General features: G+C 74.0%; 46 protein-coding genes (1 of these 46 cut by a window edge). 17 read left to right on the top strand and 29 right to left on the bottom strand.

The annotated features are described in order from the left end of the window. Window positions 1–1,427 carry the 5' portion of a hypothetical protein gene (locus K7G60_RS11875; protein WP_225800809.1) on the bottom strand. It extends 64 nt beyond the left edge of the window, so only the first 1,427 of its 1,491 coding nucleotides appear in the window; its start codon is at window positions 1,425–1,427; its stop codon lies off the left edge, out of view. A gap of 233 nt (window positions 1,428–1,660) precedes the next feature. Between K7G60_RS11875 and K7G60_RS11870 the strand changes: the two genes are divergently transcribed. The 3 genes from K7G60_RS11870 to K7G60_RS11860 all read left to right on the top strand — a co-directional run bounded on the left by K7G60_RS11870 (window position 1,661) and on the right by K7G60_RS11860 (window position 7,422). Further along, entirely contained in the window at window positions 1,661–2,788 is a 1,128-nt protein-coding gene (locus K7G60_RS11870; RefSeq protein WP_225800808.1) for an aminoglycoside phosphotransferase family protein, read from the top strand. A 344-nt stretch (window positions 2,789–3,132) separates the two neighbouring features. Then, window positions 3,133–5,064: an N-acetylmuramoyl-L-alanine amidase gene (locus K7G60_RS11865; protein WP_225800807.1), complete on the top strand. Its 1,932-nt coding sequence runs from the start codon at window positions 3,133–3,135 to the stop codon at window positions 5,062–5,064. 159 nt (window positions 5,065–5,223) lie between these two features. Beyond that, the gene (locus K7G60_RS11860) at window positions 5,224–7,422 is read left to right on the top strand and encodes a germacradienol/geosmin synthase (protein WP_225800806.1); all 2,199 of its coding nucleotides are present in this window, start codon (window positions 5,224–5,226) and stop codon (window positions 7,420–7,422) included. A gap of 66 nt (window positions 7,423–7,488) precedes the next feature. On the opposite strand, the gene K7G60_RS11855 is transcribed toward K7G60_RS11860, so the two are convergent. The 7 genes from K7G60_RS11855 to K7G60_RS11825 form a co-directional block, all read right to left on the bottom strand. Next, window positions 7,489–7,854, bottom strand: coding sequence for an RNA-binding S4 domain-containing protein (locus K7G60_RS11855; RefSeq protein ID WP_225800805.1), 366 nt, complete (start codon window positions 7,852–7,854; stop codon window positions 7,489–7,491). 17 nt (window positions 7,855–7,871) lie between these two features. Continuing rightward, a complete protein-coding gene (locus K7G60_RS11850; RefSeq protein WP_030688984.1) occupies window positions 7,872–8,372 on the bottom strand; it encodes a hypothetical protein in 501 nt (166 codons plus the stop codon). 303 nt (window positions 8,373–8,675) lie between these two features. After that, window positions 8,676–9,086 (bottom strand): ACT domain-containing protein, encoded by a 411-nt coding sequence (locus tag K7G60_RS11845; RefSeq protein ID WP_225800804.1) that lies wholly within the window; start codon window positions 9,084–9,086, stop codon window positions 8,676–8,678. Between the two features lie 35 nt (window positions 9,087–9,121). Then, window positions 9,122–10,291 (bottom strand): thiolase domain-containing protein, encoded by a 1,170-nt coding sequence (locus K7G60_RS11840; protein ID WP_225800803.1) that lies wholly within the window; start codon window positions 10,289–10,291, stop codon window positions 9,122–9,124. Beyond that, window positions 10,281–11,336, bottom strand: a complete 1,056-nt coding sequence (locus K7G60_RS11835) for a thiolase domain-containing protein (protein ID WP_225800802.1) — start codon at window positions 11,334–11,336, stop codon at window positions 10,281–10,283. Before K7G60_RS11835 ends, K7G60_RS11840 begins: the two co-directional genes overlap by 11 nt. Beyond that, window positions 11,333–12,295 carry a Zn-ribbon domain-containing OB-fold protein gene (locus tag K7G60_RS11830; protein WP_225800801.1) on the bottom strand — a complete coding sequence of 321 codons (963 nt, stop codon included), beginning with the start codon at window positions 12,293–12,295 and terminating at the stop codon, window positions 11,333–11,335. The genes K7G60_RS11835 and K7G60_RS11830 overlap by 4 nt, the downstream gene beginning before the upstream one ends. A 411-nt stretch (window positions 12,296–12,706) precedes the next feature. Continuing rightward, complete coding sequence (locus K7G60_RS11825; RefSeq protein ID WP_225800800.1) at window positions 12,707–13,507, bottom strand: crotonase/enoyl-CoA hydratase family protein; 801 nt, start codon at window positions 13,505–13,507, stop codon at window positions 12,707–12,709. Window positions 13,508–13,679: 172 nt separating this feature from the next. Here K7G60_RS11825 and K7G60_RS11820 point away from each other — a divergent pair, with 172 nt between their 5' ends. Then, the gene (locus K7G60_RS11820) at window positions 13,680–15,359 is read left to right on the top strand and encodes an acyl-CoA synthetase (protein ID WP_225800799.1); all 1,680 of its coding nucleotides are present in this window, start codon (window positions 13,680–13,682) and stop codon (window positions 15,357–15,359) included. A gap of 4 nt (window positions 15,360–15,363) precedes the next feature. On the opposite strand, the gene K7G60_RS11815 is transcribed toward K7G60_RS11820, so the two are convergent. After that, window positions 15,364–15,882 (bottom strand): hypothetical protein, encoded by a 519-nt coding sequence (locus tag K7G60_RS11815; RefSeq protein ID WP_225800798.1) that lies wholly within the window; start codon window positions 15,880–15,882, stop codon window positions 15,364–15,366. A 7-nt stretch (window positions 15,883–15,889) separates the two neighbouring features. Further along, window positions 15,890–17,422: an alpha/beta fold hydrolase gene (locus K7G60_RS11810; RefSeq protein ID WP_225800797.1), complete on the bottom strand. Its 1,533-nt coding sequence runs from the start codon at window positions 17,420–17,422 to the stop codon at window positions 15,890–15,892. A gap of 192 nt (window positions 17,423–17,614) precedes the next feature. On the opposite strand from K7G60_RS11810, the gene K7G60_RS11805 reads away from it, so the two are divergent. After that, window positions 17,615–18,430, top strand: coding sequence for a pentapeptide repeat-containing protein (locus tag K7G60_RS11805; RefSeq protein ID WP_225800796.1), 816 nt, complete (start codon window positions 17,615–17,617; stop codon window positions 18,428–18,430). Between the two features lie 5 nt (window positions 18,431–18,435). Here K7G60_RS11805 and K7G60_RS11800 read toward each other — a convergent pair whose 3' ends face one another. Then, entirely contained in the window at window positions 18,436–19,440 is a 1,005-nt protein-coding gene (locus K7G60_RS11800; protein ID WP_225800795.1) for a zinc-dependent alcohol dehydrogenase family protein, read from the bottom strand. 150 nt (window positions 19,441–19,590) lie between these two features. Between K7G60_RS11800 and K7G60_RS11795 the strand changes: the two genes are divergently transcribed. Together K7G60_RS11795 and K7G60_RS11790 are read left to right on the top strand one after the other, a co-directional pair. Then, complete coding sequence (locus tag K7G60_RS11795; RefSeq protein ID WP_225800794.1) at window positions 19,591–19,941, top strand: helix-turn-helix transcriptional regulator; 351 nt, start codon at window positions 19,591–19,593, stop codon at window positions 19,939–19,941. Between the two features lie 133 nt (window positions 19,942–20,074). Next, window positions 20,075–20,755, top strand: coding sequence for a hypothetical protein (locus tag K7G60_RS11790; RefSeq protein WP_225800793.1), 681 nt, complete (start codon window positions 20,075–20,077; stop codon window positions 20,753–20,755). Here K7G60_RS11790 and K7G60_RS11785 read toward each other — a convergent pair. Both K7G60_RS11785 and K7G60_RS11780 read right to left on the bottom strand, forming a co-directional pair. Next, entirely contained in the window at window positions 20,752–21,528 is a 777-nt protein-coding gene (locus tag K7G60_RS11785; protein ID WP_225800792.1) for a GNAT family N-acetyltransferase, read from the bottom strand. The genes K7G60_RS11790 and K7G60_RS11785 overlap by 4 nt on opposite strands. A 58-nt stretch (window positions 21,529–21,586) precedes the next feature. Continuing rightward, window positions 21,587–23,008 carry a family 2B encapsulin nanocompartment shell protein gene (locus tag K7G60_RS11780; protein WP_225800791.1) on the bottom strand — a complete coding sequence of 474 codons (1,422 nt, stop codon included), beginning with the start codon at window positions 23,006–23,008 and terminating at the stop codon, window positions 21,587–21,589. A 297-nt stretch (window positions 23,009–23,305) separates the two neighbouring features. On the opposite strand from K7G60_RS11780, the gene paaK reads away from it, so the two are divergent. After that, on the top strand, window positions 23,306–24,592 hold the full coding sequence (gene paaK, locus K7G60_RS11775; RefSeq protein ID WP_225800790.1) for a phenylacetate--CoA ligase PaaK: 1,287 nt from the start codon (window positions 23,306–23,308) through the stop codon (window positions 24,590–24,592). Between the two features lie 23 nt (window positions 24,593–24,615). Beyond that, the gene (locus tag K7G60_RS11770) at window positions 24,616–24,996 is read left to right on the top strand and encodes a VOC family protein (protein ID WP_225800789.1); all 381 of its coding nucleotides are present in this window, start codon (window positions 24,616–24,618) and stop codon (window positions 24,994–24,996) included. A gap of 78 nt (window positions 24,997–25,074) precedes the next feature. On the opposite strand, the gene K7G60_RS11765 is transcribed toward K7G60_RS11770, so the two are convergent. Continuing rightward, a complete protein-coding gene (locus tag K7G60_RS11765; RefSeq protein ID WP_225800788.1) occupies window positions 25,075–26,583 on the bottom strand; it encodes a fatty acyl-CoA synthetase in 1,509 nt (502 codons plus the stop codon). A gap of 156 nt (window positions 26,584–26,739) precedes the next feature. Here K7G60_RS11765 and K7G60_RS11760 point away from each other — a divergent pair, with 156 nt between their 5' ends. Next, complete coding sequence (locus K7G60_RS11760; RefSeq protein ID WP_225800787.1) at window positions 26,740–29,124, top strand: penicillin acylase family protein; 2,385 nt, start codon at window positions 26,740–26,742, stop codon at window positions 29,122–29,124. Here K7G60_RS11760 and K7G60_RS11755 read toward each other — a convergent pair. The 5 genes from K7G60_RS11755 to K7G60_RS11735 form a co-directional block, all read right to left on the bottom strand. Further along, entirely contained in the window at window positions 29,114–30,220 is a 1,107-nt protein-coding gene (locus tag K7G60_RS11755; RefSeq protein WP_225800786.1) for a calcium:proton antiporter, read from the bottom strand. The two genes, K7G60_RS11760 and K7G60_RS11755, sit on opposite strands and share 11 nt — an antisense overlap. Window positions 30,221–30,383: 163 nt before the next feature. Next, window positions 30,384–30,527: a DUF1269 domain-containing protein gene (locus tag K7G60_RS11750; protein ID WP_225800785.1), complete on the bottom strand. Its 144-nt coding sequence runs from the start codon at window positions 30,525–30,527 to the stop codon at window positions 30,384–30,386. 55 nt (window positions 30,528–30,582) lie between these two features. Beyond that, entirely contained in the window at window positions 30,583–31,224 is a 642-nt protein-coding gene (locus tag K7G60_RS11745; protein WP_225800784.1) for an FxLYD domain-containing protein, read from the bottom strand. A 779-nt stretch (window positions 31,225–32,003) separates the two neighbouring features. Then, the gene (locus K7G60_RS11740) at window positions 32,004–33,626 is read right to left on the bottom strand and encodes an acyl-CoA synthetase (RefSeq protein WP_225800783.1); all 1,623 of its coding nucleotides are present in this window, start codon (window positions 33,624–33,626) and stop codon (window positions 32,004–32,006) included. Next, entirely contained in the window at window positions 33,623–34,735 is a 1,113-nt protein-coding gene (locus K7G60_RS11735; RefSeq protein WP_225800782.1) for a nitronate monooxygenase family protein, read from the bottom strand. The genes K7G60_RS11740 and K7G60_RS11735 overlap by 4 nt, the downstream gene beginning before the upstream one ends. A 198-nt stretch (window positions 34,736–34,933) precedes the next feature. Here K7G60_RS11735 and K7G60_RS11730 point away from each other — a divergent pair, with 198 nt between their 5' ends. Continuing rightward, window positions 34,934–36,661: a beta-lactamase family protein gene (locus tag K7G60_RS11730; RefSeq protein ID WP_263985803.1), complete on the top strand. Its 1,728-nt coding sequence runs from the start codon at window positions 34,934–34,936 to the stop codon at window positions 36,659–36,661. Between the two features lie 20 nt (window positions 36,662–36,681). Here the strand turns inward: K7G60_RS11730 and K7G60_RS11725 are convergent, their stop codons facing one another. From K7G60_RS11725 to K7G60_RS11705, 5 genes are all read right to left on the bottom strand, one after another. After that, window positions 36,682–37,584: a proline iminopeptidase-family hydrolase gene (locus K7G60_RS11725; protein ID WP_225800780.1), complete on the bottom strand. Its 903-nt coding sequence runs from the start codon at window positions 37,582–37,584 to the stop codon at window positions 36,682–36,684. Window positions 37,585–37,649: 65 nt separating this feature from the next. Beyond that, window positions 37,650–38,558 (bottom strand): LysR family transcriptional regulator, encoded by a 909-nt coding sequence (locus tag K7G60_RS11720; protein WP_225800779.1) that lies wholly within the window; start codon window positions 38,556–38,558, stop codon window positions 37,650–37,652. Window positions 38,559–38,584: 26 nt separating this feature from the next. Further along, window positions 38,585–39,784 (bottom strand): glycine C-acetyltransferase, encoded by a 1,200-nt coding sequence (locus K7G60_RS11715; RefSeq protein WP_225800778.1) that lies wholly within the window; start codon window positions 39,782–39,784, stop codon window positions 38,585–38,587. A 3-nt stretch (window positions 39,785–39,787) separates the two neighbouring features. Next, on the bottom strand, window positions 39,788–40,822 hold the full coding sequence (gene tdh, locus K7G60_RS11710; protein ID WP_225800777.1) for an L-threonine 3-dehydrogenase: 1,035 nt from the start codon (window positions 40,820–40,822) through the stop codon (window positions 39,788–39,790). Window positions 40,823–41,043: 221 nt separating this feature from the next. Further along, window positions 41,044–42,612, bottom strand: a complete 1,569-nt coding sequence (locus tag K7G60_RS11705; RefSeq protein ID WP_225800776.1) for an NAD(P)/FAD-dependent oxidoreductase — start codon at window positions 42,610–42,612, stop codon at window positions 41,044–41,046. 108 nt (window positions 42,613–42,720) lie between these two features. On the opposite strand from K7G60_RS11705, the gene K7G60_RS11700 reads away from it, so the two are divergent. Beyond that, a complete protein-coding gene (locus K7G60_RS11700) occupies window positions 42,721–42,984 on the top strand; it encodes a M15 family metallopeptidase (RefSeq protein ID WP_374115624.1) in 264 nt (87 codons plus the stop codon). A 62-nt stretch (window positions 42,985–43,046) separates the two neighbouring features. Here the strand turns inward: K7G60_RS11700 and K7G60_RS11695 are convergent, their stop codons facing one another. Together K7G60_RS11695 and K7G60_RS11690 are read right to left on the bottom strand one after the other, a co-directional pair. Beyond that, window positions 43,047–45,296, bottom strand: a complete 2,250-nt coding sequence (locus K7G60_RS11695) for a serine/threonine-protein kinase (protein WP_225800775.1) — start codon at window positions 45,294–45,296, stop codon at window positions 43,047–43,049. Continuing rightward, entirely contained in the window at window positions 45,278–46,192 is a 915-nt protein-coding gene (locus K7G60_RS11690; protein WP_225800774.1) for an oxygenase MpaB family protein, read from the bottom strand. Before K7G60_RS11690 ends, K7G60_RS11695 begins: the two co-directional genes overlap by 19 nt. A gap of 352 nt (window positions 46,193–46,544) precedes the next feature. Between K7G60_RS11690 and K7G60_RS11685 the strand changes: the two genes are divergently transcribed. Together K7G60_RS11685 and K7G60_RS11680 are read left to right on the top strand one after the other, a co-directional pair. Next, window positions 46,545–47,435, top strand: a complete 891-nt coding sequence (locus K7G60_RS11685; RefSeq protein ID WP_225800773.1) for a potassium channel family protein — start codon at window positions 46,545–46,547, stop codon at window positions 47,433–47,435. Window positions 47,436–47,657: 222 nt separating this feature from the next. After that, a complete protein-coding gene (locus tag K7G60_RS11680) occupies window positions 47,658–47,939 on the top strand; it encodes a pyrimidine/purine nucleoside phosphorylase (protein ID WP_225800772.1) in 282 nt (93 codons plus the stop codon). Between the two features lie 127 nt (window positions 47,940–48,066). Here the strand turns inward: K7G60_RS11680 and K7G60_RS11675 are convergent, their stop codons facing one another. Then, window positions 48,067–49,245, bottom strand: coding sequence for an acyl-CoA dehydrogenase family protein (locus K7G60_RS11675; protein WP_225800771.1), 1,179 nt, complete (start codon window positions 49,243–49,245; stop codon window positions 48,067–48,069). A gap of 212 nt (window positions 49,246–49,457) precedes the next feature. Beyond that, entirely contained in the window at window positions 49,458–49,661 is a 204-nt protein-coding gene (locus K7G60_RS11670; protein ID WP_225800770.1) for a hypothetical protein, read from the bottom strand. A 195-nt stretch (window positions 49,662–49,856) separates the two neighbouring features. Between K7G60_RS11670 and K7G60_RS11665 the strand changes: the two genes are divergently transcribed. Both K7G60_RS11665 and K7G60_RS11660 read left to right on the top strand, forming a co-directional pair. Continuing rightward, window positions 49,857–50,720 carry a siderophore-interacting protein gene (locus K7G60_RS11665; protein ID WP_225800769.1) on the top strand — a complete coding sequence of 288 codons (864 nt, stop codon included), beginning with the start codon at window positions 49,857–49,859 and terminating at the stop codon, window positions 50,718–50,720. Window positions 50,721–50,975: 255 nt separating this feature from the next. After that, entirely contained in the window at window positions 50,976–51,233 is a 258-nt protein-coding gene (locus tag K7G60_RS11660) for a hypothetical protein (protein WP_225800768.1), read from the top strand. 39 nt (window positions 51,234–51,272) lie between these two features. Here K7G60_RS11660 and K7G60_RS11655 read toward each other — a convergent pair whose 3' ends face one another. After that, window positions 51,273–54,641: a BTAD domain-containing putative transcriptional regulator gene (locus K7G60_RS11655; protein WP_225800767.1), complete on the bottom strand. Its 3,369-nt coding sequence runs from the start codon at window positions 54,639–54,641 to the stop codon at window positions 51,273–51,275. Window positions 54,642–54,865: 224 nt separating this feature from the next. On the opposite strand from K7G60_RS11655, the gene K7G60_RS11650 reads away from it, so the two are divergent. Further along, complete coding sequence (locus tag K7G60_RS11650; protein ID WP_225800766.1) at window positions 54,866–56,950, top strand: SpoIIE family protein phosphatase; 2,085 nt, start codon at window positions 54,866–54,868, stop codon at window positions 56,948–56,950. Window positions 56,951–57,019: the final 69 nt, after the last annotated feature.

Below are 57,019 nucleotides of genomic sequence, written 5' to 3'. Positions count from 1 at the left end.
CGCAGGGTCTCGATGCTCGAGTAGCCCGCGTACTGGCCGGTGAGCCGGTACATCTCCCGCAGCCGGTCCCAGGTCCGGTGGGACGAGGTGTCCCCCATGGACATGAGGGCGAGCCTGGCGTACCGGTCGGCCTGTTCCGGGTCGTCGGCGATGAAGCAGGCCGAGGCGAGCGAGATGCGGTCGAAGAGCTTCGACCGTTCGTGGCCGCCGCGCCGCAGTTCGAGGGCCAGCTTGGCGTGGCGCTGCGCGGGGATCGCCGCGGCCGGGTCGTGCTCGGCGAGGGTGCGGTAGGCGAGTGCCTGCATGCCGTGCATGTCGGCCTCGTCGAAGTTCTGCATCCAGTCGGGCTTCTCCTCGCCCGTGTCGGAGACGAAGAGGTCCTCGGCCTCGCCGAGGGTCCTCCGCATGGCCTGGCCCCGCCCCATGGAGGCCTGCGCCCAGGCCTCGATGGTGTGGAACATGGCCTGCGTGCGGGGCAGCACCCGCTCGCCCGAGCCCGCCTTGGCGAGCTTCATCAGGTCGAGGGCGTCGTCGGGCCGGCCCAGGTGCACCATCTGGCGGGCGGCCCGGGACAGCGCCTCGCCGGCCCGGGGCCGGTCGCCGCCCTCGCGGGCCGCGTGGGCGGCGATGACGAAGTACTTCTGCGCCGTGGGTTCGAGGCCGACGTCGTGGGACATCCAGCCCGCGAGCACCGCGAGGTTGGCGGCGACGCCCCACAGGCGCCGCTGGAGGTGGTCGGCGTGACGGTAGGCGAGCATGCCGCCCACCTCGTTGAGCTGGCCCACGACCGCCTTGCGCTGGAGACCGCCGCCCCGGGAGGCGTCCCAGGCGCGGAACACCACCACGGAGTGCTCCAGGGCCTCGATCTCCTCCGACCCGATGGGGGCGGCCTCGTAGCGGTCGAACCCGGCGGGGTCGGCGTGGAGGGGATCGGTGGCCCGCGGAGCGACGCCCGCACGTGCGGGGTCGGTCTGCAGCCAGTCGTGCATGGCGTTGCTGAGTACGGAGCCGGCGGCAAGCGCGGCACCCGCGCCCACCAGGCCGCGTCGGTTGAGCATGAGGTCCATTCCCGTGAATTCGGTGAGGACCGCCGCCGCACGATCGGGTGGCCAGGGCAGCCCGTCAGGGTTCTCCGTCTTCCTGACGTCCTGCTTCTTTCCGGCACGCCCGTGTCGTACGAACCCGAGGTCCTCGATGGTCACGACACGGCCGAGTCGCTCGGTGAACAGTGCTGCCAGCACCCGGGGGACGGGATCGCGCGGGGTCTCGCCCCGGTCGATCCACCGCCGCACCCGCGAGGTGTCGGTCGCCAGCTGGGGGTGGCCCATGGCCGCCGCCTGCCGGTTGACGAGTCTCGCGAGTTCGCCCTTGGACCAGCCGGCCAGGCCGAACAGGTCTGCCAGGCGGGTGTTGGTTTGTCCGGTCACGTCTAAGCCCCCAGGTTCTCGGCTGAGTTGACAGTAGCCCTCTGTCATAGGCCTGGCGACAATTCGCCAGGCTTCGCCAGGGTGCGCGAGATGTTCCGCCACCCGCGCCCGGGTGTCAGGTAGGAACGCGCCACCCCGCCCCGCCGACCGGCCCTCATTCCCCAGGGTGCGGACCGGGGGCGGGCGGGGCGACGCACGCAACTCGTCGGCGCACGAAGGGATCTGTCACCTCCATGTACACAGCATCGTCCTCCGTGTCCGCCCCGCCCCGGCCGCAGCACCGCATCGTCCCGGCCGGCGCCGGACCGTACCTCGCCCCCGCCCCCCAGGCCGTCCGGCCGAGGCGCTGGGCGGGCGGCACCGGTACCCAGCCGGTCAGCGGGAGAATCGATCTGTCCGGCCCCCAGGGGGCGCAGCTGAAGATGGCGATCGCCTCGGTCCACCGGATCTGCCCGGAGTTCAACCCGGTGCAGGTGCTGCGGCGCAGCGGCCGTTCCGTGCTGATCGTCGGAACGACCGGGCGGACGACGGCGGTCGCGAAGTGTTTACTGGACCACTCCCCCGCCTGGGTCGAGCGGTTCCGGCACGAGATAGCGTCCTACCGCTCCTTCGTCCGTCACCGTCCTCCGGTGCGGGCACCGCGGCTGATCGCCGCGGATCCGGAGAACTGCGCGCTGGTGATCGAGCGGATGCCCGGGCGTGCGGCGGCGCTCTCGCGCCACCCCGTCGAGGCTCCGCCGCGGGCCGACGTGCGGGCCGCGCTCGGTGCGATCGCCCGGCTCAACGCCTGGCGGCCGCCGGCCGGGACCTTCGACGCGCCGCTGGACTACGGTGCCCGGATCGCCCGTTACCACGAGCTCGGGCTCTTCACGGACCGGGACCGGGACGACCTGCAGAAGCTGCTGCACGGTCTGGCGCACGCGGGCGGCCGTCAGGGCATGGGCCAGTTCTGTCACGGCGACGCCCTGCTCTCCAACATCCTGCTCTCCCCGGCCGGGCCGGTGCTCGTCGACTGGGAGCACGCGGGCTGGTACCTGCCCGGCTACGACCTGGCGACCCTGTGGGCGGTGCTCGGTGACGCGCCGCTGGCCCGGCGCCAGATCAGTCAGCTCGCCCAGCAGGCGGGCCCGGCCTCCCGGGACGCCTTCCTGGTGAACCTGATGATCGTGCTGACGCGGGAGATCCGTACCTACGAGACGGCGGTGCAGCGCACCATGAAGGAGGCCCCGCCGGCCGGTTCGGTGCCGGTGCCCTCGGGGGCGCTCGCGCCCGGCGAGGAACAGCGGCTGCTGCTGAGGCGGCTGCACGACGACTGCGCCATGGCACGGCGGGCCGTGCGCGCGGCGGTCGGGACGCGCTGAAGGGCGGGTCCGGCCGACCACACGGGGGCGGTGCGCCGTGAGCCCGGTGCCGACACACCGGGACGCGGCGCACCGGCTTGTCCGTCCCCCTCCACGAGGACCCCTCCATTGGTCCACTCCAGTGACGCGTCCCAGGCCCGGGACCCGTCTCGGCGAAACTCCGCCGTACGGCCTCCATTCCCGCCCTGACGTGGGAACTTCCTTTCGTACGGGTGTGATTGACGGAACGTCCGGGAGCCGATACCCCTGTACGGGTTCGGTCCCGCACGCCCCCGTGTCACCCCCTGCCTCTGGAGGCTGCCTTGCTCCGTTCCGCGTCGCGCAGACGTCCTTCGCCGATCCGTGTGCCGGGGGCGGTGGGCGCCCTGGCGTCCGCCGCCCTGCTGCTTCCCCTGCTGTCCGCCGCCCCGCCCGCCGGCGCCGACGTGTCCGAGGCGGGTGCCCTGCAGGGGCAGTTCGCGCGGGCGGCCGAGCGGCACGGCGTGCCCGAGAGCGTGCTGCTCGCCGTGTCGTACCTGCAGTCGCGGTGGGACACCCACGGCGGTGCGCCCAGCGTGACCGGCGGCTACGGGCCGATGCACCTGACGGACGCGGTGACGGCACTGGCCCGGACCGCCCCGCACCACTCGGAGGGCGAGGAGGACGCCAGGGGCGACTCCTCCCGTCCGGTCCGCACCGGCGGCGAGGTCCCGCCGCCCGCGCCCGAGCGGCTGCCGGAGCGGCTGCGGACCCTGGAGCGGGCGTCCGCGCTGTCCGGGATCCCGGCCGAGGAACTGCGCACCGTGCCGGCCGCGAACATCGAGGGCGGGGCGGCGCTGCTCGCGGCGGCGCAGCGCGAGGCCGGCCTTCCGGCGAGCGCGGACCCGGCCGACTGGTACGGGGCGGTGGCGCGGTACTCCGGCGCGGACGACTCGGCGACGGCGACGACGTACGCGAACGACGTGTTCGACGTGATCCGTACCGGGGAGACGCGGACGACGGACAGCGGGCAGGTGGTGACGCTCCCGGCCGACCCGGCGGTGGCGCCCGCCACCGGCCAGGTGGCGGCCCTGGGGCTGCGCCGGCCGGCCTCCGGGCCCGTGGAGTGCCCGGCCTCGGTGGCCTGCGAATGGGTCCCCGCGCCGTACGAGGAGTTCGGCGACGGCGACTACGGCAACCACGACAAGGCGAACCGGCCCGCCTCCCAGTCGATCGACTACATCGTGATCCACGACACCGAGGCGGACTGGAGGACCACCCTGAGACTGGTGCAGGACCCGACGTACGTGTCCTGGCAGTACTCGCTGCGCTCCTCCGACGGGCACATCGCCCAGCACGTGCCGCTGAAGGACGTGGCCTGGCACGCGGGGAACTGGTTCGTGAACGCCAAGTCGGTGGGTCTGGAGCACGAGGGCTTCCTGACCTCGCCGGACTCCTGGTACACGGAGGCGATGTACCGGACGTCGGCGCGCCTGGTGCGGTACATCGCGGCGCGGTACGACATCCCGCTGGACCGGCAGCACGTCCTGGGCCACGACAACGTGCCGGGCACGGTGACCTCCACGATCAAGAACATGCACACGGACCCGGGGCCGTACTGGGACTGGGCGCACTACTTCCGGCTGCTCGGCCGTCCGGTCACCCCGAGCGCCGGTCCGCACGCGGGCGTGGTGACGATCCGGCCCGACTACGAGTCCCACCGGCCGGTCTACACGGGCTGTGCGGCGGCGGGGCAGGCGTGTGTGCCGCACGGCAGCGGGGCGGTGCGCCTGCACACCGCGCCGAGCGCCGACGCGCCCCTGGTGAAGGACATCGGTCTGCGGCCGGGCGGGCAGGACTCCACGACCGGCGTCAACGACACGGGGGCGCGGGCCTCGACCGGGCAGAGTTTCGCGGTGGCGGAGCGCCGGGGGGACTGGACGGCGGTCTGGTACCTCGGCCAGAAGGCGTGGTTCCTCAATCCGGTGGAGGAGCCGACGGCGGTGAACGCGCGCGGTCGGGTCCTGACGCCCCGGGAGGGCCTGGCGGAGGTGCCGGTGTACGGGCGGGCGTATCCGGAGGCCTCGGCGTATCCGGCGGGTGTGCCGGTGCAGTCGGTGTCGCCGCTGCCGTACAGGCTGCTCGCGGGTCAGCGGTACGTGGTGGGCGGCCGCACCCCGGGCGAGTACTACTTCGCGCCGGTGTTCGATCCGAGCGGGCACACGGTGGTCCGGGGCCGGGAGGAGTACTACCAGATCCAGTTCGGCCATCGGGTGGCCTTTGTGAAGGCCGCTGACGTGCGGGTTTCCCAGGGCTGACGGAGGCCTGGCCGAAAGGTGCGGGGTGGTGCCGGGAGCGCGGGCCGGCACCGCCCCTTCGGCGTTCATACGACTATTCGGGAGATCGCGTGCGCCGTCCGGGCGACGGGTAAGGCTGGGCCGGTCACCGCCCCCGCTCACCGGAAGGCCCCCCAGGAAATGCCTCAGCCCTTCGTTATGCCGGATTTCTATGTTCCGTATCCGGCACGGCTCAATCCCCATGTGGAGGCCGCCCGCACGCACACGCGTGACTGGGCGCGGGAGATGGGGATGCTGGAGGGCTCGGGGGTCTGGGAGGAGCGCGACCTCGAATCCCACGACTACGCGCTGCTCTGCTCGTACACCCATCCCGACTGCGACGAGGAGGCGCTGAACCTCGTCACCGACTGGTACACCTGGGTCTTCTTCTTCGACGACCACTTCCTGGAGGTCTTCAAGCGCACCCAGGACCGGGCCGGCAGCAAGGCGTACCTCGACCGGCTCCCGCTGTTCATGCCGGCGGACCCGGCGACCGGCATGCCCGAGCCGACCAACCCCGTCGAGGCGGGTCTCGCCGACCTCTGGCGGCGGACGGTCCCGTCGATGTCCGAGGGCTGGCGGACGCGGTTCGCGGAGGCGACGGAGCACCTGCTGTACGAGTCCCTGTGGGAGCTCGACAACATCAACGACGGCCGGGTCGCCAACCCCCTGGAGTACATCGAGATGCGCCGCAAGGTGGGCGGCGCGCCCTGGTCGGCCGGTCTCGTGGAGTACGCGGCGGGGGCCGAGGTCCCCGACCGGGTGGCGCACTCCCGGCCGCTGCGGGTGCTCAGGGACGCCTTCTCGGACGCCGTCCACCTGCGCAACGACCTCTTCTCGTACCAGCGCGAGGTGGAGGACGAGGGCGAGAACAGCAACGGCGTCCTCGTCCTGGAGCGTTTCCTCGGCTGCACGACCCAGGAGGCGGCGAACGCCGTCAACGACCTGCTGACCTCGCGGGTCCAGCAGTTCGAGAACACCGCGCTCACCGAAGTGCCGCTGCTCGCCGCCGAGAAGGGCCTGACTCCGGCCGAGTGCGCGGCCGTGGCGGCGTACGCGAAGGGGCTGCAGGACTGGCAGTCCGGCGGACACGAGTGGCACATGCGCTCCAGCCGCTACATGAACGAGGGCATGGTCGGCGGGCCCTCGCACCTGGACGGGGTCATCGGCACCTCCGCGCTCGACGTACGGACCCTGTTCGGACGGCCCGCCGCCGCCCGTCGGCGGGCGCTCACGCACGTGCCGCACCAGCACGTCGGGCCCTCGCTGCTGCCGGAGTTCGACCTGCCGTACCCGCTGACGCTGAGCCCGCACCACGCGGAGGCCCGCCGGGTCTCCCTGGACTGGGCCGAGTCCATGGGGCTCCTCGACGACATCTGGGACCGGCCGATGGCCGAGGGCTTCGACCTGGCCCTGTGCTCGGCGGGACTCGACCCGGACGCCACCCTGGAGGAGCTGGTCCTCAGCGCCCAGTGGCTGACCTGGGGGACGTACGGGGACGACTACTACCCGGCCGTCTTCGGGCGGTCGCGCAATCTCGCCGGAGCGAAGGAGCAGACCGAGCGGTTCAAGGCCCGCATGACGCTGGACGATCCGGCGGCGGGGGCGGCACTCGCCGGGAACCCCATGGAGCGCTCGCTCGCCGACCTGTGGGCGCGGACCGCGGTCCCCATGGCGCCGGAGGCCCGTGCCCAGCTGAGGACCGCGATCGACGCGATGCTGGACAGCTGGTTGTGGGAGCTGCACAACCAGGCTCAACACCGGGTGCCCGATCCGGTGGACTACGTCGAGATGCGCCGGACCACCTTCGGTTCGGAGCTGACCACGCTGCTGTGCAAGCTGCGGCGGAGCGACGCACTGCCGCCGGAGCTCTACCGGTCGGGCACGGTCCGGGCCCTGGAGCACTCGGTCATGGACTACGCGACGCTCCTCAACGACCTCTTCTCGTACCAGAAGGAGGTCGAGGTCGAGGGCGAGGTCCACAACGGGGTCCTGGTGCTGCAGAAGTTCTTCGACTGCGACTACCCGACGGCGGTGGCCATGGTCGATGACCTGATGCGGGGCCGGCTGCGCCAGTACGAGCACCTGAAGCAGCGCGAAGTGCCGCTGCTCTACGAGGACTTCGGCCTCGACCAGGAGGGCCGGGCGGCCTTCGAGGCGTACCTGCGGGAGCTGGAGGACTGGCTCGCGGGGATCCTCAACTGGCATCAGGGGGTGCGGCGTTACGGCGCCGAGGACGTTCGCGCGGGCAGCGGCACCCCGCTGATCGGCCGGGGGCCGACCGGCATCGGGACCTCGGCCGCGCGGGTGGCCTCGCTGATCGGTTCCGCTTCGCACTGACGGCGACGGCACGGACGGGGCCGTGTCCGGGAGACGTCCCGGACACGGCCCCCGCGCACGTACGGATCAGGGGCGCCGGCCGCGCAGCTCGTCGATTTCGCGGCGCTCGCGCTTGGTGGGGCGTCCCGCGCCCCGGTCGCGCACGGCGGCGACGGCGACGTGCTCGCGCGGCGGCGGGGGCGGGCTGTTGTCCACGTACGCCTCGACGGCGACCGGCGGACCGACCCGCTTGGTGTGGAGCTCCTTGATCTCGACGATCCGCTCCCGGCCGCCGTGGAAGATCCGGACCTCGTCGCCGGGCTTCACGGCCTGGGCGGGCTTGACCCGCTCGCCGTTGACCTTGACGTGTCCGGCCCGGCAGGCGGCCGCGGCCTGCGAGCGGGTCTTGGTGAGACGGACCGCCCAGATCCAGGCGTCGACGCGCGCGCTCATCGGCCCCGGCTCCCCCGTCAGCCCTGCTGGAACAGCTCGGCGGGCAGCGGCTTGAGCAGCGCGTACAGGTCGTCGGTGATCGGCCGGTCCCAACTGGCGATCGTCACGAGGACGTTGTCGCTGCGGTCGAACTGGACGCAGGAGATGCGGCTCTCGGAGAGCTTGAGGCGGCGCACGATGAGGAGGTTGTCGCCCTGCATGACGGGCATGTCCTCGGTGTCGAGGACCTCGACCGGCTCGTCGTTCTCCAGGGCGGCGAGGAGCTGCGCCACCTCGAAGGGGATCTGGCCGTCGGCGAGCTCGCGCGCCGGGGAGCCCTCGGGGAGGTTGCCGATGATCATCGCGGGTCCACGGCCGCCGAACAGGTCGTAGCGGAGGAACACGCCCTGGCAGGAGCCGTCGGGCGCGGGCAGCAGACCGGCGCCGAGATTGCCGGGCCAGTCCCCCGGGTCCATGGCCAGGACGTCGAAGTCCGGGCCCGCGGGTGTGGCGGCGCTGCGGCGGCGGAGGAAGGACATACGGCCATGGTACGTGCCCCGGCGCACGACGCGACGCCGGGCGGCGCCCCGGGGCCCGGCCCGACGGCGCGGACCGGCCCGTGCACCGCGGGTGACCGGCCGACTCCCGGCCGGTGCCCCCTCCGGGAGCTCGGGGCGCGCGGCGGCCCGGAAGCCCGACGGGCACGCGGAGCGCCCGCCCGGTCACGGAGGGCGCGCGGTGCGGACGACCGGCCGGTCCGCCGAGGGCGGCCACGGGGCGGACGGCCCGACGAGCGGCCCCGCGCAGCCCCTCGTACGCGGGGAGGGGGCCGCCCGTGTCCCTCATCCGGCCGATTCGGCGGATCGCTGCGAGAGGCGGTTCAGGAGGTCCAACGCCCGGCTCGCCCGGTCGTGTTCGACGAAGAGGTGGTCGTGGTGGAATCCGGCCACCACGTTGCAGCTCAGACCCGCCGCGGCGAGCTCGCCCGCGACGGCCGCCGTGAGTCCGACGGCGTCGAGCGCGGAGTGCACCCGGAGCGTGATCCGGCCGGCCACGTAGTCGTACGGGAGGCCGGCGGCGTCCGCCTCCTCCTGCCGTACGACGAGGGTGAGGCCCTCGGGTTCGGTGACGGTGACGACGGGGGCGACCCCGGCCGGGGCGGGGCCGTCCACCGTGGTGAAGACGTAGCGGCCGGGGTCGAGTTCCGGGCGCATCCCGGCGAGGAGCCGGGTGAGATCACGTTCCGCGTTCATGCGGCCAGGCTAGGTCCCTCCCCGTCCTCCGGAGCTCAGCCGTTGGGCGGGGTGTCGCCCACGAGCCACATGGAGAAGAACTGGGCGCCGCCTCCGTAGGCGTGGCCGAGGGCCCGGTGGGCGCCCTCGACCTGGTGCTCGCCGGCGTCCCCCCGTACCTGGAGGGCCGCCTCGGCGAAGCGGATCATCCCGGAGGCTCCGATGGGGTTGGTGGAGAGGACCCCGCCCGAGGGGTTCACGGGCAGGTCGCCGTCGAGCTCGGTCACCCCGGCCTCGGTGAGCTTCCAGCCCTCGCCCTCCTCGGCGAAGCCCAGGTTCTCCAGCCACATGGGCTCGTACCAGGAGAACGGCACGTACATCTCGACGGCGTCGATCTGCCGGCGCGGGTCGGTGATGCCGGCCTGCCGGTAGACGTCGGCGGCGCAGTCCCGGCCGGCCCGCGGGGAGACGAAGTCCTTGCCGGCGAAGAGGGTGGGTTCGCTGCGCATCGCCCCGCCGTGCACCCAGGCGGGCGGGCGTGGCGCGCGGTCGGCGCCGGCGCGGTCGGTGAGGATCATGGCGCAGGCGCCGTCCGAGGAGGGGCAGGTCTCGGAGTAGCGGATGGGGTCCCAGAGCATCGGGGAGGCCTGGACCTTCTCCAGGGTGAGGTCGTGCTCGTGGAGGTGGGCGTACGGGTTCTTGAGGGCGTTGCGCCGGTCCTTGTACGCGACGAGGGAGCCGATCGTGTCGGGGGCTCCGGTGCGGCGCATGTACGCGCGCACGTGCGGGGCGAAGAAGCCCCCGGCGCCGGCGAGCAGGGGCTGCTGGAAGGGGACGGGCAGGGAGAGGCCCCACATGGCGTTGGACTCGGACTGCTTCTCGAAGGCGAGGGTGAGGACGGTCCGGTGCACGCGCGCGGAGACCAGATCGGCGGCGACGAGGGCGGTGGAGCCGCCGACCGATCCGGCCGTGTGGACCCGGAGCATGGGCTTGCCGACCGCGCCGAGCGCGTCGGCGAGGTACAGCTCCGGCATCATGACGCCCTCGAAGAAGTCGGGGGCCTTGCCGATGACGACGGCGTCGACGTCCGCCCAGGTCAGCTCGGCGTCCTCCAGGGCGCGGAGGGCGGCCTCGCGGACGAGGCCGGCGATCGAGACGTCCCTGCGGGCGGCGACGTGCTTGGTCTGGCCGATGCCGACGACGGCCACGGGCTCTTTACCGGGCATGGGTCTCCCCTTCCAGGACGGCGACGAGGTTCTGCTGGAGGCAGGGGCCGGAGGTCGCGTGGGCGAGGGCGCGGTCGGACTCGCCGCGGTGGACGCGGGCGGCGGCCTCGCCGAGCCGGATCAGCCCCGCGGCCATGACGGGGTTGGCGGCGAGGGCGCCGCCGGAGGGGTTGACCCGCACGCTGTCGTCGAGACGGAGCGCCTTCCTGAGGACGACCTCCTGGGAGGTGAAGGGGGCGTGGAGTTCGGCGGTGTCGACGGGCCTTTCGAAGGCTCCGGCGCGTTCGGCGGCGAGGCGCGTGGAGGGCGAGTCGGTGAGGTCGCGAACGCCGAGGGAGTGGGCCTCGATCCGGTGGTCCATGCCCCGGATCCAGGCGGGGCGCTCGCACAGCTCGCGGGCCCGGTCGCCGGCGGCGAGGATCACGGCGGCGGCGCCGTCGCCGACGGGCGGGCAGTCGCCCGTGCGGAGGGGACGGACGGCGTATCCGCCCTGGGGGCGGGCGCCGGGCAGCTGGGCGTGGGGGTTCGCCCTCGCGTCCTCGCGGCTGCGGGCGGCGATCGCGGCGAGGGCGGGTTCGTCGGTGTCCCCGGCGTCGACGAGGGCCTGGGCCTGGAGGGCGGCGAGGGCGACGGAGTCGGGCCAGAGCGGGGCGAGGTAGTACGGGTCGAGCTGGCGGGTGAGGACGTCGCGGACGGAGCCGGGCGAGGACTTGCCGTAGGCGTAGACGAGGGCGGTGTCGGCCTCGCCGGTGAGGAGCTTCACCCAGGCCTCGTGGAGCGCCCAGGCGCCGTCCGTCTCCACGTGGGACTCGGAGATCGGCGGCCAGGCGCCGACGCCGTCGAGGGCCATGGTGAAGGAGAAGGCGCGCCCGGCGAGGTAGTCGCAGGAGCCGGAGCAGGTGAAGCCGATGTCGGCGGCCTTCAGGCCGGTCTGCCGCTGCACCTCGTGCAGCACGGGCATCACCATCTCGACCTCGGAGAGGTCGTCGGTGTGCCGCCGGTGGTCGCTCTGGGCGAAGGCGACGATCGCCACGTCCCGGCTCATAGCAGCTCCTTGTACGTGTCGTAGTCGGCGTCGGGCTCGCCGGTGGGCCGGTAGTGGTCGGGGTAGCGGCCGTCCTCGCTCCACACGGGTTCGACGCGCAGGCCCATGCGGACCTCGTCGTAGGGGATGCCGGCGATGCGGCCGTGGAGGGCGAGCCCGGCGCCGTCGAGGGCGATGTGGGCGTAGACGTAGGGGACCTCGATGTCCAGATTCTTCGCCTTGATGTTGACGATGCAGAAGGTGGTGACGGTGCCGCGGGGGCCGACCTCGACCCGGTCGGTGGTGGCGACGCCACAGGTGGGGCAGGCGCCGCGGGGCGGCACGTACACCTTGGCGCAGGAGGGGCAGCGCTCGCCGACCGTGCGGCGCTCGGCGAGCCCGTGCAGATAGCGGGTCTGGGCGCGGCCGGGGCTGTACGTGTAATCGAGGCGGGCGGGGGCGACGATGCCGGTCACGGGGTCATCGAACCGGCCGTCGTGCGGGGTGGGTTCGTGCTCCCGCGCGCTCTCGTGCGGTTCGAAGCAGGCGATGTCCGTGATCGCGCCGGAGCGTTCGGCGGCCCAGCGGATCCGCACCCGCAGGCCGGTGCGGACGGCTTCGGGGCCGGGGGCGTCCAGGGCGTGGAGGAGGGCGGTGTCGGCGCCGTCGAGGCGCACGAGGACCCAGGCGAAGGGAGTCGCGAGGGGCTGCCCGGGGCGGGGCTCGGGGTTCCAGGCCCAGGTGGTGACGGTGCCGGTGGCGGCGACCTCGACGAGCTCGCGGAGTTCGGCGGCGGTGACGGGGTCGTACTCGACGGGCGGGACGAGCACCTCGCCCGCCTCGGTGCGCACGCCGAGGACGGTGCGCTCGCGCAGTCCGGTGAGGAAGGCGGACTGGACGGGGCCGAGGGAACGGGTGAAGGGGAACTCGACGACGAGGGGTGCGCGGAGGGCCTCCGGCGGGGGTGCGGCGGCTGTCATGGGACGGCTCCTTCATCGGGGAGGGGGCATCGGGGAAGGGGACGGGCGGGCGTGGGGTGCGGGCGGGGCCGCTGCGTGGGGGCTCCCTCCCCCACCCCGCCCCTTCCGGGGGCCGGGGCTCCGCCCCGGTCCCCGTACCTCGGGCTCTCCCGCGCCTGGCGGCGTGGGGAAACCCCGGCGTTGCTCAACTCCCGCTGCCCGGTGGGGGTATGCCCCGCCCTGCGGCCGAAGGAGCGGCCGCGGGCCGTACGGGAGCCGGGACGGATCCCGGATCCGGGGATCAGGGGCGGAGCCCTGCCTCCGGGATCAGGGGCGGGACCCCGCCTCCGGGGTCCGGCGCGGAAGCCGGGTCCAGGGATCCGAGGGCGGGACCCCGGTTTCGGGGCGGGGCGGGGTGGGGTGGGGGAAGGGTCACTCCCGGCGGTACACCGGCGCCCGCTTCTCCGCGAACGCCCTCGCCCCCTCCTTCGCGTCCGCCGTGTCGAAGATCGGCCATCCCCGCTTCAGTTCGGCGGCGAGCCCCTCCGTCTCGGTCATCTCGGCCGTCTCGTACACGGAGGCCTTGACCGCCTCGACGGCGAGCGGCCCGCAGGCGTTGACGCGCTCGGCGATCTCGAGGGCGGCGTCCAGGGCGGTGCCGTCGGGGACCACCCTGCCGACGAGGCCGATGGCGGCGGCCTCCTCGGCGCTGTACGGGCGACCGGTGAGGAGCATTTCGAGGGCGTGGGTGCGGGCGATCTGCCGGGGCAGGCGGACGGTGGAGCCGCCGATGGGGAAGAGGCCCCGCCGGACCTCGAAGAGGCCGAAGGTGGCGGAGGCGGCGGCGACCCTGATGTCGGTGCCCTGGAGGATCTCGGTGCCGCCGGCGACGCAGTACCCCTCGACGGCCGCGATGACGGGCTTGCGGGGGCGGTGGTGGCGGAGCATCGCCTTCCAGTGCAGGTCGGGGTCGGCCTTCAGCCGGTCCCGGTAGCCCTCGCCCGCCATGCCCTTCCCGGCCAGGGCCTTGAGGTCCATGCCGGCGCAGAAGGAACCGCCCGCGCCGGTGAGGACGACCGAGCGGACGGTGTCGTCGGCGTCGGCCTCCAGCCAGCCGTCGTACAGGCCGACGAGCATCGGCAGCGAGAGGGCGTTCTTGGCCTCGGGCCGGTTCAAGGTGAGGACGAGCGTGGCGCCTTCGCGCCGGACGCTGAGGTGTTCGGTGCCGCCCATGGGGGCCTCCCGTCTCCAGTTCTGGAACAGGTTGCAGGAGCCGGGGGCCCAGTTCAATAGTTTTCTGACACTCAGTCAGATTCTTCTGCGCATCCCCTTCCCCCGGTGACCGGTCGGCGCTCTAATGACCGCCACGTCCATGTGAACCGGCGAACCGGGGTCAGGAGGAACGGTGGAGTACAACCTTGCCGACCTGTTCGAATCGGTCGTCGACGTGGTCCCCGACCGCGAGGCGCTGGTGTACGTCGACCATCCCGGCACGGGCGAGGAGCGGCGGCTCACCTACGCCGAGCTCGACGCCGCCGCCAACAGGATCGCGCACCACCTGATCGACGCGGGCATCCGGCCCGGCGAGCACCTCGGCCTCCACCTCTACAACGGCGTCGAGTACCTGCAGACCCTCCTCGCCTGCCTGAAGGCGCGGATCGTGCCGGTCAACGTGAACTACCGGTACGTGGAGGAGGAGCTCGTCTACCTCTACCGGGACGCCGACCTGGCCGCGCTCGTCTTCGACGCCGAGTTCACCGGCCGGGTCGCGGCGGCGCTCCCGCAGACGGAGAAGCTGCGGCACCTCGTGCGGGTGGGCCCCGCCCGCCGCCCGGCAACCACCCCCCGGGGAACCGCTGCGCGGCTCGGCGACGAATCCGAGGGAGCGCCTTCGCTCGACTGCGTGCCGTTCGCCGAGGCGGAGGCCGCGGGTTCGGCGGAGCGCGGCTTCGGCCCCCGCTCGCCCGACGACCTGTTCATCATCTACACCGGCGGCACCACCGGCATGCCCAAGGGCGTCCTGTGGCGCCAGGAGGACCTGTTCTTCGCGGGCCTCTTCGGGGGCGACCCCGCGGGCGAGCCCGTGAAGCGTCCCGAGGAGCTGGCGGAGCGGGTCGCGGCCGGTGGCGCCGGCATCACCTTCTTCCCCGCGCCGCCCCTCATGCACGGCACCTCCATCCTGACCGCGTTCGTCGCGTTCGACTACGGGCAGCGGGTCGTCCTGCACCGCAAGTACGTGCCCGAGGAGGTGCTGCGCACCCTGGAGAAGGAGAAGGTCTCCAGCATCTCCCTGGTCGGGGACGCGATGCTGCGCCCGCTCGTGGACGCGCTGCGCGGACCGCTCGGGGGCACGGACCTGTCCGCCCTCTTCAGCCTCTCCTCCTCCGGGGCGATCATGTCCGAGACGGTACGGGCCGAGCTCCAGGAGCTCATGCCGAACGTCCTGCTGCTCAACAACTTCGGCTCCACGGAGTCCGGTTCCAACGGGCGCGCGACCGACGACTCCGGCCCGGCCAAGGGCTTCCGGCTGCACGTCAACGAACGCACCCAGGTCGTCGACCCGGCGACCCGCCTCCCCGTCGCGCCGGGCGAGACCGGTCGCCTCGCCCAGCGCGGCCACGTCCCGCTCGGCTACTACAACGACCCCGCCAAGACCGCCGAGACCTTCTTCGAGCGGGACGGGGTGCGGTGGGTGCTGCTCGGCGACATGGCGACCGTCGACGAGAGCGGGGTGGTCACCGTCCTGGGCCGCGGCTCGCAGTGCATCAACACCGGGGGCGAGAAGGTCTATCCGGAGGAGGTGGAGCAGGCCCTGAAGTCCCACCCCGACGTGTACGACGCACTGGTCGCCGGTGTCCCCGACGCCCGCTGGGGCAACCACGTCGCCGCGGTCGTCCAACTCCGCCCGGACGCACCGCCACTGGACCTGGAATCCCTCCAGACCCACTGCCGGCGGCAGTTGGCGGGCTACAAGGTCCCCCGCCAACTGGTGCTCACCGACCGCATCCAGCGCTCCCCCAGCGGAAAGGCCGACTACCGCTGGGCCCGCGCGGTGGCCGTGGAGGCGGACGCGGACACCCCCTGAGGAGTCAGCGGGTGCGCCGGCGGCGGACGGCGTCGCCGTCGAAGGTCAGCCAGGTGCCGTCGCCCAGGGGCAGCACGCGGGACACGACATCGACGCCCGGCGGGTACGTGACCTCGGCCCGCGGCCGCAGGTCCACGGCGTCGAGCAGGAAGTGACGGCATCCCTCCTCCCACGGGTCCTCGCCCACCGGCGCGAGGACCCGTGCTTCGTCGAGAAATCCGGGCCGCCCCATGAAGACCAGGCCGTCCGGCAGGACGTCGTCCGCCTCCACCACCGTCCGGGGGCGGGCCGGGCCGTCGTAGCGGGTGAGCTGCTCCCCGGCGACGGCCACGGTCAGGAACGCGCCGGACCGGTCGCTGCTGCCCGTGAAGGGTTCGTCGTAGCCGCCGACCTGCGCGATCGACAGTTCCTTCCCCTCGAAGGAGACGAGCAGGGAGTACGCCTCCTCCTGCCCCTGCGCCGAGCCGAGGCCCGGCAGGTCCCCGGTCGCGGTGGGCTCGGCTCCGACGGCTTCGTACTCCATGGTCCTCCTACGCGCCTGCCGCGATCCCGAACTCCCTGATGGCCGCGAGGAACTCGGCCGGCCGGGCGCCGTGGACGAGGTGGCCGGCCCCGATCATGACGAGGCGGGCGTCCGGAATGCGGTCGGCGAGGCCGGACAGCTGGTCCTGCGGGATGTGGCTGGCCGGGCCGCCGGCGAGGACGAGGGTGGGGGCCGTGATCGCGCCGAGCCCCTCGCGCCAGGCCGGGTCGGGGGCGTTGAGCTGGGCGTCGGTGGTGGGGACGATGTCCCAGTCGAAGGCGAGGGGACCTTCGGGGCGCTCGGCCACCGGGCGCGGCGGGTCGAGCGGGGCGAAGGCCGGTGGCTCCTCCAGGACGAGGCAGCCGATGAGGCCGGGTTCGCTCTGGGCGAGGAGGCAGGCGGCGCCGGCGCCCATCGAGTGGGCGACGACGGTGGCGCCGGTGAGGCCGAGGGCCTTGACGAAGCCGCCGAGTTCGTCGCGGAAGTCCTCGAAGCCGTAGCGGCCGGGGCGGTCGCTGAGTCCGTGGCCGCGCAGGTCGACCGCGTACACCCGGTGGTCGACGGCCAGGTCCTCGATGACCTCGGCCCACGTCCTGCTGTTCTCGCCGCGGCCGTGGACGAGGACCACGGGCCGGGCGTCCTCCGCTCCCGCGACCCGGTAGGCGAGCCGTACGCCGTCCACGGTGACCGTGCGGACGGCCGGGTCGAGGAAGGCGGCGACCGTGCGGGCGAAGGCGCCGGCGTCGTCGACCCAGGGGTGGTGTCCGGCGCCCGGCTGGACGACGAGCTCCGCGTGCGGGAAGAAGGCCGCCGCCTCGGCGGCCTTCGCGGGCGTCGGGCCCGCGTCGTACTCGCCCGCCAGGATCAGGACCGGCGCGGTGAGCGCGCCGAGCGCGCGGCGGGTGGTCTCCGGGTCGTAGGCGCCCTCGCCGTGGTAGACGGACGCCGCCTCCCAGTTCGTCTCCTCCTCGGTTCGCGCCGCGTGCTCCTGGGCCGCGGCGTCCCAGTGGCCGTAGGCGAAGGGGGCGGTGATCTCGCGGACGCGCCGCAGCGGGGTGTCCGGGCCGATCGCGTCCAGGGCGGCCTTCGCCTCCGGGTACCAGGGCCGGTCGGCGAAGACCTCGACGGCCTTGTCCCACTCCTCGTCGGTGGTCCCGACGCCGAGGGCGCGTCCGAGGGAGGTGACGAGGACCAGGGAGCGGATCCGCTCGGGGTGGGCGGCGGCGTACAGGACGGCGAGGTTGCCGGCCGCCGAGTGGCCGAGGAGGTCGATCCGGTCCAGGCCGAGGTGGGCGCGGAGGGCCTCGACGTCGCCGACCTGCCGGTCGCAGCGGTACGTGCCGGGGTCGGCGGGCTCGGCGCTCGCCCCCGTGCCGCGGGCGTCGAGCAGGACGAGGGTGCGGTGGGCGGCGAGTCCGCCGAGGTCCCCGAGGTAGCCGGCGTCGCGCATCGGCCCGCCCGCCAGGCACACGAGCGGCTCCCCCTCCCCCTGTACGCGGTAGGCGAGTTCGGTTCCGTCATGTGTCGTGAACGTCGGCATGCCGCCGATCCTCACCGGGCCCGGTGGATCACCGCAATCGGTTTCGCCGAGAGCACGACGGCAGGACACGGCGACAGGACACGACAAGACACGAGGTCAGGGCACCGGACGGGCCGTGCGGCGCCGGGGGCGCGATACGGTGGGGACCGTCCCCGCCGAACCGTCCCCGAACCGCGAAGGAACCGTTCCACCGTGCCCGACACCCGGCAATCCGCACTGCGCGGCGACTGCGCGAACTGCTTCGGCCTGTGCTGCGTGGCCCTGCCCTTCGCCAAGTCGGCCGACTTCGCCGTGAACAAGTCGTCGGGCGAGCCCTGCCGGAACCTCCAGGAGGACTTCCGCTGCGGGATCCACACCCGGCTGCGGCCGAGCGGTTTCCAGGGCTGCACCGTGTACGACTGCTTCGGCGCGGGTCAGCGGGTCTCCCAGGTGACCTTCGGCGGCGCGTCCTGGCGTGAGGCTCCGGAGACGGCCCGGCAGATGTACGAGGTGTTTCCGGTGGTGCGGCAGCTGCACGAGCTGCTGCGCTACCTCACGGAGGCCCTGGCGCTGCGGACGGCCCGCCCCGTCCACGCCGAGCTGCGGGCCGCGCTGGCCCGGGTCGAGGAGCTCGCCGGGGGCACGCCGGACGCCCTGGAGAAGCTGGACGTGGCGGCGGTGCGCGCCGAGGTCAACCCGCTGCTCCTCAGGACGAGCGAGCTGGTCCGCGCCGCGGCCGGCGGCCGGCCGAAGAGCCGGCGCGGGGCGGACCTGATCGGCAGGCGGCTGCGCGGGGCGAAGCTGCGGGGCACGGACCTGCGCGGGGCGCTGCTCATCGCGGCCGACCTGACGGGGGCGGACCTGTCGCTCACGGACCTGATCGGCGCCGACCTGCGGGACGCCGATCTGTCGGGCGCGGACCTGACCGGCGCGCTGTTCCTGACGCAGCCCCAGCTGAACTCGGCGCGCGGGAACGCGGCGACCCGCCTCCCCGAGGGCTTCGACCGCCCCGCGCACTGGACGGCCTGACACCCCTACCGGGGCACGGTCACGACGATCTTGCCCACCTGGTGGCCTGCCTCCATGGCCCGGTGCGCCGCGACGATCTCGTCGAGGGTGAAGGTGCGGTCGACGGCGGGTTCGAAGAAGCCGGTGCGCAGCCCTGACTCGACGAAGGCGCGGGCCCTGCGCAGCCGCTCCGGGTCCCGGGTCGTCTCCGGCATCGTGTAGGTCCGCAGGGAGACGGCGGGCATCCCGAGGTCGAAGCCGGGGTACGGGGTCGGGAGCCCGCTCACGGCGCCGTAGAGCAGCACGGTGCCGCCGGGGGCGACGGCCCTGACGAGGTCGGTGAGGCCGGGTCCCGCGACCCCGTCGAAGGCGAGATCGGCGCCGCGCCCGCCCGTCAGGTCCCGTACGCGCTCGGCGACGTCCTCCTCCTCGGTGACGATCACCTCGGCCGCTCCCGCCTCGAGCAGGGCGTCCCTCTTGGCCCGGGTGCGGGTGGTGACGAGGGGTGTGGCACCGATCCGGTGGGCGGTCCTGATCGCGGCCAGGCCGACGCTGCTGGAGGCCCCGGTCAGGACGACGGTGTCCCCGGCGCGCGCCCCGCCGACCTCCACCAGTCCGCCGTACGCCGTGACGTACGGCATCCACACGGCGGCGCCCTCGACGGGGCCGAGGCCCTCGGGGCGGGGGACGAGGGAGGACGCCGGGACGATCGCGCGTTCGGCGTAGACGCCGTGGTCGTTCATCGAGAACGAGGGCACGACGCTCACCGCCCGGCCCGTCGCGAGCCCGCTCACGCCCTCGCCGAGGGCCTCGACGACACCCGCGGCCTCCAGCCCGATGCGGGCGGGGAAGCGCCGGGCCGGCTCGATGTAGTGGCCGCCGCGGAAGAGGGCCTCGGCGCGGTTGAGGCCGATGGCCTCCACCCGGAGGAGGACTTCGCCGGGGCCCGGTTCGCCCACCTCCACGTCCTCCAGGCGGAGCACCTCCGGACCGCCGTACTCGTGGAACCGCACCGTCCTGGCCTTGCTCATCGGGCTTCCCCCTCCCCGCTCGGTGACGGCGGCGCGCGGACCGCTCCGCCGCCGGACCCCAGCCAAGCGCAAGGTTCGACAGCTGTCAAACTTCGATGTTCATGAAACTTCGACGGCTGTCGTACGATGCTTCCGGAGGTGGACGAGAAGATGAGAGCAGTGACAGGCACCGGCCGGCGGGACCGCGTCCCGCCCCACCCCGACCTGCGCGACATCGGCCTGCAACAGGTCCTGGACGCGCTGGTCGACCCGGTCAGGCGACGGATCGTCGCCGAGCTGTGGGCGGCGGACGAGGACCTCGCCTGCGGGACCATCGAGCTGCCCGTCAGCAAGTCCACGGCGACGCACCACTTCCACGTCCTGCGCGAGGCCGGCCTCGTCCGCCAGCACTACGCGGGGACCTCCCGCATGAACGCCCTGCGCCGCGAGGAGTTCGAGGAGCGCTTCCCGGGCCTCCTGCGGGCCGTGGTGACCGCACACGAAGGCGACGCCGCCGGCTGATCCGCCAGGACACACCGCCCCTCGTTCCACTCTCCGCCAAGCGCACCGCGAAGACAAGACTGCACTTTTCGCCCGCGAACCAGGAGACTCCTCCCGGGCGGCCGTCCGCGCCGCCCGCCCACGGGAGGACCTCATGACAGACGTCCGGGACCCGCACGGCAGCCTGCGCCGGATGCTGTGGATCGGCGGCGCGCAGTGGGCCGGCAAGACGACCGTGTCCGAACTCCTCGCCCGCGACTTCGGACTGACGGTTTATCACTACGACTACCACGACGCCCGGGGCCATCAGGACCGCCGGATCGCACGGCGGGTGGCACGGGGCGAGCCGGTGGCGGACCCGGGGCCCGCGCGGGTCTGGACGGAACGGAGCCCGGAGGAGATGGCGGCCGAGACGCTGGCCGGCTTCCCGCTGCGGTTCGACTGGGTCCTGGACGACCTGCGCGCCCTGTCGACCGGCCGGCCGGCGATCGCCGAGGGATGGGGACTCCGGCCCGAGCTGGTCGCCCCGCTGGTCGACTCGGTCCGGCGGATGGTCGTCCTCGTACCCACGGAGGACTTCCGGCAGCACCAGATCCGCACCCTTCCGCGCGCGGGCGCCCTGGACGTGCCGGTCGGCGACCCGGCGCGCGCCCAGGCCAACCGGATCGCCCGCGACCGCCTGGTCGCCGAGGACGCGGTGCGCGCCGCCCGGCGCCTGGGCGTCCGCGTGATCGAGGTCGACGGAACGCGGGACGCGGCGGCCGTGGCGTCGCTGGTCGCCGAGCAGTTCGCCCCCTGGTTGGGGGCGCCCGCATGGCCGGGCGAGCCCGGCTAGAGCTCGTACACGTACGGCGTGGTGGTCGTCAGCGGCAGGAAGCCGAGGCGGCGGAGGATCGGGCGGCTGGTGTCCGCCGCGTCGACCTGGACGTAGCGGTGGCCCCGGTCGGCGGCGATGCGGGCGCGGTGGGCGACGAGGGCGCGGTAGAGGCCTCGGCCGCGCCAGCCCTCGACGGTGCCGCCGCCCCAGAGGCCCGCGAAGTCCGTGTCGGGGTACAGCTCCAGGCGGGCGGCGCTCACGGGTTCCCCCGCGGCGAGGGCGACGACGGCGGTGACCGTGCCGGGGTCGGCCGCGAGCCGGTCCAGGAGTTGGCGGCCGAGGTGGGAGCTGTCGGTGCCGAAGGCGCGCTCGTGGACCTCGACCACCTGGCGGACCCCCGCCTCGTCGGTGACCGCGCGGAGTTCGACGCCTTCCGGAAGCGGGACCTCCCGGGACTGGGCGGCGGCCTCGGCGGCCATCAGGGTCTCCGGCTCCTCGGGGGTGAAGCCGGCCGCGCGGAGCCGGTCTCCGAGGTCGGCGGGAGTGTCGTGCGCGTACAGCTTCCACTCGAAGGACAGACCGGCGGAGCGGTAGTGCTCGATCTGCGCGGCGATGACGCGGTCGGCGTCGTGCGCGTCGGATCCGGACCAGAGGACGCCGTTCCACGCGTGTGCGGGGCCGGTCTGGCGGACGACGTCGCCGACGTGCTCGACGCGGCAGCCGGGCCCGTCGGGGCGGGCCCCGCGGCGCAGCTGGAGGTCGTGGAGGTCACGCAGGTGCTGGGGTTCCATGGCGGCCACTCCAGCACCGGCGTCCGGGGCCGGGCAACGGGTTTTGCCCGGCCGGCGGTCAGGCGCGCGGACGCACCTCGACGTTCTCCAGGATGCCGACCGCGTCCGGCACGAGGATCGCGGCGGAGTAGTAGGCGGAGACGAGGTAGGAGATGATCGCCTTCTCGTCGATGCCCATGAAGCGGCAGTTGAGGCCGGGCTCGATCTCGTCGGGCAGGCCGGTCTGGTGGAGGCCGATGACGCCCTCGTTGTTCTCGCCGGTGCGGACGGCGATGATCGAGGAGCTCTGCCGGTCGGTGACCGGGATCTTCCCGCAGGAGAGGACGGGGACCCCGCGCCAGGCCGGGATCCGGTGTCCGTCGACGTCGACGGAGTCGAGCGCGAGACCGCGCTTGTTGCACTCCTTGCCGAAGGCGGCGATGGCCCGGGGGTGGGCGAAGATGTAGTCGGTGTCGCGGCGCATGCTGAGCAGGTCGTCCAGGTCGTCGGGGGTCGGCGGCCCCGAGTGGGTCTGGATGCGCTGGTCGAAGTCGGTGTTGTGGAGCAGTCCGAACTCGGGGTTGTTGACGAGCTCGTGCTCCTGGCGCTCGCGGAGCTCCTGGACGGTCAGGCGGAGCTGCTGCTCCGTCTGGTTCATCGGCTGGTTGTAGAGGTCGGCGACGCGGGTGTGGACCTTCAGGACGGTCTGGGCGACGCTGAGTTCGTACTCGCGCGGCCTGGGTTCGTAGTCCGCGTACGCGCCGGGCAGCGGGGCCTCGCCGACGTGACCGGCGCTGAGCTCGATGGCCGCCTCGCCGAAGGGGTTGGTGGCCCGCTGGTGGCCGTCGGCCCCGGCGCCCTGGACGTGGTCGCGCAGGTTCTCGTACTGCTCCGCCACGGCGAGGTAGGCGGTGCGGGGCAGGGCGAGGAGGGTGACGGCGGTGACGGCCTTGGCGGTGAAGTCCCACGTCCCGTCCCCTGCGAGCACCTGGCCGCCGAAGGTGTCGCCGTCGCCGAGCCGGCCGAGGAGGGTCTCGTCGCCGTACTGTCCGATGCCCAGCTTCTCGATCTTGCCGTGGGCGATGAGGTAGACGTGGTCGGCGGTGCGGCCGGCGTTCACGACGACCTGGCCGGGCTCGTACTCCTGCTGGACGAAGCGGTCGGCGAGGGCGCCGAGCGCGGTGGGGTCGTCGAAGCCGCGCAGCAGCGGGAGTTCGGCCAGTTCGGCGGGGATGACCTCGACCCTGGAGCCGCTCTTGACGAAGGTGACGCGGCCGTCGCCGACCACGTACGAGAGGCGCCGGTTGACCCGGTAGACACCGCCGGGGGTGTGGATCCAGGGGAGCTTGCGGAGCAGCCAGCGGGAGCTGATGCCCTGCATCTGGGGTTCGGACTTGGTGGTGGTGGCGAGGTTGCGGGCGGCGGTGGTGCTGAGGCTGAGCTGGACCTGGCGGAGCTGGATGGCGGGCGGAGTGGCCGCCGGCTCGGTGTCGACCGACATGGATGGCTCGCTTTCTGGGGCGTTCGCGGACTCGTTCGTCGCTCTCCGCGTCCAGATGTAACGCACCGTGGTGTACGTCATCCGGGTGCGGCACGAACGGGTGGGAGCGCCGGACGGCGACGGCCGCCCCGCGAGCGCCGTGCGCGCTCCGCCGTCCGGGCGGGGGTCCGGGCGGCCGTCCGGACGGGAAAAGTTCTCCCACCCCTTGCCAAGCCCCGGGGGCCTCCGGTTTTACTGACCCGGAACGGATCAACCGAATGATCGGTTGTCCGTTTTACGACGGCGGAGGAGTGGCGCATGACGGAACTGCTGGACAGCGGCGAACGGCTCGGGCGCGAGGAGCTGGCGGCCCTCCAGCTGGAGCGGCTGCGCGCGACCCTGCGGCACGCGTACGAGAACGTGGACTTCTACCGGCACTCCTTCGACGCGGCCGGACTGACCCCGGACGACTGCCGTACGCTCGCGGACCTGGCCCGCTTCCCGTTCACCGCCAAGTCGGACCTGCGCGAGCACTACCCCTTCGGCATGTTCGCCGTCGACCGGTCCCGGATCCGGCGGATCCACGCCTCCAGCGGCACCACCGGCCGGCCGACCGTCGTCGGCTACACCGAGGCCGACCTGGACATGTGGGCCGACGTGGTGGCCCGCTCCCTGCGCGCGGCCGGCGCGCGCCCCGGGCACAAGGTCCACGTGGCCTACGGGTACGGCCTGTTCACCGGCGGCCTCGGCGCCCACTACGGCGCCGAGCGCCTCGGCTGTACGGTGATCCCGGCCTCCGGCGGCATGACGGCCCGGCAGGTGCAGCTCATCCAGGACTTCCGGCCCGAGATCATCATGGTCACCCCCTCGTACATGCTGACGCTGCTCGACGAGTTCGAGCGGCAGGGCGTGGACCCGCGCTCCACCTCGCTGAAGGTCGGCGTCTTCGGCGCGGAGCCGTGGACGGAGGAGATGCGCAAGGAGATCGAGGAGCGGTTCGCGATCGACGCGGTGGACATCTACGGCCTGTCGGAGGTGATCGGCCCCGGGGTGGCGCAGGAGTGCGTGGAGACCAAGGACGGCCTGCACATCTGGGAGGACCACTTCTACCCGGAGGTCGTGGACCCGTTCACCGGCGAGGTGCTGCCCGACGGGGAGGAGGGCGAGCTGGTCTTCACCTCGCTCACCAAGGAGGCCATGCCGGTGATCCGCTACCGGACCCGTGACCTCACCCGTCTCCTGCCGGGGACCGCACGGGTCTTCCGCCGGATGGAGAAGGTCACCGGGCGCAGCGACGACATGATCATCCTGCGCGGGGTGAACCTCTTCCCCACCCAGATCGAGGAGATCGTGCTCCGCACCCCGGGCGTGGCTCCGCACTTCCAGCTGCGCCTGACCCGGGAGGGCCGGCTCGACGCCCTGACCGTGCGGGCCGAGGCCCGTCCGGACGCGACGCCCCAGGAGCGCGAGGCGGCGGCCCGGGCGGTCGCGGCGGCGGTGAAGGACGGGGTCGGGGTCTCCGTGGACGTGGAGGTGGTCGACCCGGAGACGCTGGAGCGCTCGGTGGGCAAGATCAAGCGGATCGTGGACCTCCGGGGCGCGTAGCCTGGGGGGAGGAGGTGGTTGCGATGCTGTCGGACTCCCCCATAGCCGCGATCATTCCGGTCAATGACATGGACCGGGCCAAGCAGTTCTACTCGGAGACCCTCGGTCTGTCCCTCACGAAGGAGTCCCCGGAGGACACCAGGTACGAGTGCGGTGGCACGATCATCGGCCTCTACGAGACGCCGTACGGCGGCAAGGCCGAGCACACCCTGGCGAGCTGGAAGGTCGACGACCTCGACGCGGAGATGTCGACGCTCCGCTCCAAGGGCGTGACGTTCGAGGAGTACGACCTCCCCGGCATCAAGACGGTCGACGGCGTGGTCGAGTCGGACACCATGCGGGGCGCCTGGTTCAAGGACAGCGAGGGCAACATTCTCTGCGTGATGGAGGAGCGCGAGGGCTGAGGCCCGTGACGCCCCACGATCCCTGACGCCCGACGATCCGCGACGCCCGACGATCCGTGACGCCGCCGCGTCACGGCGTCACGGTGCGCCGAAGCGGTCCCTCAGGTCCCGCTTGAGGATCTTGCCGCTGGCGTTGCGGGGAAGCGCGTCCACGAGCAGGACGCGCTTCGGCGCCTTGAAGTGGGCGAGCTTCTCGCGGGCGTGGTCGAGGAGTTCGGCCTCGGTGACCTCCCCGCGCGGGACGACGACGGCCGTGACCGCCTCGATCCACCGCTCGTCGGGGAGGCCGATGACGGCCGCCTCGGCGACCGCGGGATGGGTGTAGAGCACGTCCTCCACCTGGCGGGAGGCGACGAGCACGCCGCCGGAGTTGATGACGTCCTTCACCCGGTCGACGATCGTGAGGTAGCCCTCGGCGTCACGGACCGCGAGGTCCCCCGAGCGGAACCAGCCGTCCCGGAAGGCCGCCCTGGTCTCGTCGGGCTTGCCCCAGTAGCCCTCGCACAGCTGCGGGGAGCGGTAGACGATCTCCCCCGGCGTGCCGTCGGGCACGTCCTCCCCGTCCTCGCCGACGACACGGGCCTCGACGTGGCGCACCGGACGGCCGCAGGAGTCCATCCGGCCCTCGTGCTCGTCGGGGCCGAGGACGGTGGCGAGCGGGCCGATCTCCGACTGGCCGAAGCAGTTGTAGAAGGCGAGCTCCGGCAGCCGGGCGCGCAGCCGCTCCAGGACGGGCACGGGCATGATCGAGGCCCCGTAGTAGGCCTTGCGCAGGGCCGAGAGGTCGCGGGCGGCGAAGTCCGGATGGTTGGCGAGGCCGATCCAGACGGTCGGCGGGGCGAAGAGGCTGTCGGCGCGGCCCGCCTCGACCAGGTCGAACAGGACGTCCGGGTCGGGCCCGTCGACGATCGTGTTCTCGGCGCCGACCGCGAGGTAGGGCAGCAGGAAGACGTGCATCTGCGCCGAGTGGTAGAGCGGCAGCGCGTGCACCGGCCGGTCGTCCTCGCTCAGGTCGAGGGCCTCGATCGCGCTCGCGTACTCGTGGGCGAGGGCGAGGTGGGTCATCATCGCGCCCTTGGGGAGCGCGGTGGTGCCCGAGGTGTAGAGCAGCTGGGCGAGGTCGCGGGCGTCGCGGTCGGTGAGGTACTCCTCCGGTTCGGCGAGGGCGTCGAGCAGTGAACCGGGCGCGTCCCGCAGGGCCTTGACCGCGAAGCCCGTGGGGATCCGGTCGGCGAGGGCGGGGTCGGCGAGCACGAGCGAGCTGTCCGACTGCTCCAGGACGTACGCGAGGTCCTCGCCGGTCAGGTGGTGGTTGACCGGCACGTGGATCAGGCCGGCCCGGGCGCAGGCGAGGAAGGCGATGAGGTAGGCGTCCGAGTTGTGGCCGTACGTGGCGACCCGGGCGTGCTCCGGCAGGGCGATCCCGTGCTCCGGCTCGCGCAGGACGGCGGCGGCCGTGGAGACGGCCTCGTCCAGCTCCGCGTACGTCCAGGTCCGGTCGGCGTACCGCACGGCGATCCGGTCGGGCACGCGCCGGGCGCTCACGCGCAGGTGACCGTCGACGGTACGGCTGAGGAGTCGGTCCATGCGGTGATCCTCGGCGCGGAGCGTACGGAAGGTCAAGTACCGCGCGGGGCAGGGCGTCCGCCCGGACCTCGGATACCGAACGGGATGTTGACAAGGGGGCGGGCAACTGCGTGCATGGTCCAACCCGCAGTGCTCATCAGCCCGTTGGGAGGCATCTTGCACCTCCGCACCCGTCTGAAACACCTGGCGCTCACCGGCGCGGCCCTCGCCGTCGTCACGGCCTCGCTGCCCGGCGCGGCGGCCGCCGACTCCGGCGGCCTGGACCGCCACCCCGCCGACCGGGGTCTGTCGGCCGTCATCCGCTACACCGAGTACGGCATTCCGCACATCGTGGCGAAGGACTACGCGAACCTCGGATTCGGCACGGGCTGGGCCCAGGCCGCCGACCAGGTCTGCGTCCTCGCCGACGGCTTCCTGACCGTGAACGGCGAGCGCTCCCGGCACTTCGGCCCGGACGCCGCCCCCGACGGCTCGCTCTCCTCCGCCACCACGAACCTCTCCAGCGACCTGTACTTCCGCGGCGTGAAGGACGCGGGAACGGTCGAGGAGCTGCTCGGCACCCCGGCGCCGGCCGGGCCGAGCCGGGAGGTGAAGGAGCTGATGCGCGGCTGGGCGGCCGGCTACAACGCCTGGCTGCGGAAGAACCGCGTCACCGATCCGGCCTGCGCGGACGCCGACTGGGTCCGCCCGGTGACCGCGCTCGACGTGGCCCGGCGCGGCTTCGCCGTCTCGGTGCTCGGCGGGCAGGGCAGGGCCGTGGACGGCATCACGGCGGCCGGGCCGCCGGCCGCCGCTCCCCCCTCGGCCGCCGCTCCCGGTCCGGAGGACGCAGCCGAGGCCGCGCGCGAGCTGTTCGCTCCCGAGAACGCCACCATGGGCTCCAACGCCGTTGCCTTCTCCGGGGCGACGACGGCGAACGGGCGCGGGCTGCTCCTGGGGAACCCGCACTACCCGTGGCAGGGCGGCCGCCGCTTCTGGCAGTCGCAGCAGACCATCCCGGGCGAGCTGAACGTCTCCGGCGCCTCGCTCCTCGGCACGACCGTCGTCAACATCGGCTTCAACGACAAGGTCGCCTGGAGCCACACCGTCGCCACCGGGGTGCCGCTCAACCTGCACCAGCTGACGCTCGTACCCGGCGACCCGACCTCCTACCTGGTGGACGGGAAGCCGGAGCGAATGACCCCGCGCACCGTGACCGTGGCCGTGCGGGACGGCGCGCCCGTCACCCGTACCCAGTGGTGGACCCGGTACGGGCCGGTCGTCGGCGGCCTCGGGGCGCAGCTGCCGCTGCCGTGGACCGCGACCACGGCGTACGCGCTGAACGACCCCAACGCGCTCAACCTGCGGGGCTCCGACACCGCGCTCGGCTTCGGCAGGGCCCGGTCCACTCAGGACATCGCCGACGCCCTGAAGCGCACGCAGGGGCTGCCCTGGGTCAACACGATCGCGGCGGACTCGGCGGGGCACTCCCTCTTCACCCAGTCCCAGGTGCTCCCCCGGATCACCGACGAGCTCGCCTCCCGCTGCTCCACCCCGCTCGGCCGGGCCACCTACCCGGCTTCGGGGGTCGCCGTGCTCGACGGCTCGCGGTCGGACTGCGCGCCCGGCTCCGACCCGGACGCGGTGCAGCCGGGCGTCTTCGGCCCGGCCCGGATGCCGGTCCTGCGGGACGCCCCGTACGTGGAGAACTCCAACGACAGCGCCTGGCTGGCCAACGCCGACCGGCCGCTGACCGGTTACGAGCGGATCTTCGGCACGGTCGCGACGCCGCGCTCGCTGCGCACCCGGGGCGGGATCGAGGACGTCTCGGCGATGGCGGACCGGGGCGGGCTCACGGTGGCCGACCTGCAGCGCCAGCAGTTCGCCAACCGGGCGCCGGCCGGTGACCTGGCCGCGGCCGACGCGGCGAAGGCCTGCGCGCCGGTGCTGCCGGAGGACCCGGAGGTCTGCCGGGTGCTCGGCGACTGGGACCGCACGGTGAACACCGACAGCCGGGGCGCACTGCTCTTCGACCGCTTCTGGCGGAAGTTCACCGGCACGGTGAAGCCGGCCGACCAGTGGCTGGTGCCGTTCTCGGCGGCCGACCCGGTCCGCACCCCGCACACCCTCAACACCGGGACGCCCGGCTTCGCTCAGGCCCTCAGGGACGCGGCGGCGGAACTGCGGGCGGCGGGCATCGCGCCGGACGCGCCGCTCGGGGCCCACCAGTTCGTCGTACGGAACGGGGAACGGATCCCGGTGAGCGGCGGGACCGAGTCCCTGGGGATCTGGAACAAGACCGAGCCCGTGTGGAACGCGGCGGGCGGCGGCTACGTGGAGGTCGCGCACGGGACCAGCCACGTGCAGGCCGTGGGCTGGGACGGCAGCCGGTGCCCGGTGGCCCGCACCCTGCTCTCGTACTCCCAGTCCTCGAACCCGGCGTCGCCGCACTTCAGCGACCAGACCCGGCTGTTCGCGGGCGAGCGCTGGGTGACCTCCCGGTTCTGCGAGAAGGACATCCTGCGCTCGCCCGCTCTGAAGGTGGTCGTGATCAGGGGCTGAACGACAGGAACACGAAGGCGGCGAAGATCGAGAGGTGGACGCTGCCCTGCAGGAGCGTGGCGCGTCCGGGCACCACGGTCAGGGCGCTCACCACGGCAGTGAGCACGAGCAGCACCATGTGGAGGGGCCCCAGGCCGAGGATCAGGGGCCCCTCCAGCCAGATCGAGGCGAGCGCGATCGACGGGATCGTCAGGCCGATGCTGGCGATGGCCGAGCCGTACGCCAGGTTCATGCTGGTCTGCATGCGGTCCCGGCTCGCGGCGCGCACGGCGGCGAGGGTCTCGGGCAGCAGCACCATGAGGGCGATGACGACGCCGACGACCGCCTTGGGCAGGCCCGCGGAGGCGACGGCGTCCTCGATGGTGGGCGAGACGAGCTTGGCGTTGCCGACGACGGCGACGAGCGCGACCACGAGCAGGCCGAGGCTGAACCAGGCGTCGCGCGCGGTCGGCGGGGCGGCGTGCTCGTCCTCCGACTCCGGGATTCCCCGGTCCGGCCGCGGCACGGGCAGGAAGTAGTCACGGTGCCGGACCGTCTGGACCGTGACGAACACTCCGTAGAGGAGGAGCGAGGAGACGGCCGCGAAGGCCAGCTGCGCGGCGGAGAACTCGGGTCCCGGGTGGCTCGTCGTGAAGGTCGGCAGGACCAGCGTCATGGTCGCGAGCGTGCAGACGATCGCGAGTTCACCGCCGGAACCCTCCGCGTTGAAGACGGCGACCCGGTTGCGCAGCGCGCCGACGAGCAGGGAGAGGCCGACGATGCCGTTGCAGGTGATCATGACGGCGGCGAAGACCGTGTCCCGGGCGTAGCTCGTCGCCTTGTCGCCGCCTCCCGTCATCAGCATGACGATCAGTCCGACCTCGATGACGGTGACGGCCACGGCGAGGACGAGGGAGCCGAAGGGCTCGCCGACGCGGTGGGCGATGACCTCGGCGTGATGGACGGCCGAGAGCACCGCGGCGAACAGACAGACGACGACGATCGCCACCGCGAAGCCCGGGAGGTCGCGCCCCCAGGCGAGGCCGAGCACAAGCGCCGCCACCACCGGCCCCCAGGTGGTCCACTGCCGTGTCATCGCCGCCGTGCTCGAACCCATGATCCGCATCCTGCCACAAAGGGACCTTTTCACCCCTTTCGCTCAGCCTCCGCACGGTGAGGCCACGTTCGCAGGCGGCGAGGGTCTCGAACGGACATCCTGCGTTCGACCGGGCCCAGGAGGGCCGGCGCCGCGCGCCGGGCGCCGGCGGTGCGGCCCGGGGTCAGAACGTCGCCCCGGAGTCGGGACCGGTGAGCCGCTCGGCGAGCTCCCGCTCGCTCTCCTCCGGGAGGGAGGTCTTGAGGACGGTTCCGCCGAAGGGCTCCACGGCCGTGGCGAACCGGTCCTCGGTGATCTTGGAAGTCAAGATCACGGGAGTCGCCGAACGGGCTCGCGGAGTTCGCTCATGCGGTGCTCCCTTCTCAGTACCTCTGCGCTTTGGCGAGTCGCGGCGTGAGCACCGGCTCGGGGGGCTGTCGGCTGATGACCAGGGGCTGCCGCCGCTCGCCGGGCGTGAGGTCTTCGGCGCCGACGAACTGGGTCTCGACGACCTTGCCCGACGGGTCGAGGAAGTCGACCTGGACGGCGTAGGACGCTTTCGCGCTCGTCTTGTTGGTGATGGTGACGACGACGGTGAGCAGGCCGTTCGTGTCGGCCCGGGGCTTGCCGGTCATCCCGACCTCGTTCAGGGCGTTCCCTCTGCCCTCGACGCCCTTCAGAGCGTTCTCCGCCGCCTGCCGGGAGCGTTCGACCTCGGCGCCGACCGACGCCTGGCGTGACGCCTCCTGCGCGGAGGCCGAAGCCGCCGCGGACGACGCCGAGGCCTGGGCGGACGCGATCCGCGACTGTGCCGCCGAGGCGACGGAGGAGGGGTGCTCGCCGGAGAACGAGGCGGTGTCGGGCGCCGTGGGACGCTCGCTGAACGCGGGTGTGCCGGTGTCGTCCCCGCCCGAGCCGCAGGACACGAGGGCGACCGCGCCGAGCGCGGTCGCGACGACGGCGACGGCGGCTCCCGCCGCTCGGGCGCGGACCGGCCGGCTCCCGCGGGGCGATGGGGTGTTCATGGGGGGTCCTTCCGGTGGCATGCGGTCCGCCTCGGCGTCAGGAGCACAGGACGGCGGTGGTGCGGGCGGAGCCTGCGCGGCTCGGCGAGCGCGGCGGCACTGAGCGCGGGGTGCACGGACGTGTCTTTCGATCGGCGGGGGAGGGACAGAGCCATCCGGGTTACCCGGCTGCCGCCGGGCGCCGGTGAGCCGCTCGACGGGCTTCCGCTCGTCCTGATCGCCCTCGTCCGGATCGCCGGGAAAGGTCTTCAGGACCGTGCCGCCGTGCGGCCGCATCGGCGCCGTGGACTCGGCGTCCGTGATCTCCGGGGCCATCGGCGCGGCCGCGGCGAGGTCGTCGTGGCCGAGGGCGATGAGCTCGGACATCCATGGTCTCCAGGGGGTGCCGCGGAGGGCCGCCGGCCCGAGCGGGGGCGTACGGGGTCCGGGCGTGCCGAAGGTCGGTCCACAATTCGACATGTTCATCCGAAACCGACCTGCTCGCGAGTCGGCGGACCGGCCGCCGTCCGCGAGCCGGCCCGGCGGCGCGCGGTGCCGGAGGTCACGCGGCGGGGCACGTGCGCCCGGGATCGCGCCGAAGGGGTCACGGACGGGCGACCGGGAACGGCCCCTCGTCGCCGGCTGTCGGGATGTCGCGGGCGGGCCGGGGCCACAGCCGCCGAACCTTCACACCTGATGTCGCTCTCGCCGAACCCGGGTTCGGCGAGAGCAGGGGTCGAACCCCGCACCCGTCACGCGCCGAGGGCGTGCGGACCAGGGCCCGATCCGGAGGGCGGGCCCTAGAGCGGGCGCTCCCGGCCCTCCCAGTACGGGTCGCGGAGACGGCGCTTGTACAGCTTGCCGTTGGGGTCGCGGGGCATGGCCGGGACGAAGTCGACCGACTTCGGGCGCTTGAAGCCGGCGAGGCGGTCACCGCAGTGGGCCAGGATCTCGGCGGCGAGCGCGGGCCCCGGTTCGTACCCCTCGGCCGCCTCGACGACCGCCTTGACCTCCTCGCCCCAGTCGGCGTGCGGGATCCCGAAGGCGGCGGCGTCCGCGACGGCGGGGTGGGCCAGCAGCGCCGCCTCGATCTCGGCGGGGTAGATGTTGACCCCGCCGGAGATGATCATGTCGATCTTGCGGTCGCGGAGGAAGAGGTAGCCGTCCTCGTCGAGGACGCCGAGGTCGCCGACGGTGAAGAAGTCGCCGATGCGGTTCTTCGCGGTCTTCGCCTCGTCCTTGTGGTACTGGAAGCCGCCGGTGTTCATCTTGAGGTAGACGGTGCCGAGTTCGCCGGGCGGCAGCCGTTTCCCGTCGTCGTCGAAGACGGCGAGTTCGCTGATGGGCCAGGCCCGGCCGACGGTCCCGGGCTTCTTGAGCCACTCCTCGGCGGTGGCGAAGGCGCCGCCGCCCTCGCTGGCCGCGTAGTACTCCTCGACGCACCGGCCCCACCAGTCGATCATCGCCCGCTTGACGTGCTCGGGGCAGGGCGCGGCGCCGTGGATGGCGTGGCGCATGGAGGAGACGTCGTACCGCTCCCGTACCTCCGCGGGGAGGGCGAGCAGGCGGTGGAACTGGGTGGGGACCATGTGGGTGTGGGTGCAGGAGTACCGGTCGATCAACCGGAGCATCTCCTCGGGCGCCCACCGGTCCATGAGGACGAGCGGGTGGCCGATGTGCAGGGCGGCGGCCGCGAACTGGAGCACGGCGGTGTGGTAGAGCGGCGAGCAGACGAGGTGGACGTTGCCGTCGGCGGGGCGGATGCCGAAGATGCCGAGGAAGCCGCCGAGATGGGTCTCCTCGGGGAGCTTGCCGGGGAGCGGGCGGCGGATGCCCCGGGGCCGGCCGGTGGTGCCGGAGGTGTAGTTCATGACCCAGCCGAGCGTGCGGTCGGCGGGCGCGGATCCGTCCTGCCCGGCGAGCAGTTCGGCGTACGGGCGGAAGCCGGGGACCGTGCCGACGGCGTACCGGTGGGTGGGCGCGAGCCCGGCCTCGTCGGCGGCGAGGGCGACCGCCTCGGCGAAGCGCTCGTGCGCCACCAGGACCTTGGCGCCGGAGTCGGCGACGATCCAGGCGATCTCGGGGCCGACGAAGTGGTGGTTGACGGGGACGAGGTAGAAACCCGCCTGGGTGGCGGCGAGATGGGCGGTGAAGAACTCGGGGCCGTTGGGCAGGACGACGGCGAACGCGTCGCCGCGTTCGAGTCCGGCGGCGCGCAGTCCGTGGACGAGCCGGTTGGCCTCGGCGTGCAGCCGGCCGGCGCTCCACTCCTCGCCGTCGGGGGCGACGAGGACGGTGCGGCCGGGATCGGCGGCGGCCTGGGCCCAGAATCCGGCGGGGGTCTGGCTTCCGGCGGGGGTCTGCCTTCCGGCAGGGGGCCGGCTTCCGGTGGAGGACCGGCTTCCGGTGGGACCGTTGTTCACTGGGCGCTCCGTCCGGCGATGCGGTTGATGCGGTCGACGGCCTTCTCGAAGCCGCGGGTGAGGTCGTCGACGACCTGCTGGACGCTGCGCTCGGAGTTCATCCGGCCGACGATCTGTCCGACGGGGGTGCCGAGGAGCGGCTCCACCTCGTACCGCTGGATGCGGGAGACGGCCTCGGCGACCAGGAGTCCCTGGAGGGGCATGGGGAGCGGGCCGGGGCCCGCCGGGTCGTCCCAGGCGTCGGTCCACTCGGTGCGGAGCTGGCGGGCGGGCTTGCCGGTCAGGGCGCGGGACCGGACCGTGTCGCCGGAGCCGGCCGCGAGCAGCTTGTCGGTGAGGGCGCGGGAGTGCAGCTCGGCCTCGGTGGTGGTGAGCCAGATCGAGCCGAGCCAGACGCCCTGGGCGCCGAGGGCGAGTCCGGCGGCGATCTGCTCGCCGCTGCCGATGCCGCCGGCGGCGAGCACGGGCAGCGGGGAGACGGCGTCGACGACCTCGGGGGTGAGGACCATGGAGGCGATCTCGCCGGTGTGGCCGCCCGCCTCGTACCCCTGGGCGACGACGATGTCGATGCCGGCGTCGGCGTGGTGGCGGGCGTGGCGGGCGCTGCCGGCGAGGGCGGCGACGAGGACGCCGCGGTCGTGGGCGCGGGCGACGACGTCGGGCGGCGGCGATCCGAGGGCGTTGGCGAGGAGCCTGATCGGGTAGTCGAAGGCCACGTCGAGCTGGCTCCGGGCGACCTGCTCCATCCAGCCGGTGATCCGCCATCCGGAGGCCTCGCCCTCGGCCAGTTCGGGGACGCCGTGCTTGGCGAGGGTGGCGCGGACGAAGGCCCGGTGCTCCTCGGGGATCATGGCCTCGATCTCGGCCTCGGTGACGCCTTCGACCGCCTTCTTCGCGGGCATCACGACGTCGAGGCCGTAGGGCAGGCCGTCGGTGTGCTCCTGCATCCAGTCGAGGTCGCGGGCGAGGTCGTCGGGCGCGGTGTAGCGGACCGCGCCGAGGACGCCGAACCCGCCGGCTCTGGTGAGTGCGGCGGCCACCGCGGGGAAGGGCGTGAAGCCGAAGATGGCGTGCTCGATCCCCAGTGTGCGACTCAGCTCCGTCTCCATGGGCGGCAGGATGCCGCAGCGGCGCGGCGGAGGGAAGACATTTTCTGATGCAGCGTCAGATTCTTTGCGGGCGGCAGGTCGGCGTTCCGCCGCCGCCCCGAGTGGGAGAGGGTGGGCGTGACGGAGGACGCGAAGCGAGACGGAGGGCCGGGCCGCCGCGCGTTCGGCGGCGGGCTACTGGCCCTCGGAGGTGCGCTGATGATCGGTGCGGTGCCGGGAGCGGCGGCCTCCCCCGAGCGGGGGGCGGGACCGGGGGCCGAAAAGGTTCCGGCCGCGCGGCGGACCACGCTGCGGCACGGCTCGGCCGAGCGTGCCGGGCTGCTCGCGCCGCACCTGGACGGGCTCGTCGCGGAGGCCGAGCGCTTCCTCGCGCCCTCCCCCGCGCACCCGTGGTACGCGGGCGCCGTCCTGCTCGCCGGGCGGGGCGGGACCGTCGCCCTGCACCGGGCGATCGGCTCGGCCGTGCGGTACGCGGCGTACGACGAGAAGACCGACACCGGCGTCGAGCTGCCGCCCGAGCGGCGGATCCCCATGACCGAGGACACCGTCTTCGACCTGGCGTCGGTCTCCAAGCTGTTCACCTCGATCCTGGCGGTGCAGCAGATCGAGCGCGGGGCACTGGAGCTGGAGGAGAAGGCCGCCGCGTACCTGCCGGAGTTCGGCGGCGGCGGGAAGCGGGACGTCACCGTACGGCAGCTGCTCACCCACACCTCCGGGTTCCGGGCCTGGCTCCCGCTCTACCGGGAACCGACGCGGGAGGGGAAGCTGCGGCTGCTGTGGGCCGAGACCCCGGCGAGCCCGCCGGGCTCCGCGTACCTCTACTCCGATCTGAATCTGATCTCGCTCCAGCTGATCCTGGAGGAGATCACCGGTCGCGGCCTGGACACCCTGCTCCACGACGAGATCACCGCTCCGCTCGGGATGCACCGCACTCGTTTCAATCCGCCGCTCTCCTGGCGGCCGGGGATCGCCGCCACCGAGGACGCCCGGCCGCCCTGGTCCGGCCTCGACCGGGGCATGGTGTGGGGCGAGGTCCACGACGAGAACGCCCACTCCCTCGGCGGCGTCGCGGGCCACGCCGGGGTCTTCTCCCGCGCCTGGGACCTGGCGGTCCTCGCCCGCACCCTGCTCAACGGCGGCGCGTACGGCCGGGCCCGCGTCCTCTCCCCCGCGTCGGTGCGGCTGATGTTCACCGACTTCAACACCGCCTTCCCCGGTCACGGGCACGGGCTCGGCTTCGAGCTCCACCAGCACTGGTACATGGGCGCCATGGCCACGCCGCGCACGGCCGGGCACACCGGCTTCACCGGCACCAGCCTCGTCCTCGACCCGACGACCGACGCGTTCCTGATCGTGCTCGGCAACTCCGTGCACCCGGTGCGCTCCTGGCGCTCCGGCTCCGCGCCGCGCGTCGCCGCGGCGGACAGGCTGGCCAGGGCCGTGCCCGTGCGGCCGGCCCGGGGCCGTACGGCATGGTTCTCCGGCATGGACAGCGGAGCCACCGGCACGCTCACCCTGCCCCCGGTCCCCGGTGCCGCCCGCTTCGAGTGCGCGCTGTGGTGGGACACCGGACCGGGCCCGGACACCGCGCACCTGGAGGCCTCCCGGGACGGCGGTCAGGCCTGGGAGCCGGTGCCGTTCGTCACCGTGTGCCCGGGAGAGGACCCGCGGCCGCATCCGGCCGGGGCGGTGGGCGGCTGGTCCGGCCGGGTCTGGCACCGGCTCACGGCCGAGGTGCCGGAGCCCGGCGCCTTCCCCGTGCGGCTGCGCTGGCGGTACGCGACGGACAAGCGGTACGTGGGGCGCGGGGTGTACGTGGACGGGGTGCGGGTGCTCGACGCCACCGGGCGGCCGCTCTTCGACGAGGCCCGTCCGGCGGACGCCGCCCGCGTCGAGGCGGCCGGGTGGACGCGCTCGCCGGACTGACCGCCGTGCTCGGCGGCGGGTCAGGCCGCCCGTGCCACGGGAGCGGGATCGGCCGCCGCCAGGAAGTCGGCCAGGACGCGGCGGTACCGCCCGGGTTCCTCGGCCGAGGGGATGTGTGCGCTCTCCTCGAACACGACCCATTCGGCACCCCGGATGCCCTCGGCGAGCGGCCGGACGAGAGCCGGAGTGGCCACGTCGTGGCGGCCGGAGGTGACGAGGACCGGCAGGTCGATCTCGCCCAGCCGTCCCGTCACGTCCCAGTCCTTCAGACTGCCCGTCAGGTTCCATTCGGTACCGCCCCACAGTGCCTCGTACACGTCGGGACGGATGCTCGTGAAGGAGCGCACGAGGTGCGCGGGCCAGGGGTCGAGTCGGCAGAGCCAGCGCTGATGGAAGGCCATGGCCGCGGCCTGGTACTCCGGATCGTCGGTGGTGCCCGCCGCCTCGTGCCGGTCCAAGGTCTCCCGTACGTCCCCGGGCAGGGAGTCCTTCAGGCGGCGCGTCTCCGCCTGGTAGGCGGGGGCGCTGGCGATGGGCCCGGCGAGGACGAGGCCGGCCAGGCCCACGGGGCGGGTGAGGACGTACTCCAGGGCGATCTGGCTGCCCCAGGAGTGACCGAGGACGTGGACGGGGTCCAGACCGAGGGCGGCGCGGACCGCGGCCAGCTCGTCGACGAAGGTCGACATGGTCCAGAGAGCGGGGTCGTCGGGGTGGTCGGACCTGCCGCAGCCGATCTGGTCGTAGAAGACGACCTGACGGCCGGTCTCCTCGTACAGGGCGGCGAGATCGTTCAGATAGTCGTGGGGACAGCCGGGGCCACCGGCCACGACGAGGAGGGGTGGGCGGCCGGCACGGCCGTTCCCCACCGAGCGGTACCAGGTGCGGTGTCCGCGGAAAGACACGGTGCCTTCGGTGACGGCCATGGTCCGCCTCCTCCCGGGAGCGGCGCCCCTTCCATCATGCGCCCCGCCGACGCGGACCGCCGCGCTCAGTCCTCCGGCGCGGCCGCGCCGCGCAGAGCGGCGAGCACAGGGCTGATCAGAGGGTGTTCCCCTGCTCCGCGCCGTACCGCCGCGAAGACCCGGCGGGTGGGGGCGACCCCGTCCACGGGGCGGACCTCGACGCCGGAGAGATCCATCCCGCGCAGCGCCGAGCGCGGGACGAGCGCCACTCCGGCGGCGGCCGAGGCGAGGGCCGCGACGGCCCGGAAGTCGTCGGAGACGTGTGCGAAGCGCGGGGCGAACCCGGCGTACTCGCAGGCCAGGACGGTCACGTCGTGGCAGGGGTTGCCGGTGGACTGGCCTATCCAGGTGTCCTTGGCGAGGTCGGCGAGCGCGACCCGCTCGCCGGCCGCCAGGGGGTGGCCGGGCGGCAGGACCGCGTCGAACGGCTCGGCGTAGAGCGGGACGCGGGTGAGCCGGTCGTCGTCCTCGCCCGGCGCGCCCCGGTACTCGACGGCGACGGCCACGTCCACCTGCCGGTCCAGGACCATGAGCAGGCTCTCGTCGCCCTCCGCGTCCCGGACCCGGACCCGGATGCCGGGCGCGGTGCGGGCGAGGGACGTGATGGCCGGGGCCACCACGAGCCCGATGCCGGTGGCGAACGCGGCGACCGTGACCGTGCCCGCGTCGCCGGAGCCGTAGGCGGCGAGTTCGGCCTCGGCGCGCTCCAACTGGGCGAGCACGGCGTTGGCGTGGCTGAGCAGGATCTCCCCGGCCGGGGTGAGGCGCGCGCCGCGCGCGCTGCGGTCCACCAGTCGGTGGCCGGTCTCCTGCTCCAGGGCGGCGAGCTGCTGGGAGACGGCGGAAGGGGTGAGGTAGAGCGCGGCGGCCGCCGCCGTGACCGTGCGGTGGTCGGCCACCGCACGGAGGATGTGCAACCGCCGCGCTTCGATCATGCCCCTAGTGTCTCAGCCCGCGGACACTAGCCGCGCAGGGCTGCGCGGGCGTCGACGAAGGCGTCGACGGCCCGGTTCACGTCCTCCGTCGAGTGGGCGGCGGAGAGCTGGACGCGGATGCGGGCCTGACCCTGCGGCACGACGGGGTACGAGAAGCCGATCACGTACACGCCGCGCTCCAGGAGGAGCTCGGCCATCCGGCCCGCCTCGGCCGCGTCGCCGATCATGACGGGGGCGATGGCGTGGTCGCCGGGGAGGATGTCGAAGCCCTCCTCGGTCATGCGGGAGCGGAACAGCGCCGTGTTGGCGTTGAGGCGCTCGCGCAGGTCGCCGGCGGACTCCAGGAGGTCGAGGACCTTCAGGGAGGCGGCGGCGATGACCGGGGCGAGGGTGTTCGAGAAGAGGTACGGGCGGGAGCGCTGGCGCAGCAGGGCGACGATCTCGGCGCGGGCCGCGACGTAACCGCCGGAGGCACCGCCGAGGGCCTTGCCGAGGGTGCCGGTGATGACGTCGACGCGGTCCATGACGCCGTGCAGCTCGGGGGTGCCGCGGCCGCCGGGGCCGACGAAGCCGACCGCGTGCGAGTCGTCGACCATCACCATGGCGTCGTAGCGCTCGGCCAGGTCGCAGATCTCGTCGAGCGGGGCGACGTAGCCGTCCATGGAGAAGACGCCGTCGGTGACGATCAGCTTGCGCCGGGCGCCGCCCTCCGTGGCCTCCTTGAGCTGCTGCTCCAGGTCGGCCATGTCGCGGTTGGCGTAGCGGAAGCGGCGGGCCTTGGAGAGGCGGATGCCGTCGATGATCGAGGCGTGGTTGAGGGCGTCGGAGATGACGGCGTCCTCGGCACCGAGGAGGGTCTCGAAGACGCCGCCGTTGGCGTCGAAGCAGGAGGAGTAGAGGATCGTGTCCTCCTGGCCGAGGAAGCCCGAGATGCGGGCCTCCAGCTCCTTGTGCACCTCCTGCGTGCCGCAGATGAAGCGGACGGACGCCATGCCGTAGCCCCAGCGGTCCAGGGCCTCGTGGGCGGCGGCGATCACCTCGGGGTGGTCGGCGAGGCCCAGGTAGTTGTTGGCGCAGAAGTTGAGCACCTCGCCGGGGCGGCCCCCCGCGGTGACCTCGACGGTCGCGTTCTGGGGGGTGCCGATGACCCGCTCGGGCTTGTGCAGTCCGGCCTGCTCGATCTCTTCGAGGGTGGCGCGGACGGAGTCGCGTACGGAATCGAACATGGGTCAGGCTCCCGTGGTCCAGTCGAGGATGATCTTGCCGCTCTTGCCGGAGGCCGCGTCGTCGAAGGCGGCTTCGAAGTCGGTGAAGTCGTAGCGGCCGGTGATGACCGGGCTGAGGTCCAGGCCGCCTTCCAGGAGCACCGACATCGCGTACCAGGTCTCGAACATCTCTCGGCCGTAGATGCCCTTGACCGTGATCATGGAGGTGACGATCTTCGCCCAGTCGACGGCGAAGTCCTCGGCGGGCAGGCCGAGCATGGCGATCTTTCCGCCGTGGGTCATGTTGGCGATCATGTCGCGCATCGCGCGCGGGTTGCCGGACATCTCCAGGCCGACGTCGAAGCCCTCCTTGAGCCCGAGGGTGCGCTGGCCGTCGGCGATGGTCTGCTCGGTGACGTCGAGGGCGAGCGTGACGCCCGTCTTGCGCGCCAGGGCGAGGCGCTCCTCGCTGACGTCGGTGATGACGACGTTGCGGGCGCCGGCGTGCTTGGCGACGGCCGCGGCCATGATGCCGATGGGGCCGGCGCCGGTGACGAGGACGTCCTCGCCGACGAGCGGGAAGGAGAGGGCGGTGTGCACGGCGTTGCCGAAGGGGTCGAAGATCGCGGCGACGTCGAGGTCGACGGGGACCCGGTGCACCCACACGTTGGAGGCGGGCAGCGCCACGTACTCGGCGAAGGCGCCGTCCCGGCCGACGCCGAGGCCGACGGTCGCGCGGCAGAGGTGACGGCGGCCGGCCAGACAGTTGCGGCACTTGCCGCAGACGAGGTGGCCCTCGCCGCTGACCAGGTCGCCGATGTTGATGTCGGCGACGTCACGGCCGACGGAGACGACCTCGCCGACGAACTCGTGGCCGAGCGTCAACGGTGTGGCGATCGTCTTCTGCGCCCAGCCGTCCCAGGAGCGGATGTGCAGGTCGGTCCCGCAGATACCGGTCCGCTTGACCTTGATGAGGACGTCCCCGGGACCCGTCTCCGGCTCGGGCACGTCCGTGAGCCAGAGTCCCGGCTCCGCCTTCAGCTTGACCAGCGCCTTCAATGCAACGGCTCCCGACGTGCGTGTCCTGTGATGTGAGGGTGTGGGCACAGTGGTGCGCCCAAGATCCCCGGAAGAGAATCTTCCGTACGCGAGGCCCGCGGTCCATCGAGGATTTCTTAAGCGCGCTCGCAGATCAGCTTCACACCCCGGGCGGGGAGGGGGCGACGCCAACGGGGCCGAACGGAGAGGCGCCCCTCGCCGTGCGGCCCCGTCACGGTCCCTCAGCGCCCCAGCGCCGCCATCGCCGCGTTGTGGCCGGGGATGCCGCTCACTCCCCCGCCCCGGATCGCGCCCGCTCCGCACAGGAGGACGTTGGCCCGCGGGGTCTCGACGCCCCAGCGGCCGGTGTCCCCGTCCCCGTACGGGAAGGAGAGGTCGCGGTGGAAGATGTGGCCGCCGGGCAGCCGCAGTTCGCGTTCGAGGTCCAGCGGGGTCTTCGCCTCGACGCAGGGACGGCCCTCCGCGTCGAGGGCGAGGCAGTCGGCGATCGGCTCGTCCAGGTGGGCGTCGAGCTGGGCGAGGGTCGCCGCGAGGAGCTTCGCGCGCGTGCCCTCGTTGTCGGCGGCGAACAGCCGGGCGGGCGTGTGCAGGCCGAACAGGGTGAGCGTCTGGTGTCCCGTGGCGGCCAGTTCCGGGCCGAGGATCGTCGGGTCGGTGAGGGAGTGGCAGTAGATCTCGGACGGCGGGGCGGAGGGCAGGCGCCCGGCGGCGGCCTCGGCGTGGGCGGCGGCCAGCTGCCCGTACCCCTCGGCGATGTGGAAGGTGCCGGCGAAGGCCTCGCGCGGGTCGACGGAGCGGTCGCGGAGCCTCGGCAGCCGGGTCAGCAGCATGTTGACCTTGAGCTGGGCGCCCTCCGGGGCGGGCGGGGGCGTCTCGCCGAGCAGGGCGGCGAGCTCCTGCGGCGAGGCGTTGACGAGGACCCGGCCCGCCTCGACGGTGCCCTCGCCGTCGGCGGTGCGGTAGGTGACCGCGGCGCGGTGTCCGTCGGTCTCGATCCGGGTGGCCTCGTGGCCGGTGAGGATGCGGGCCCCCGCGGCGCGGGCGGCGTCCGCGAGGGCGTCGGTGAGGGCGCCCATGCCGCCGACGGGCACGTCCCAGTCGCCGGTGCCGCCGCCGATGACGTGGTACAGGAAGCAGCGGTTCTGCAGCAGGGTGGGGTCGTGGGCGTCGGCGAAGGTGCCGATGAGGGCGTCGGTGAGGACCACGCCCCGGACGAGGTCGTCGGCGAAGGTCTTCTCGACGGTGACGCCGAGGGGCTCCTCGAAGAGCATCCGCCAGGTGTCGGCGTCGTCGACGCGGGCGCGCAGCTCGGTGCGGGTGGGGAGGGGCTCGGTGAGGGTGGGGAAGATCCGGCGGGCGGCCTCGCCGGTGCGGGCGTAGAAGGCACGCCAGGCCTCGTACGCCCGGTCGGAGCCGGTGAGCGCGGCGAAGGAGGCGCGGGTGCGGTCGGGCCCGCCGCCGACGAGGAGACCCCCGTCGCCCTTCGGGGTGTACGAGGAGACGGACCGCTTCCGCACCGCGAACCGCAGTCCGAGCTCCCGCACGATCTTCTCCGGGAGGAGCGAGACCAGGTACGAGTACCGGGAGAGCCGGGCGTCGACCCCGGCGAAGGGCCGCGTCGACACGGCCGCCCCACCGGTGGAGCCGAGCCGCTCCAGGACGAGGACGGAGCGTCCGGCACGGGCCAGATAGGCGGCGGCGACGAGCCCGTTGTGCCCGCCTCCGACGACGACGGCGTCGTACGAGCGGGCGGGGGCCGGGGCGTCGCGGAGCGGATCACGGTCGGTCATGGCTCATGCTCACACGCGCGCGCGTACCGGGGGAACCCCGCCGCCATGCGTCGCTCCAGCGGGCGCACTTCGAGGGGTACGCCGACGGTTGCGCGCGCTCCGTCCCGGGTGGCCCGAGGAGCGGATCCCCCGGCGGCGAGCCGGTACGCGTCCCCGGAGGAGAGCGGCGGCGCCTGCAGCACCCACGCCGAGGGCATCGGCGCGGAGGCCCGTGCCCACCGGGAGCCGCTCGGCTCCGTGCCCACCGCGGCGGACCTGGTGAACCACCCGACGGAGTGGTGGCACTGGTCGTTCGGCGACCGCCACCGGGCGCCGGCGACGGGGGCGGCCACGGCACCGTACGGCCCGAAGGAGCTCACGCCGGTCGGCTGAACACTCCGGGGCGCCTTCGACAGGCCGTCACGCCCGAGCGGCCTTCCTCACCCGACCGGCCGTCACGCCCCGGGCGGGGACGCCGCTCTCAGGAGGAGGGCGGCCGCTTCGGCGTCGCGGCCGAGGCGCTCCAGGCACTGGGCCTCGTCGTCGAGGGCGGCGAGGGTGTCGGGGTGCGCGGGGCCGAGGAGCCGGGTGCGGGCGGCGGCGATCGCCCGGTGGCACTCCAGCGCCTCCTCCCAGCGGCCGAGCCTCCCGAGGGCGACCGCCGTCTCCCAGCGGCTGGTGAGCGTGTCCGGATGGTCGGGGCCGAGCACCCGCGCGCGGTCGGCGTGCACGCCCTCGGATTCGGCGAGCGCCTCCGTCCAGCGTCCGAGCCGGCCGAGGTTGACCGCGAGGGCCTGGCGGGCGCGGAGCGTCTCCGGCCCGTCGGGGCCCTGGGCGCGGGTGCGGGCGGCGACGAGGTCCTGGCAGAGGGCCAGGGCGTCCGCGGCCTGGCCGAGCCGGCCGAGGCAGACCCCGGTCTCGTAGCGGGCCGCGAGGGTGTCCGGGTGGTCGGGGCCGAGGGCGGCGGCGCGTGCGTCGGCGACCGCGCGGTACTGGACGAGCGCCTCCTGCCCGCGCCCGAGCCGGGCGAGGGTGTACGCCACCTCGTGGCGGGTGAGGAGGGTGTCGGGGTGGTCCTCGCCGAGCAGCCGGGCCCGGGCCTCGGCGACCTCGTGGGCCGTGCGGTACGACTCCTCCAGGCGGCCGAGGCGGCCCAGGGTGAACGCCATGTTGTGGCGACAGCGCAGGGTGTCGGGGTGGTCGGGGCCGGCGGTGCGCTCGCGGGCGGCGAGCACCTCCGCGTACACCTCGTACGCCTCGGGGTGCCGTCCGAGGCGGCCCAGGGCGTAGGCCCGCTCCTGCCGTGCCGCCAGGGTGTCGGGGTGGTCGTCGCCGAGGACGCGGGCGCGGGCCTCGGCGACCTCGCCGAAGACCCGCAGGGCGTCGGCGGGGCGGTCGAGCCGGGCCAGGGCGAAGCCGACCTCGTAGCGGCTGGTCAGGGTGTCGGGGTGGTCCTCGCCGAGGGCCCGCGCGCGGTCCCGGGCGACGGACCGGTGCACGGACTCGGCCTCGTCCCAGCGGCCGAGCCGGCCCAGGCCCATCCCGGCCCGGAACCGGCCGGCGAGCACCGCGACCAGCTCCGCGGAGGGCGCGGGGGCGGGCGGCGGCGTGCTGTCGGGTGCCGCGGTGGTCCACTCGGTGGTGAGGACGGCCGCGGCGGGGTCCTGGGCGGCCGGGCGCGGTCCGCCGGCGGCCGCCGGGCGGTGCCCGCCGGTGATCGCCCGGGCCCACGCGGGCGCGGGGGCCGTCTCCTCGGCCTCGGGGGCGCTCTCGGGGACGGGCACGGGCATGGGGACGGTCAGCGGCAGGGCGGGGAGCGGGGGCGCCTCGACCGGCGGGAACGGGGTCGGGGCGAAGCGGCCCGAGAAGATCCGGCGGCGCAGGTCGCCCGCGTCGGCCGGCCGCTCCTCGGGGACCTTGGCGAGCAGGTCGACGACGATCCGGTCGAAGTAGTCGGGCAGCTCGGCGCGGATCGCGCGCGGCGGGGTCGGCACGGTGTCCCGGTGGCCGATGAGGATGGCCCAGGAGTCGCCGAGGTCGAACGGCGGGGCGCCGGTGGCCAGCTCGTACAGCACGCACCCCAGGGAGTAGAGGTCGCTGCGGTGGTCGATCTCGCCGCCGCCGCCGATCTGCTCCGGGGACATGTAGTGCGGTGTCCCCATGGCGATGCCGGTCCCGGTGAGCTTGGAGGTGAAGCCCATGTCGGCGCCGAGTCGCGCTATCCCGAAGTCGCAGATCTTCACCGTGCCGTCCCGCAGCCGCATGATGTTCGCGGGCTTCAGGTCGCGGTGCACGATCCCCATCCGGTGCGTGTACGCGAGGGCGTCGGCGACCTGGTCGGCGATCTCGACGACGTCCTCCACGGGCAGCGGGTGCTGGTCGTTGGAGACGAGGAGCTGGCTGAGGTTGCGCCCCTCCAGGAGCTCCATGACGAGGAACAGCACGCCGTCGTACTCGCCGAAGTCGTGCACGACGGTGATGCCCCGGTGCTGGAGGGCCGCCGCCACCCGGGCCTCGCGGCGGAAGCGCTCGCGCACCACGGTGAGGACCTGCGGGTCCTGCTGCGGCCCGAGCGGTTTGAGGCACTTCACGGCGACGCCGCGCCCGAGCGCCTCGTCGGTGGCGCGCCACACCTCGCCCATGCCTCCGCGACCGATGACCTCGTGCAGGCGGTACCGGCCCTGGATCAGTCTGGAGTCCCCCATCGCGTGCTGTCGCCCCCGTCGATTCCGTACTGCCTCCTCGGCTCCTCCAGTATGGCCGCCGGGCCGGGGAGTGAATACGGGGCGGGGTACGCGTACGGGTCGGGCCGGGTCCGCGCGCCGAGCCGGTCCACGGCGCGCAGGATGTGCCGGGGCGGCAGCCGCCAGCGCAGCCGGGCGGGGACGCGGCGCAGCAGGCCGGCCGTCGCGACCAGTCGGCGGGTGACGGTCTCCGGGGGCGGGGCGGGGCGGCCGTAGAGCGCGTGGGCGTAGGGAGGCAGGGTGTCGTACGCGAGTGCGCTGACGCGCCGCCAGACCACCTCGCGCGCCGGGACCAGGACGGGTTTCACCGGCGGGCGGCGGAGGAAGTCGGCGACGGTCCGGGCGTCCGGTCCGGCGGCCAGCCCGGGGCGCACCGCGTCGAAGTAGGCGGCGAGGCCGGCGGTGGAGGCGGGGACGGTGTCCGGGTCGAGGCCGACGAGCCGGGCCGAGGTGCGGTGTTCGTCGACGTACCGGTCGGCCGCGGCGTCGGTGAGCGGGATCCCGGAGCGGCGCGCGACCGAGAGGTACGAGTCGGTCTCGGCGCAGTGGACCCAGAGCAGCAGTTCGGGGTCGTCCACGCCGAGCAGCCGGTGGATCCGCCGGACGCGGGCGCCGGCCGCCTCGGCGGCTTCGGTGGTCCCGTAGCTGAGGGTCCCGACGAAGTCCGCGGTCCGCATCAGCCGGCCCCAGGGGTCCTTCCGGAAACCGCTGTTGATCATGACGCCGCGGACGGCGACGGGGTGCAGCGCCTGGAGCCAGAGGGCACGGACACCGGCGATCCACATCACCGGGTCGCTGTGCAGCTGCCAGGTCACGGAACGGGGGCCGAAGAGCCCGGGGTCGGCATCCTGCCTCATGGCGCTCAGGCTACGCCGGAACGGGTCCCTCGGAACCGGTCGGGACGAGCCCTCTTCCGCGGTGCGCGCCCGACGGCTCCGGCGTACGCGCTGCCGTCGGGGCCGTCGGTGTCGGTGTCTCGTCCGGGTAGGCGCCCTGCCTGCCGGGCGGCCGTCTGCCGGGGTCGGCCTCCGGGCGGCCCGCCTGCCGGGGCCACCTCCGGGGGCCTGCCTGCCGGGCCCGCCTCCCGGGCGCCCCGCCGGACGTCCTCCGTCCCCGTGCGGACCGCCGCCCGGCCGCGCATCCTCGAAGCATGTCCAGCAAGCTTGTCGAACCGTCCGCGCGGACGGGCGCGGGGCGGACGGTGCCGGGATGACGTGGCTGTCCGTCCTCGCGGGAGCGGCGCTGATCCTGTTCATCTTGCGGGACGTCTTCCACACGATCTGGCACCCCACCCGGCACGGTGGTCTGAGCAGACTGGTGATGCGGGGCGTCTGGCGGCTCTCGGCCCATCACGGGGACCGGTGGCGGCCGGTCGGTCTGGCGGGGCCGGTGGGCATGATGGCGGTCGTCGCCGTCTGGGCGCTCGTCGTCGCCGTCGGCTGGGGGCTCGTCTACTGGCCCTACATGCCGGACGCCTTCTCGTACGCCCCGGGGCTCTCGCCCGCCCAGCACGCGGGTCCCCTCGACGCGCTGTACGTCTCGCTGGTCACCCTGGCCACCCTCGGACTCGGCGACATCGCGCCGACCTCGGAGTGGCTGCGCGTGCTCGCCCCGATGGAGGCCCTGGTGGGCTTCGTCCTGCTGTCGGCGACCGTCGCCTGGGTCCTCGGCATCTACCCGGCCCTCGCCCGCCGCAGGGCGCTCGCGCTGCGGCTGTCCCACCTGCGCCACAACCGCCTCACGACCGGGGCCCTCGACTCCGCCGGGGGCGCCGCGCTCCTGGACGGCCTCGCCTCGGCGCTCTCGACCGTCACCGTCGACTTCCTGCAGTACGCCGAGTCGTACTACTTCTACGACGGGGAGGAGAACATCTGCCTGGCCGGCCGGCTCGGCCACGCCGTCGGTCTGGTGGACCGGGCCGGGCGGGCCCGTCATCCGGACGTCCGGCTCTCCGCGTCGGTCCTGCGCACGGCGCTCGACGACCTGGCCACCGTCCTGGACGAGCGCTTCCTGCGCACCGGCGGGCCTCCGGACGAGGTCTTCGCCGCGTACGCGGCGGACCACGGACGCTCCTGGGACGGCGAGGGCGGCGGGCCGTGACGAGGAGCGCGCTCGCGCGCCGGACGTGCCCGGACGGCTTCGCGGAGCGGCTCGTCGCACGTGGGCCGGCCTGACCATCCGCCGGACCACTGCGTCCAGCATGTGAGAACGACCGGCCGCGCCGCCGGTCGGACGCCCCCGCGCCGTTAGGGTGCCCCTACCCGTGGCCGGTACGCGAGGGACCGGCCGCCCGTTCCACCCGATCTCCCGCGAGGATGTCCCATGTTCACGGTCAACGAGTACTTCGACGGCACGGTCAAGTCGATCGCGTTCACCCAGGAGGAGGGCCCGGCGACCATCGGCGTCATGGCCCCGGGCGAGTACGAGTTCGGCACCGCCGCTCCGGAGACCATGCACGTGGTCAGCGGCGCTCTGACCGTCAGGCTGCCCGGCGCCGACGCGTGGGAGACCTTCTCCGCCGGGGACCGCTTCGAGGTCCCCGGGGACAGCAGGTTCCAGCTGGCGGTCGCGGTGGAGACCGCCTACCTCTGCGAGTACCGCTGAGCGACGGGCCCGCCCGGCGGGTCGGGACAGCGAGCCGTCGCCACGCGGCCGGCGTCACCGGCGGCGCGGCCCCAGGGCGCGGGGCCGGGGGCGGCGGCCTGTTCCGACGCGAACGGCCGGACAGGCCCTAGCGGCGGACGCGGGGCATGCCCAGACCGATCCAGGAGATGATCTCGCGCTGGATCTCGTTGTTGCCGCCGCCGAAGGTGAAGATGACGGCGGAGCGGTAGCCGCGTTCGAGTTCGCCGTGGAGGACGGCGCCCGCCGAGCCCTCCTTGAGGGCGCCCGCGGCGCCGACGACCTCCATGAGGGCCGCGTAGGCGTCGCGGCGGGCCTCGGAGCCGTAGACCTTGACGGCGGAGGCGTCCTGGGGGGTGAGGGTGCCGTGCTGGACGGCGTTCACCATCTGCCAGTTGAGCAGTTTCATCGCGTCGAGCCGGGCGTGGGTGCGGGCCAGGGTGCGGCGGACCCACGGCAGGTCGATGACGCGGCGGCCGTCGGAGAGCGGGGTGCCTGCGGCCCAGCGCCGGACGTCGTGGAGGGCGCGGATCGCCATGGTGCCGTGGGCGGCGAGGGTGACGCGCTCGTGGTTGAGCTGGTTGGTGATGAGCCGCCAGCCCTCGTTCTCCTCGCCCACGCGGCGGGAGACCGGCACGCGGACGTCGTCGTAGTAGCTCGCGGTGGTGTCGTGCGAGGCGAGGGTGTTGATGATCGTGCAGGAGTATCCGGGGTCGCTCGTCGGCACGAGGAGCATGGTGATGCCCTTGTGCGGCGGGGCGTCGGGGTCCGTGCGGACGGCGAGCCAGACCCAGTCGGCGGTGTCGCCGTTCGTGGTCCAGATCTTCTGGCCGTTGACGACGTACGTGTCGCCCTCCCGCACCGCGCGGGTCTTCAGGGCGGCCAGGTCGGTACCCGCGTCGGGCTCGCTGTAGCCGATGGCGAAGTCGATCTCGCCGGAGAGGATCCGGGGCAGGAAGTACGACTTCTGCTCGTCCGTGCCGTAGCGCATGATCGTCGGGCCGACGGTGTTCAGCGCCATCAGCGGCAGCGGCACGCCGGCCTGCGCGGCCTCGTCGAAGAAGATGAACTGTTCCATCGGGGTCAGGCCCCGCCCGCCGTACTCGGTGGGCCAGCCCATCCCGAGCCGGCCGTCGGAGCCGAGGCGCCGCACGGTATCGCGGTAGAAGCGCTTCTGGGCCGCCGGATCCGCGTAGCGGGTGTGGACGTCGTCCGGGACCAGCTCGGCGAAGTACGCCCGCAGCTCGGCGCGCAGGCGGTTCTGTGCGGGCGTGTACTCGAGGTGCATGGCGTCCTCCCGTGGCGGCGTCCGGTGGCGTCCTGCGGCGTCCGCTGCGTCCCCGTGCGGTGCGGCGCGCGACGGCGGACACGGTAGAACGTGTTCCATAAATGCGGAAGCCTCGGGACTCGCCCGGGACGCCCGAGACCCCGGCTCGGTGCGACCGATCCGGGGTCCGCGGGAGGGAAAGGACGAGAACCGGCCCGAAGGCCGGCCGGGTCCTACGGCAGGAGCTCCTCCATGGAGGCGCGCCCCTTCTCCGCCATGCGGCGTTCCGCCCAGGCGAGGGTCTTCGGATTCACGTCACGGCCGGAGGCGAGGACCAGGTCCTCGGCCGTGAACTCGCCGCCCTCCGGGCCGGCGTGCAGCTGCCTGTCGGGCGTCGGACGCTCCCCCAGGAACGTCTTGTCGGGCTCAGCGTTCATGCCGCCTCCTACGTGTTCGTCCGGCACTCGCCATTCTCGTGTCCGCTCCCCGTGCGCGCATCCGGGGCCGCGCCCCGCCGCATCCGGACCGGCCGCGGCGCCCCCGCGGTCACCCCGTGTCGACGGGCTGTCGGCGGCGTGTCGACGGGGCCGGGGAACGTGGGGGCCCAGCCCGCCCCGTCCGAGGAGCCGACGATGTCCCAGCCGCTGCCCCTGCCCCTGCACCGACTGCGGGTGACCGCCGTCCGGCCGGTGACCCGGCGCATGCGCCGGGTCACCCTCGGCGCCCCGAGCCTCGACGGCTTCGCCCTCGCGGGCCCGGACCAGCAGGTGAAGCTGTTCTTCCCCCGGCCGGGCCAGGCCGAGCCGGTGCTGCCGGCGCCCGGGCCCGACGGCGACGTCATGCGCTGGTACGGGGCCTACGCGGCGCTGCCGGAGGAAGAACGCCCCTGGATGCGGAGCTATACCCTCCGGGCGCACGACCCGGCGGCCGGGACCGTCGACGTCGACTTCTTCCTCCACGGCGAGGACGAGGAGGCGGGCCCCGCGACACGCTGGGCGCGGTCCGCGCGTCCCGGGGACGCGCTGGGCATGTTCGGGCCGTCGGCGGCGTTCGCGGTCCCCGTCGATCCGGGCGCGGGCGACTGGACGTTCCTGTACGCCGACGCCTGCGCGCTGCCCGCGCTCGCCACGGTCGTCGCCGCGCTGCCCCCGGGGCACCGGGCCCTCGCGTACGTCCAGGTGCCCGACGCGGCCGAGGAGCAGCCGCTGCCGACGGCCGGCGACCTGACCGTGCGGTACCTGCGCGACGGCGACTCGCCCGCCGAGGCCGTGCGGGCGGACGGCCTGCCGGACGGCCTGCCGGCCGGTCGGCCGTACGCCTGGCTGGCGGGCGAGGCCTCGGCGGTGCGCGGACTGCGGCGGCACCTCGTCGAGGAGCGGGGTGTCGACCGGCGCTCGGTCCACTTCACCGGCTACTGGCGCCGCCGCCTCGCCCAGGACGACGCACCGACCCCGGAGGACCTGGCCGAGGCCCGCGAACGCCTGTCGCTGTCCTAGGGCCGCCTTTCGGATCATGCCGGGCCGGCGGGACCCGATCCGGAAGGCGGGCCCTGGCCGCCGGTAAGGTGCGCGGGCACGGGAGCGAGCAGGTGGTCGTGCTTCACGTCTTACCGGCGCAGCGAGCAGGACGCGCTGGACGAGCTTCGCGAAGAGGTCTTCGCCGGTGATGCCGCGTACTACCGGGAAGCGGGCGTCGAGACCCTGGCGGCGCTGACGGCGAGCGGTTGGCTGGAGGAGGAGCCTGCGCATTCCGTGCTGGACGTCGAGCGCGTGGTCCGCTGCGAGGAGGACATGGAGGAGCCCGGCGACGTGAGGGTGGTCGAGGGGGCGGAAGCCGTCGAACTGTTCGGGACGGCGCGGCCCGTGCGGGAGGTGGTCGAGCAGGCCCTGAAGCGGGCCGGTGACGGCTGGTTCCCTCCGGTCGACCGCGGCTCCGGCTGCTGCACGGTCGTCCACGGTGCCGGGGGCGGCCCGGCGGAGCTGTGCTTCTGGGGCCTCACCGGCGATTGACCCGGGCCCCGGCGTCCGGTCACGTCACCGCGGGCCGGGTCACCGGCCGGGGTCCTCCCGGTCCCGGACCAGGGCGGCTGCCGCCCTGAGGGACAGGCCGGCGCCCTCCTCGTGGCCACGGGCGTACGCCTCCGGGGACAGGGCCGCGCGGAGCACCGCCTCGGCGCGGGCACGGATCGCGGCCTCGGTCTGCGGGGTGAAGGGACGGAAGCCGCCGCCCGTGTCGGAGCCGGCGTGGGCGTCGTACGCGCCGAGGAGCCGGACCCCCGTCTCGGCGTCGCCCGGCGCGCCACGGCCGCCACGGGCCCAGGCGGCGGTCCCGAACTGGGCGACGACGAGGTGCGGGGCGACCAGGTGGGCGAGGGTCTCGATGTCCACGACGGCCCGGGCGAGGCGTGACAGGGCCCGGTCGTGGGCGCCGTCGAGGCAGTCGAGCCACGCCCACGTCCCGCCGAGGAGCCCCCAGAAGAGGGCGGGGGTGACGTCCCCGAACTCCTCCTCCAGGCGGGAGAGCTGTGCGCGGGCGAGGGCGGTGCGCCCGGTGTGGCCGTAGTGCTGGGCGAGCAGCAGCCTGGCGCCGCCGGCGGCCTCGGCGCCCCACCGTCCGGCCTCGTCGGCCGCCTCGGCCAGGAGCCGCTCGGCCGCCGCGTCCCCCTCCGGCCGGAGCCGGAGCCGTACGGCCGCGAGGCGCGCCGTGAAGACGGGCACCTGGGAGCGTGCTCCGACGCGGGCGGCGGCGTCGGTGGCGCGCTCGAAGTCGGCCGCCGCCTCGGCCGGCCGGCCCTCGCGCTCGTAGGCCTCGCCCCGGGCGGCGAGGGACTCCGCGATCCCCCAGGAGTCCCCGGCGGCCTCGAAGAGGGCGAGCGCCTCGGTGGCGTCGGCGCCCCGGCCGACGAGCTTGGCCCGCATGAGGAGGGCGAAGCCCAGGTCCCAGCCGTTGCCGTGGACGCGGCAGGCGTCGACGATCAGGGTCAGGGTCTCGTCGAGGCCGGTGAGCTCTCCGGTCATGAGCCGGGCGAAGTACCACATCGTGCCCGGCTGGCGGCAGGTCTGCGGGAGTCCGGGGCGGTACGCGGCGACCAGGGCCGCGAGCCGGGCGCGGGTCTCGGGCCGTTCCAGGGCGGTGGCGCCCTCGCCGCCCTCGGTCGCGAGGGCGTACAGCCGGCCTCCGCGCCGGGCCTCCCACAGCCGCTCGCCGGTCCACGGCGGCGGCACGTCCACGCAGCGGCCTTCCAGCGGCTCGGCGGGGCGGACGGGCTCCTGGAAGGGGTCGGGGCCGAGGCGGCAGGCCTCGGCGGCCCAGGTGCGGGCGTCGGTCTGGTGGTTGCGGAGCTGCCAGAACCAGCTGAGCGCGTGGACCAGGCAGAGCAGCTCCTGCTCGTCGCCGAGCGCCACGGCCGTCCGGAGGGCGCCGCGCAGGTTGTCGTGCTCCCGTTCGAAGCGGGCGATGGCGTGGACCTGGCCGGGACCGCGCAGCTCCGGTTCGGTCCGGCGGGCGAGTTCCCGGTGGTACGTGAGGTGCCGCCGCTCCGCCGCCGCCCGCTCCCCGGCCTCGTCCAGCCGCTCCCCCGCGTACTCGGCCACGGTCTCCAGGAGCCGGAAACGCATCCCACCGCCGTCGGGCGCGGCCACCACCAGCGACTTGTCGACCAGAGCACCGAGCACGTCCAGGACGTCGGTGGCGGGCACGTCGACGCCCCGCGCACCCGCCGGGCCCTGCGGCACCTCGGCACCCGCCGCGTCCCGCACCTCCCCCTCCGCGGCCGCCCCCGCGCACACCGCCTCCGCCGCCGTCAGGTCGCACCCGCCCGTGAAGACCGCGAGCCGCCGCAGCACCGCCCGTTCGGCCTCGTCGAGGAGCTCCCAGGACCAGTCCACCACCGCCCGCAGGGTCTGCTGACGCGGCAGCGCCGTCCGCGCGCCCGAGGTCAGCAGGCGGAACCGGTCGTCGAGCCGGTCCGCGATCTGACGTGCCGACAGCATCCGCAGCCGCGCCGCCGCCAGTTCGACGGCCAGTGGCAGCCCGTCGAGCCGGCGGCAGATCTCCTCCGCCGCCGCCGGGTCCTCCGCCACCCGGAACCCCGGGCGCGCGGCCGCGCCCCGCTCTCCGAGGAGCCGCAGCGCCATGTCCACGGGCAGCGGGCCGAGCGGCCGCACCTCCTCCCCCGGCACGCCCAGGGGTTCGCGGCTCGTCGCGAGGACGGTCACGCCCGGGCAGCGCGTGAGCAGTGCGTGCGCGAGCCCGGCCGCCTCGGCGACGACGTGCTCGCAGTTGTCGAGGACCAGCAGCATCCGGCGCCCGGCGCAGTGCTCGACGAGGGTCGCGAACCGGTCCTTCGGGTCGGCCGGGGGAACGGCCGGGGTGTGCCAGAGCTGGGTCTCGCGGGCCCCGAGCGCGGTGAGGACGGCGGCGGCGACCGTGGACTCCCCGCGCACGGAGGCGAGTTCGGCGAGGTGGACGGGGCCCTCGTACGTCCCGGCCGCCTCCAGGGCGAGCCGCGTCTTGCCCACGCCGCCCGGCCCGGTGAGGGTGACGAGCCGCCGCCCGTCCCAGGCGGCGGCGAGCGAGTCCAGTTCGTCGGTCCGGCCGATGAAGGAGTTCAGGCGGGCGGGAAGGGTGCCGGCCGGCGCGGACGGAGCGGCCGGCCGGCGCGGCACGGGCCCGTCCTCCGTGAGGAGTTCGGCGTGCAGGGAGCGCAGTTCCGGCCCCGGGTCCGTGCCGAGCCGGCCCGCGAGGGCCGTGCGCACCTCCTCGTACGCGGCGAGGGCCTCGGCGGGCCGTCCGGCCGCGCGCAGGGCGCGGATCCGCAGGGCCTGGAGGGGTTCGTCGAGCGGCTGCCCGGCGGCGAGCGCGGCGAGGGGCGCGAGCACGGCCTCGGCCCGGCCGAGGGCCAGGTCGGCGGCGAGCCGGTCGCGCCGCGCCTGCGCGTGCCGCTGCTCGACCCGTACGACCAGGGGGTCGGTGTCCCGGCCGGGCAGATCCGCGAGGGCGGGGCCGCGCCAGAGGCCCAGGGCCTCGTCGAGGAGGGCGGCCGCCCGTTCGGCGTGGCCGGCGGCGAGGGCGGCGGCGCCTTCGCCGGCGAGCCGTTCGAAGCGGTGCAGGTCGACGGCGTCGGGGTCGGCGGCCAGCCGGTAGCCGCCGGGGGCGGAGACGACGGCCTCGCGGCCGAGGGCCCGGCGCAGGCGGCCGACGAGGGCCTGGAGCGCCGCCGTACGGTCCTGGTCGTCGGCCGGGTCGCCGTCGGCCCACACCTGGTCGATCAGCGCGCCGGGGTCCACCGCGCGGCCGCCGGCCGCGGCGAGCGCGGTGAGGAGGGCCCGGAGCCGGGCACCGTTCAGGACCGCCTCCGTCCCGTCGTCGGTACGGAAGGCCTGGCACGGACCGAGAACACGGTAGGGCGGCTGCACCGGCCCATTCTGCCCCGGCGCGGGGCGTGGGGATTCCGTCGCCCTCTCGCCCTCTCGCCCTCTCGCCCTCTCGACTCGGCCCGGCTCGATCCGGACGGCCCCGACCGCCCACGGTCCGGCTCCGGGGGGCTCCGTCCGCCCCGTCCTCCTCCGTCGCGGCGAACTCGCGCCACGCCGTGTCACCGCCATGGCGTCCGCGGGGTGCGGGTTCGACAATGGGGAGGATGACCGATGACGACCGGCGTACGCGCAGTGGCGAGATCGGGCCCGCCGAGTGGCTCGCCATGAACCGGACCGGCAGCTTCGACTGGGATCTCGACACGGGCACCATCGATGTCGACGAGTCCGGGCTGCTGATCTTCGGCGTGTCCCCGGACGCCTTCGACGGGCGACCGGTGTCGATCGTGACGCGCCTGGCGCCCGACGAGCAGGTCAAGCTGGAGGACGTCGTGCGGCAGGCCGTACGCGGCGGCGCGGTCTCGTACACGGCGCACTTCCCCATCCCGCAGGCCGACGGGTCACCCCACTGGACGCATGTACAGGCGCGGATCCTGCGCTCGCCGGACGGCCGGGCCCGGCGGATCGTCGGCGTCGTGCGGGACACGACCGCCGAGGTCGCGCACTTCGCCTTCGTGCAGGAGCTGGAGAAGCGGCGCGCGGTCCAGACGAGCATCGTCGAGCGGACGACGAACGCGCTGTCGCGCGCGGTGACCGTGGACGACGTGACCGCCGCCCTGACCGGCCCGGGCGGCCTCGCCCGGCTCGGCGCGGACGGTCTCGCGCTCGGCCTCGTCGAGAACGGCTCGCTCAACGTCATCGCGCTCAGCGGGGAGTCCCTCGACGTCCTCAGCGACTTCCGCAGCCGCCGCCTCGACCGGAGACTGCCGCTGGCCGAGGCGGTGCTGAGCGGGCGGCCCCGGTTCGTCTCCTCGTTCCCTTCGCTGGGGCGGGACTTCCCCGAGCTCGCCCCCTACCTGGCGCACCTGCAGTTCCGGGCCGCCTGCTACCTCCCGCTGGTGGCGCAGGCGCGTTCGCTCGGCGGCATGGCCCTGTTCTACCGGGGCCGCACCTCCTTCAACGCCGACGAGCGCAACCTCGCGCTCGGCCTCGCGGCGATCGTCGCCCAGTCGCTCCAGCGGGCGATCCTCTTCGACGAGGAGCGGGAGTTGGCCACCGGCCTCCAGGCGACGATGCTGCCGCGCCGGATCCCGCAGTTCACCGGCGGCGAGATCGCCGTCCGCTACCACGCGGCGTGGAGCGGACGGCAGGTCGGCGGCGACTGGTACGACGTGATCCCGCTGCCGCGCGGCCGGGTCGGGATCGTCGTCGGCGACGTCCAGGGCCACGACACGCACGCCGCCGCCATCATGGGGCAGCTGCGGATCGCCCTGCGCGCGTACGCCGGCGAGGGGCACGCCCCGTCGACCGTCCTCGCCCGCGCCTCCCGGTTTCTCGCCGAGCTGGACACCAACCGCTTCGCGACCTGCACGTACGCGCAGGCGGACCTGGCGAGCGGTACCCTTCGCGCCGTACGGGCCGGACATCTCGGCCCGCTGATCCGGCACACCGACGGCCGGGTCGGGCAGCCGAAGCTGCGGGGCGGGCTCCCACTGGGCCTGGCGACCGTGTTCGGCGACGAGGAGTTCCCGGAGACACGGCTCGACCTCGTGCCCGGCGAGACGCTGGTGCTCTGCACGGACGGTCTCGTCGAACAGCCCGGCTCGGACATCGAGTCCGGTCTCGACGCGCTCTCCGAGGCGATCGCGAGCGGTCCGCCGCAGGCGGAGGCGCTCGCCGACCACCTCTCCGAGCGCCTCTGGGAGCGGTGGGGCTCGGGCGACGACGTGGCGCTCCTCGTGCTGCGGCGCAGCCCGGACCCGGGCACGCACCGGGCGCCGCGCATCCACCAGTACATCCACCAGGCCGACCCGCAGGGCCTCTCGGACGCGCGGGCGGCCGTCGGGCAGGCGCTGCGCGACTGGGGCATGCCGGAAATCGTCGACGACGCCGAGCTGTTGACGGGCGAGCTGCTCGTGAACGTGCTGCTGCACACCGAGGGCGGAGCGGTGCTGACGCTGGAGGTGCTGCCCGAGCCGGTGCGGCGGGTACGGCTCTCGGTGCAGGACCGGTCGAGCGCCTGGCCCCGACGGCGCACCCCCGGCGAGGCCGCCACCTCGGGCCGGGGGCTGCTCCTGATCGACGCGCTGGCCTCCCGGTGGGGAGTGGAGCCGCGCGGCGAGGGCAAGGCGGTGTGGTGCGAGATCGGGCCCGTGCCGGTGGCGGTCCGGTCCGGCCCCGGCGGTGGATGAGGAGGCCGCCGTGGACCCCGTCGCCGCGCTGGACCGCATCGCGTTCCTGCTGGAACGCGCCCAGGCGCC

The sequence above is a fragment of the Streptomyces sp. NK15101 genome (assembly GCF_020400725.1).
Taxonomy (GTDB): domain Bacteria; phylum Actinomycetota; class Actinomycetes; order Streptomycetales; family Streptomycetaceae; genus Streptomyces.
Note: the sequence above shows the minus strand (reverse complement) of the source record. Positions and strands in the feature narration are given on the sequence as shown.

Bases quoted from the DNA above. Each gene is read 5' to 3' on its own strand.
- paaK (WP_225800790.1), top strand. From the start codon at position 23,306: ATGACGGAACTGCTGGACAGCGGCGAACGGCTCGGGCGCGAGGAGCTG.
- K7G60_RS11665 (WP_225800769.1), top strand. From the start codon at position 49,857: ATGTCCCAGCCGCTGCCCCTGCCCCTGCACCGACTGCGGGTGACCGCC.
- K7G60_RS11780 (WP_225800791.1), bottom strand. From the start codon at position 23,008: ATGTCGGTCGACACCGAGCCGGCGGCCACTCCGCCCGCCATCCAGCTC.
- K7G60_RS11725 (WP_225800780.1), bottom strand. From the start codon at position 37,584: ATGGCCGTCACCGAAGGCACCGTGTCTTTCCGCGGACACCGCACCTGG.
- K7G60_RS11835 (WP_225800802.1), bottom strand. From the start codon at position 11,336: ATGAGCCGGGACGTGGCGATCGTCGCCTTCGCCCAGAGCGACCACCGG.
- K7G60_RS11695 (WP_225800775.1), bottom strand. From the start codon at position 45,296: ATGGGGGACTCCAGACTGATCCAGGGCCGGTACCGCCTGCACGAGGTC.
- K7G60_RS11730 (WP_263985803.1), top strand. From the start codon at position 34,934: ATGATCGGTGCGGTGCCGGGAGCGGCGGCCTCCCCCGAGCGGGGGGCG.
- K7G60_RS11680 (WP_225800772.1), top strand. From the start codon at position 47,658: ATGTTCACGGTCAACGAGTACTTCGACGGCACGGTCAAGTCGATCGCG.
- K7G60_RS11765 (WP_225800788.1), bottom strand. From the start codon at position 26,583: ATGGACCGACTCCTCAGCCGTACCGTCGACGGTCACCTGCGCGTGAGC.
- K7G60_RS11675 (WP_225800771.1), bottom strand. From the start codon at position 49,245: ATGCACCTCGAGTACACGCCCGCACAGAACCGCCTGCGCGCCGAGCTG.
- K7G60_RS11670 (WP_225800770.1), bottom strand. From the start codon at position 49,661: ATGAACGCTGAGCCCGACAAGACGTTCCTGGGGGAGCGTCCGACGCCC.
- K7G60_RS11845 (WP_225800804.1), bottom strand. From the start codon at position 9,086: ATGAACGCGGAACGTGATCTCACCCGGCTCCTCGCCGGGATGCGCCCG.
- K7G60_RS11685 (WP_225800773.1), top strand. From the start codon at position 46,545: ATGACGTGGCTGTCCGTCCTCGCGGGAGCGGCGCTGATCCTGTTCATC.
- K7G60_RS11735 (WP_225800782.1), bottom strand. From the start codon at position 34,735: ATGGAGACGGAGCTGAGTCGCACACTGGGGATCGAGCACGCCATCTTC.
- K7G60_RS11810 (WP_225800797.1), bottom strand. From the start codon at position 17,422: ATGCCGACGTTCACGACACATGACGGAACCGAACTCGCCTACCGCGTA.
- K7G60_RS11860 (WP_225800806.1), top strand. From the start codon at position 5,224: ATGCCTCAGCCCTTCGTTATGCCGGATTTCTATGTTCCGTATCCGGCA.
- K7G60_RS11650 (WP_225800766.1), top strand. From the start codon at position 54,866: ATGACCGATGACGACCGGCGTACGCGCAGTGGCGAGATCGGGCCCGCC.
- K7G60_RS11830 (WP_225800801.1), bottom strand. From the start codon at position 12,295: ATGACAGCCGCCGCACCCCCGCCGGAGGCCCTCCGCGCACCCCTCGTC.
- K7G60_RS11855 (WP_225800805.1), bottom strand. From the start codon at position 7,854: ATGAGCGCGCGCGTCGACGCCTGGATCTGGGCGGTCCGTCTCACCAAG.
- K7G60_RS11840 (WP_225800803.1), bottom strand. From the start codon at position 10,291: ATGCCCGGTAAAGAGCCCGTGGCCGTCGTCGGCATCGGCCAGACCAAG.
- K7G60_RS11825 (WP_225800800.1), bottom strand. From the start codon at position 13,507: ATGGGCGGCACCGAACACCTCAGCGTCCGGCGCGAAGGCGCCACGCTC.
- K7G60_RS11715 (WP_225800778.1), bottom strand. From the start codon at position 39,784: ATGTTCGATTCCGTACGCGACTCCGTCCGCGCCACCCTCGAAGAGATC.
- K7G60_RS11690 (WP_225800774.1), bottom strand. From the start codon at position 46,192: ATGAGGCAGGATGCCGACCCCGGGCTCTTCGGCCCCCGTTCCGTGACC.
- K7G60_RS11720 (WP_225800779.1), bottom strand. From the start codon at position 38,558: ATGATCGAAGCGCGGCGGTTGCACATCCTCCGTGCGGTGGCCGACCAC.
- K7G60_RS11755 (WP_225800786.1), bottom strand. From the start codon at position 30,220: ATGGGTTCGAGCACGGCGGCGATGACACGGCAGTGGACCACCTGGGGG.
- K7G60_RS11745 (WP_225800784.1), bottom strand. From the start codon at position 31,224: ATGAACACCCCATCGCCCCGCGGGAGCCGGCCGGTCCGCGCCCGAGCG.
- K7G60_RS11870 (WP_225800808.1), top strand. From the start codon at position 1,661: ATGTACACAGCATCGTCCTCCGTGTCCGCCCCGCCCCGGCCGCAGCAC.
- K7G60_RS11815 (WP_225800798.1), bottom strand. From the start codon at position 15,882: ATGGAGTACGAAGCCGTCGGAGCCGAGCCCACCGCGACCGGGGACCTG.
- K7G60_RS11705 (WP_225800776.1), bottom strand. From the start codon at position 42,612: ATGACCGACCGTGATCCGCTCCGCGACGCCCCGGCCCCCGCCCGCTCG.
- K7G60_RS11795 (WP_225800794.1), top strand. From the start codon at position 19,591: ATGAGAGCAGTGACAGGCACCGGCCGGCGGGACCGCGTCCCGCCCCAC.
- K7G60_RS11790 (WP_225800793.1), top strand. From the start codon at position 20,075: ATGACAGACGTCCGGGACCCGCACGGCAGCCTGCGCCGGATGCTGTGG.
- K7G60_RS11785 (WP_225800792.1), bottom strand. From the start codon at position 21,528: ATGGAACCCCAGCACCTGCGTGACCTCCACGACCTCCAGCTGCGCCGC.
- K7G60_RS11850 (WP_030688984.1), bottom strand. From the start codon at position 8,372: ATGTCCTTCCTCCGCCGCCGCAGCGCCGCCACACCCGCGGGCCCGGAC.
- K7G60_RS11800 (WP_225800795.1), bottom strand. From the start codon at position 19,440: ATGAGCAAGGCCAGGACGGTGCGGTTCCACGAGTACGGCGGTCCGGAG.
- K7G60_RS11770 (WP_225800789.1), top strand. From the start codon at position 24,616: ATGCTGTCGGACTCCCCCATAGCCGCGATCATTCCGGTCAATGACATG.